We start from the raw sequence: 56,636 nt of genomic DNA, 5'->3' as shown, positions 1-56,636 counted from the left end.
TCCGCCCGGCCAGCTCGCGCACCGGCTGCCGGACGGTCGTCAGGGCCGGGCTGACGAGCGCGGCCATCGGGATGTCGTCGAAGCCGGTGACGACCAGGTCGGCGGGCACCCGCACGCCCCGGGCCGCCGCGCCGACGAGCATGCCGAGCGCGGTCTCGTCGTTGGCGCAGACCACGCCCCGGGGCGGGGCCGCCCGGCTGAGCAGCTGGTCGGCGGCGAACACCCCGTCGTGCTGTTCGAGGCCGACCCGCAGCGGCGCGCGGGGCAGCGGCAGGCCGATCTGCCGGTGCGCGGCGCGGAAACCCTCCCAGCGGCCGGTCACGTCCGGCGAGTTGCGCGGGTCGCCCACGAAGACCAGCCCGCGCAGCCCGTGGTCAGCCAGCAGGTGCCGCGTCAGCGCCGTCGCCGCCGCGACGTTCTCCGCGCGTACGGACGGCACGCCGGGCGGCCCCTCGCCGGCGAGCACCACGACGGGCACGAGTGCCGCCAGCTCCCGCAGCGTGTCGGGGGAGACGGTGCCGCCGAAGACGGCCAGCCCGTCGACCCGGCGGGCCATCTCCACGACCTGGGCGTCGGAGTCGTCCCGCAGGTGGGTGCAGAGGATGTGGACGCTGGTGCGGGTGTGCACCGCCTCGGCCTCGAAGCCCTGGATCAGCTCCGAGAAGTACGGGCCGGACAGCCCGGGGAACACCAGGCCGACCGCGCCGTGCCGGCCGGCGGCGAGGGCCCGGCCGAGGTGGTCGGGGCGGTAGCCGTGCTCCTCGATGGCCCGCTGCACCCGCCGCCGGGTCTCCTCGGACACCTGACCGACCCCGTTGGACACCCGGGAGACGGTGGCGACCGACACCCCGGCCAGCCGGGCGATCTCCCGGACCGTCAGCCGATCGCTGCCCATGGACTCCCTCGCTCCGTCGTGCGCCGCTCGGTAACCGGTTTCAGAAACCGGTTACCGAGCACCATAGGCAAACACCGATGACTCCACAACCCGGGCCGGCCCGGCTCCATAGCAGACGCCCTGCCGCGACGGGCGTCGTCCACAGCCCGACGGTCGTCCACAGCACCGGTCGCTGGCCGGTTGCGCCGTGCCGCGCCGATCGGCACGGTCACCGGCATGAACGAGGTGCTGCGGGACCTGGTGCGGCGCGGCGGCGGGCTGGTCACCAGGGCGGGGGCGACACAGGTGGTGCCCCCGTGGACCCTTCAGCACGCGTGCGCCGCCGGCCACCTGGTGCGGGTGCTGCCCGAGGTGTTCGTCGCGGCGGGACTGCTGGTCGGGGAGGTGGGACACATCGCCCTGCCCGCGCTCGGCCGCCTGCACCCCGCCCTCGGCCATCGGGCGGTCTGCGCCTGGGCCGGCGGGCGGGCCGCGCTCAGCCACCTCAGCGCGTTGCACGTGTGGGGCCTGCACCGGCAGCGGGCCGGCGACGTCCTGCACCTGAGCGCACCGGTGAACCCCGCCATCCGCACCCGCCCCGGGGTGCGCGTACACCGCCGTCAGGGTTTCGTCGTCGGGTCGCCGCAGGTGGTGAGGCGCGGCGACCTGCCGGTGACCCGCCTCGACCAGACCCTGGTGGACTCGTGGCCCCTGCTGCCGCACGCCGGGCGCCGGGCACCGGTGATCCGCGCCGTCAACGAGCGGCTCACCACCGCCGAACGGCTGTGGCACGCCCTGGCCGGCGCGCCCAGGCTTCCCGACCGGCCGGCCCTGCGCACCCTGCTGACCCGGCTCGACGAGGGCTGCCGCAGCCCGCTGGAGATCTGGGGGCACGAGCACGTCTTCACGGGGCCGGGGATGCCCGCCTTCCGCCGGCAGGTGCGGGTCAGGGTCGGGCAGCGCACCATGTATCTCGACCTGCTCGCCGAGCGGGAACGCGTCAACATCGAACTCGACGGCGCGACCACGCACGGCGACCCGCGACAGCGGGAGATCGACCTGCGCCGGGACGCCCTGCTGGCCACCCTGGGCATCCTGGTGGTCCGCTTCGCCCACCGTCGCCTCGTGCACGAGCCCGACGAGGTACGCCGCGAAACCCGGGCCATCCTCGCCGCCCGCGCTGCTCCGCCGCACCCTGACCGATCGGTGCCGCCGCCGCGAACCCGGCCGGCCGATCGTTGGCTGTCTCCGCTATACGACACGCCGACGCGATTGCACCGCAGCCGGCCACCGAACGGGATGCCCGCCGCCCTGCGACGCGCAGCGGTCCGGGGAGGAAGCGTTCGCTCCTCCCCGGACCGGTGAACCCGCCGGACGGGCTACAGCCCGAACCGCGCCTGGTGGATCTGGTGCTGCGCGCCGCGGACGAAGAGCCGCAGCTCGCCGCCGTAGACGACCACCGCCGGCACCGACCGCGCCCCGGCGGGACCGGGCACCGTGGTCCAGCCGGTCCAGTCGCCGGTGGTGAGGTTGTAGCGGTTGGTGCGCACGGTGTTGCCTGCGCCCTGTGCGAACAGGTGCAGGTCGCCGCCGTAGATGGTGGTGGCGGGTGCGGACTTGGTCCTGGCGGTGCCGGGGATGGTGGCCCAGCCCGTCCAGTCGCCGGTGGTGAGGTTGTAGCGGTTGGTCCGCACCGTGCCGCCGGTGCCCTGGGTGAACAGGTGCAGGTCGCCGCCGTAGATGGTGGTGGCGGGTGCGGATGTGGCTCCGGCGGTGCCGGGGACGGTGGTCCAGCCGGCCCAGGTGTTGGTGGAGGCGTTGTAGCGGTTGGTGCGTACGGTGCCGCCGGTGCCTTGGGTGAACAGGTGCAGGCTGCCGCCGTAGATGGTGGTGGCGGGTGCGGATGTGGCTCCGGCGGTGCCGGGGACGGTGGTCCAGCCGGCCCAGGTGTTGGTGGAGGCGTTGTAGCGGTTGGTGCGTACGGTGCCGCCGGTGCCTTGGGTGAACAGGTGCAGGTCGCCGCCGTAGATGGTGGTGGCGGGTGCGGACGTGGCCCCGGCGGTGCCGGGCACCGTCGCCCAACCCGACCAGGTGTCGGAGGTGAGGTTGTAGCGGTCGACCCGGACGGCGTCGCCCGCCCCCCGGGCGAACAGGTGCAGGTCGCCGCCGTAGACGGTGGCGGCGGGCCCCGACCTCGCCCCGGCGTCGCCGGGGACCGGGGTCCAGCCGGAGGCCGGCGGGAGCTGCGGCCGACCCCAGTTCTGCGCCGGAGCCGCCGAGGCCGGCGCCGCGACCAGCGCGGTGGCCCCCACGACGGACACCAGCAGGCGGCTCAGCGTTCTCGCTGGATGAGTCAGATGCACATGGGCTCCTTCGTGGACGATGGTTGCTGGACGATACCCGCCCCGGAGGGACCGTCGGGGTGCCACCGGACGGTGCCCCGCGCGGGTGTGACGCCCCACGCCGCCCTCAGGTTTCACCCGGCGCGCAGACCGTCGGGCTTTTCCGAGGCGTGCCGGCGACCAGCCGTCACGAGCCGTGCCAGGAGCGCCACAGGGAGGCGTACACGCCGTCGGCGGCGACCAGCTCGTCGTGGCCGCCGATCTCGGTGATCCGGCCGTCCTCCAGCACCGCCACCCGGTCGGCGTCGTGCGCGGTGTTGAGCCGGTGCGCGATGGCGATGACGGTCCGCCCGGCGAGCACCGCCGCGAGCGCCCGTTCGGTGCGCCGGGCGGTCGTCGGGTCCAGTGCCGCGGTCGCCTCGTCGAGGATCAGCGTGTCCGGGTCGGCCAGCACCAGCCGGGCCAACGCCAACTGCTGGGCCTCCGCCGCGCCGAGGCCCCGGGCCCCGTCGCCGAGCTGTGTGTCGAGGCCGTCGGGCAGGTCGGCGTGCCAGTCCGCGCCGACCGTGTCCAGGGCCGCGAGCATGCGTTCGTCGGTGGCGTCCGGGGCGGCGAACGCGAGGTTGTCGCGCAGCGAGCCGATGAAGACGTGGTGTTCCTGCGTGACGAGCGCGATCCGGCGACGCCGCTCGGCCGGGTCCAGGTCGGTGACCGCGACGCCGCCGAGACTCACCACCCCCTCCTGCGGGGCGTCGATCCCGGCGAGCAGCCGGGCCAGGGTGGACTTGCCCGCACCCGAGGGGCCGACGACGGCGAGGCGTTCCCCCGGCTCGACCGCCAGGTCGATGCCGTGCAGCACCTCGTGACCCTCGGCGTACGAGAACCGCGCGCCCCGCACCAACAGCCGCCGCCCGTGCGGCGCGTCGGCCCGCCCGCGCGGCTCCGGCGGCACCAGCCCCACCCCGAGGACCCGGGCGAGCGAGGCGATGCCGCGCTGCGCCTGCTCGACCCACTGCAACAGCCGGTCCAGCGGGTCGATCGCCTGCTGGAGGTAGAGCGCCGCGGCGACCACCTCGCCGAGGCTGACCATGCCGCGCGACAGGAAGACCCCGCCGACACAGAGGACGGCGGCGATCGGCAGCGCGTAGCTGCCCTCCACCCCGGGGAAGAACACCGACCGCAGCGCGAGCGTGGCCCGCCGCGCCGCCCACACCCCGGCGACCTGCCCGGTGCCGTACGCGACGCGGTCGGCGCCCAGCCGCAGCGCCTCGATCGTGCGCGCGCCCTCCGCCGTGGTGGTCAGCGCCTCGGTCAGCTCGGCCGTCGCCGCCCCCTCGGCGAGGTAGGCGGGCCCGGCCCGGCGCAGGTACCAGCGGGTCACCGCCCAGATGGACGGCAGGCCGGCCAGCGCGACGAGCCCGAGCAGCGGATCGAGCAGGAACACCGCCGCGAAGAGCAGCAGCAGGTGCGTCCCGGCGATGACGACCGTCGGCACGACCTCGCGCACGGTGGTGCCGACCGTCGTCACGTCGACCGAGCTGCGGGTGGCCAGGTCACCGGTGCCGGCGCGCTCGACCACGGACACGGGCAGGCCGAGCATCCGGGTGACGAACTCCTCCCGCAGCCGGGCGACGGCCCGCTCGCCGAACCGGTGCCCGGCGTACTGCGCGTAGCGGGAGAGCAGCCCCTGGGCCAGCACGCAGGCGGCGATGGCCAGCGCCAGCCGGTCCACGGCGGCGACGCCCGCCCCGGCGGAGACCTCGTCGACGATCCGGCCGAGCAGCCACGGCGCGCCGAGCCCGGCGACCGTCGCGGCGACGTGCAGCGCCAGGACGACGGCCACGGCCCGTCGGTCCCGGGCGATCAGGTCGAGGGCGGCCCGGCGTACGGTTGCCCGGCCCGCCACCGGAAGCTTCGTCACCGCCGCGCCCGCCCGGCCTCGACGGCCTCGTCGTCGGCTGCCCGGCCCCCGACGGCTGTGCCCTCGACCGCTGTGCCCTCTGCGGCCCAGCCCTCGACGGACTCGCCGTGCTCGCCGTCGGCGGTGCCCCCGGTGCGGGACACCAGCGCGCGGTAGCCCGGGTCGCGGGCGAGCAGGTCGGCGTGGGTGCCGGTGGCGACGACCCGGCCGGCGCTCAGGTGCGCGACCGTGTCGGCGTGCCCGAGCACCAGCGGGGACGTGGCCAGCACGATCGTGGTGCGCCCGGCCCGCGCCCCGCGCAGGCGCTGCGCGATGCGCGCCTCGGTGTGGGCGTCCACGGCGGACGTCGGGTCGACGAGGATCAGCACCTCCGGCTCGGCCAGCAGGGCCCGGGCGAGGCGCACCCGCTGCCGCTGGCCGCCGGAGAGCGTGCGGGCCCGGGCCCCGATCGGGGTGTCGAGGCCGTCGGGCAGCGCGTCGGCCACGTCCTGCGCCGACGCGGCGTGCAGCGCGGCCCGGATGTCGGCGTCGTCGCCGGCTGTCTCGTCGCGGGCAGGTCCGGTGCCGGCCGCGTTGTCGCCGGCCGCAGCGGGGCGTGCGTTGCCGCCCGCCGCCCGGCCGCGCAGGAGCTCCCGCAGGGTGCCCGCGAAGAGGTGGCTGTCGTGGTCGGCGACCAGGATCCGGGCGCGCACGTCGTCGAGGTCGACGCCGGCCAGCGGCACGCCGCCCCAGGTCACGTCGCTGGCGACGTACCGGCCGAGCCGGTCGGCCAGGGCGACGGCCTCGGCCGGGTCGTCGGCGGCGACGCCCACCAGCCGGCCCGGCGGCACCACCAGCCCGGTGGCCGGGTCGCGCAGCTCGGCCGGCTGCCGCGGCGCGGTCGCGGTCACCGGCCCGCCCGCCGGATCGGGGGTCAGCCGCAGCAGGCCGACGATGCGGCGGGCCGCGACGCGCCCCTGGATGAGCATGTAGCCGCCCTCCAGCAGGAACCAGACCGGCACGACGAGGACGGCCGTGTAGCCGTAGACGGCGACGAGCTGCCCGATGGTGATGTCGCCGTTCGCCGCCGTCCGCGCGGCGAGCCAGACCACGGCCGCCAGGAAGAGCCCCGGCATGGTGAGCGTCAGCGCGTCGATCCAGCTGGCCACCGCGCCCACCCGGTAGCCCTCGCCCCGCAGGGCCCGGGAGCGGGCCGCGTACCGGCGGGCGAACAGGTGGCGGCCGCCGACCCCGGCGAGCACCCGCAGGCCGGCGACGATGTCGTCGGCCCGGGTGGTCAGCTCGCCCTGCTGCTGCCGGTAGGCCGACTCCGCGCGTTCGAGGCGGCGCAGCAGCGGCCCGACGGACACCGCGATCGCCGGCACGCCCAGCAGCACCAGCACGGCGAGCGGCGGATCCACCGACCAGAGCAGCACGGCGACGACCCCGTACGCGATGACGGCACCCACCCCGGGGCCGCTGAGCGTCAGCACGTGCGAGGTGCGCACGATGTCGTACCCGCCGACGGTGGCGACGTCGCCCGCGGCCAGTCGGCGGGGGAGCACCGCGCCGACGGAGGAGAGCCCGCGCAGCAGCACCTCGGCGGAGCGGGCGCTGGCGTCCTCCCGGATGAACGTCATCGTGCGGTGCCGCATGATGCCCAGCCACGCCAGCGCGAACCCGGCCGCCACGATCGCGGCGACCCACCACAGCAGCGCCCGCCCGTCGCCGGCGCGCAGGCCGTCGTCGATGGCGCGGGCGACCAGGTAGGGGCGGACCGACAGCCCGACCATCCACGCCGTGCCGAACACGCTGCCGCGCAGCACCGGCCACGGCTGGCAGCGGATCAGCCACCAGATGTAGCGCAGCGGCCCTGACGTGTCGGGGACACCGGGCTCGGGATGGGGGATCCGCGGAGGCACCGACCCAGGCTATCGACCGCTCTGCCCGATTACCGCCCCGTTTCAGGGCCCCGCCGGATGACCTCGATCATGCTGGCGAGCGCCTCGTCGCCGTGCCCGCCCTCGGCGTGTTCCCGCAGCAGGTCGCGGATCGGCACCATCACGTCGGGCCGGATCCCCAGGCTTTCGCTGGCCTGCACCATCTTGGCCAGGCCGAGCGCGTTCAGCCCGACGGTGGACACGTCGGTCGCGTAGCGGCCCGCGTCGACGTGCCGGGCCGCCTGCCCGATGCCGGGCACCACCACGTGGGTGAGCCAGGACTCGGCGAACGGCGCGAGTGCCCCGGCGGGGACGCCCGCGCTGGTGAGCATCGCGAAGCCGTGCAGCGCCCCGGCGAACGACGACCACAGGATGCCGAGCAGCGCCAGGTCGTACAGGCTCGCCAGGCCCGGGTCCTCGCCGATGAAGACGCTGTTGCCGCCGAGGACCCGCAGCGTCGGCCCGTACGCGTCGAACACCTTCCGGGAGCCGCCGTAGAACAGCAGGGTCTGGGGCAGGCCGACGCCCGGCGGCACGGCCATGACGTACCCGTCGAGGTACTCCGCGCCCAGCGACCGCGCCCACCGCTCGGCGGCGCGGGCGTCGTCGGGCACGCCGGAGGTGAGGTTGACGACCACCCGGCCGCGCAGCGCGGCGCCCACCGGCTCCAGGATCTCGTACAGGGCCTGGTAGTCGGTCACGCAGACCACCAGGACGTCGCTCGCGGCGACCGCGTCCGCGACCGTCTCCGCGCGGCACGCGCCCCGCCCGACGAGCGCGTCCGCCCTGGCCGCCGAGCGGTTCCACACCGTCGTGCGGTGGCCGGCCCTGAGGTACGCGTCGGCCAGCGCCGAACCCATCATTCCGAGGCCTATCACCGAGACGGGCACACAATTTTCGTCGGTCATGTCCGCTCCCCTTCGCATTTTCGGGGAAAGCGTATGACCGCGATTTCGCGCGTCTCAAGTACTTACCGCAAAGTGCGTGGCCGCGCTGGCCATCCATTGTGGTTAGACTCGTCGGCGTGTGTGGATTCACGGGGAGAATGTCGTCGACCGGCCGCGGACCGGCCGGATGAGCGTCCGGGTGCGGCCCACCCACTGCGGGCTGGACGCCGCGATCGAGGTCATCAGCGGCAAGTGGAAGGTGGTCATCCTGTGGGCCCTCAGCGATCGGCGCCGACGTTTCGGTGAGCTGAGAAGGCTCATTCCCGGGGTGAGCGAGAAGGTGCTCTTCCAGCACCTGCGCGAGCTGGAGACCGACGGCATCGTGCGACGGGAGACATTCGACGACCTGCCGCTGCGGGTGGAATATTCGCTCACGGCGCGTGGGCGTGCGCTCAACGAGGCGCTCAAGCCCCTCGGCGCCTGGGGGCGGGAGCACCTGCCGGCCGGCGACGTGCCGGCGCGGGCGGTCCCGTAAGTCCGCCCGGGTGCCGCCGGCGGGGGCCCGGGGGCTCCCGCCGGCGGCGACGGCCGGTCAGCCGACCCCGGTGTGGCGGGTCGGCGGGCGCGTCACAGCACGGCGCACGGGGTGCCGTTGAGGACGAACGTGGTGGGCCAGACGTTCGGGCCGCTGTACGCGCCCACGAAGCCGGCGCTCGTGCTGCCCCCGCCGCCGGCGATCTTCGCGTTGTCGGCGGTGTTGGTGACCGTCACCGTCCGGCCGCTCTGTGCCCAGGTGGCGCTCCAGCCGCTGTCCACCCGCTGCCAGGTGGTCGGCCAGGTGAACGTGAGCGTCCAGCCGTCGATCAGGTTCGCGCCGTTGTTGACGATGTCGAGGCTGCCGACGTATCCGTTGCCCCAGTTGGTGGTGTCGCGCAGGCGTACGCCGCACGTGCTCTCCGCCGGGCCGGCGGTGGTGAAGGTCACCGGCGGCGACGACCAGGAGAGCCGGCCCGCGCCGTCGCGGGCCAGCACGTTGAGGGTGTACCGGGTGCCCGGCACGAGGTTGCCGACCGCGAGCGAGGTGGCGGTGGTCTCGCCGAGCTGCTCGCTGACCGTGCCGTTCTGCCGGTACACCTCGTACTTGAGGGCCCCGCCGGCCGCCGGGGGCAGCGCGGGCCAGGAGACCGTCGCGCCCCGGTCGGTGACGTCGGCGACGGTGGGCTGCGCGGGCGCGCCCGGCGCCCCGGTGACCACCGCGTCCGGGCGCAGCACCAGCGTGGTCAGCGAGTACGGCGGCAGGGTGCGGCTGGTCGCGCTGCCGGACTGGCTGGTGGCGATGGCGGTCGCGCCGTTGGTGAGGGTGTGCACGGTCGGCGCGGCGGCGGACGGGGCGAACCCGGCGTAGTCGATGGTGACCGGGCGGGCGTTGTCCGGGTCCTTGTTGACCAGCATGACCGCGAGGTCACCGTTGGGCCGGCGCACGGCGTGCGCGGTGACCAGCGCCTCGTCGGTGCCGGCCCGGACGAACTGGCCGCCGGCCCCGGCGAGCAGGTTCATCATGGACAGCCCGTGGTACGGGGCGAACGGCGTGTTCAGCGGCGGCTCGCACACGGTGCCGTCGGAGGTGCAGGTGCCGCTGGAGAGCAGCCCGAAGTCGCCGTAGTCGGTGTGGCCGGCCACCTGCGACACCTTGTCGATGCCGTTGTGCACGTTCCACCACTGGACGGTGAACACCCCGTTCTCCAGCAGGTCGCTGTACGCGTCGGCGAGGAACAGCGCGCCGGGCTGGGTGTTGCGGCCGGTGTCGACGTTCAGCTCGGTGAAGCTGATGCCGATGCGGGCGGCGTTCGGCCCCGCGTACCGGGCGATCTGCTGGCGCAGCAGGTGGGCCGCCTCGTCGATGTGGGCGGTGCGCTGCAGGGACTCGGCGGCGCTGCCGCCCGGATACCAGTGCACGTCCACGAAGTCGACCTTCGGCCCGGCGATCGACAGCACCGCCTGGTTCCACGGGCCGGGGTCGCTGCCGGCGGTGATCCCGTCGGGCCAGTTGCCCGGCATGGTCAGCACCGCGCCGACCTTGATGGTCGGGTCGACGGCCTTCATCGCGTCGGCGTACTCGACGACGAGGTTCGCGTAGTAGGTCGCGCTCTTGTCCGGGTGGTCGTCGGCCTCCCAGGCCGAGCCGTAGAGGCCGTTGCCGTAGTTCTCGTTGCCGATCGTCCAGTACTTCGCGCCGTACTTCTTGGTGACGTTGGCGTAGCGCACCCAGTCGGCGGCCTCGGCGGGGGTGCCGGTGCCGTAGTTCGCGATGATCATCGGCTGGGCGCCGACCCGCCTCGCCCCGGCCATGAAGGTGTCGAAGTCGGTGTTCGGGGCCACGTAACCGCCGGGGGCGGTGTGGTCCTTCCAGTGGTAGATGTCGGCGTACGAGCCACCCGGGTAGCGCAGCATCTGGACGCCGGCCGCGCGCAGCAGGTCCGACGTCTCGTTCGTGCCCAGGTTCGAGTCCCAGATCGCCTGGTTGACGCCCAGCGCGGTGTTCGGCACGCCAGCCAGCCCCGCCTTGGCGTTGACGGTGACGACGACCGGGTCGGCGGCCGCGCCGACGGCCGGGGGAGTGATCGCGGCGAGGGCCCCGGTGGCGAGCAGCGCGCTCGCCGCGAGGGCCGTCCACCGGCGTCGGCCGGGCCGGCGCGGCGGCGGGGTGTGGCGTGGATACCCGTACATGCTCGGGTTGTTCATGCTGTTCCTTCTTGACCACGGGCAGAGCGCCGCCGGGTCGGCGGGCGGCTCTGGACGGACTGATCTGACGTTGGTCGCAGATGTCGCCGTCCCCCGGGAGGCCGCGCGGGCCACCGGTTGCCCATTGGACGACGGTCAGCCCCGCGCGCGGCTGGTCATCGACGCACAAGAATCTCACGCCCGTGCCCGGATGCTCAAGGCGGTCGTCTGCCCCGGCGGGCCGCGGGCCGGTGGGGTCGCCGTCAGTCGCGGTGGGCCGGCGGGCCGGCGGGGTCCACCTCGGCGAGCGCGGTGCGGATCGTGTCGAGCAACGGGCCGTCCGGGTGGTCGATCCAGTGCTGGATGGCGACCCGCAGCGCCGCGAGGAAGCTCGCGGCCAGGACCCGGGACCGCAGCGTGGCGTCCGGGCCGGTGAGCCGGGACGCCAGCTCCGCGGCCACCTCCCGCTCGACCGTCGTGTACGCCGCCAGGTGGTGGGCGAGCAGGCTCGGGTGCGCCCGCAGCTGCCGGCGGTGCGCCAGCCAGGCCGGGTCGGGGTCGCCGTACACCTCGGCGGTGAGGCGCTCGGCCGCCCGGCTCAGCACCGTCCACGGCCGCTCGCCGGGGGGCTGGTCGCGGATCAGCTCCCGCATCCGCCGCAGCCGCACGGTGTCGCCGTGGAAGAACGCCTCCTCCTTGCTGGAGAAGTAGTTGGAGAACGTGCGGCGGGAGACGTTGGCGGCGTCGGCGATCGCCTCGACGGTCACCCGGTCGGGCCCCCAGGTGGCGGCGAGGCGCAGGGCGGCCTCGTGCAGGGCGAGGCGGGTGGCCGCCTTCTTGCGCTCGCGCAGCCCGGTGGCCTGGTCCATGGGCGTCACGATACGCGGCCGGTGATCTACTTCTCAACGCGCAAACTTGCCCAGTGGGCACGTCCGGTGGATAGTTGCTTGCAGCAACCATCACTGTGGGGAGGGCGGGCGTGGAGACCACCCGGGAGCTGGGCGCGCGGCTGTACGACCTGCTCAAGAGCGTGCGGCTGATCAAGCAACGGCGCGCCGACGACCGGCCGTCCGTGCCGCTCGGGCTGGTCGGCATGCTCACCCAGATCGAGCAGCTCGCCGCCGGGGCCCACGCCCGGGAGCTGGCCGAACACACCGGGCTCGACCCGTCCACCGTCAGCCGCGCCGTCGCCTCGCTCGCCGCGCACGGCCTGGTCGAGCGGCGGGCCGATCCCACCGACCGGCGGGCCAGCTGCCTGGCCGTCACCCCCGCCGGCCGGGCGGCCCTCGCGGACACCTACGGCTGGTACGGCGAACTGCTCGACCGGGCGCTCGCCGACTGGACCCCCGACGAGGTGGCGGCGCTGTGCTCGGCGCTGGGCCGGTTCACCCGCGACCTCGGGTCCGCCCTCGGCGGCAGAGCCGACCCCGCGTCCGCCCCCGGCGGCGAGGCCGACCTCGGGTCCGCCCCCGCAGACAACGACAACCTGGAGGCCGCGCGATGAGCGCACCCACCACGACGGCCGAAGCCGCGCCGATGACCCACCGGCAGACCCTTGAAGCGCTCAGCGGCCTGCTGCTGGTGCTCTTCGTCGCCATGCTCAGCAGCACCGTCGTGTCCACGGCGCTGCCGAAGATCATCGGGGCGCTGGACGGCTCGCAGACCCAGTACACCTGGGTGGTCACCGCCACCCTGCTCACCGCGACGGCCACCACCCCGATCTGGGGCAAGCTGGCCGACCTGTTCAACAAGAAGACGCTGGTGCAGGTCGCCATCGTCGTCTTCCTCGCCGGCTCCGTGGTCGCCGGCTTCTCCCAGACCGCCGGCCAGCTCATCGCCGCCCGCGCGTTCCAGGGCATCGGCGTCGGCGGCCTCCAGGCCCTCGTCCAGGTCGCCATCGCGGCGATGATCCCGCCGCGCGAGCGCGGTCGCTACAACGGCTACCTCGGCGGCGTCATGGCCGTGGCGACCGTCGGCGGCCCCCTGCTCGGCGGCCTCATCGTCGACACGTCCTGGCTCGGCTGGCGCTGGTGCTTCTTCGTCGGGGTGCCCGTCGCCCTGGTCGCGCTCGTCCTGCTCCAGCTCACCCTGCGCCTGCCCACCGTCCGCCGCGACAACGTCAGGATCGACTATCTGGGCGCGGCGCTGATCGCCGCCGGCGTCAGCGTGCTGCTGATCTGGATCTCGTTCGTCGACGACTCGTTCGCCTGGCTGTCCTGGCAGACCGCCGCGATGGTCGGCGGCGCGGTGCTCCTGCTGGCCCTGGCCACCTGGGTCGAGTCCCGGGCCGCCGAGCCGGTCGTCCCGCTCGGCATCGTCCGCGAGCGCACCACCGCCCTGGCCATCCTCGGCAGCCTCGCCGTCGGCATGGCCATGTTCGGCGGTGCCGTCTTCCTCGGCCAGTACTTCCAGATCGGGCGCGGCTACAGCCCCACCGAGGCCGGCCTGCTCACCATCCCGATGATGGCCGGCGTCCTCGGCTCGTCGATCATCGCGGGCCGGATGATCACCAAGACAGGGCGGATCAAGCCCTACATCGTCGTCGGCGCGATCCTCCTCGTCGCCGGCTTCGCCCTGCTCGGCACCATCGACCACGAGACGTCGCTCGTCCTGGTCGGCGTGGCCATGTTCGTCGTCGGCACCGGCGTCGGCATGACCATGCAGAACCTCGTGCTCGCGGTCCAGAACACCGTGTCGCTGCGCGACATCGGCGCGGCCAGCTCCACCGTCGCGTTCTTCCGCTCCCTCGGCGGCACCATCGGGGTCTCGGTGCTCGGCGCGGTCCTCGCCCGCCGGGTCAGCGACCGGATCACCCACGACCTCGCCGCCGCGGGCATCCCCGTCTCGGGCAGCTCCGCCGGCGGCAGCCTCAACCTCGACGTCCTGCCCGCGCCCGTGCGCGACATCGTCCGGGCCGCGTACGGCGACGCCACCGGGCACATCTTCCTGATCTCCGCGGCCATCGCCGTCGTCGGCGTCGTCGCGGCCCTCCTGCTGCGGCCGGTCACCCTGCGCACCAGCCTCGACCTGCCCGACCCGGCCAGGTCGGTCGCCGTGGCCGCCGACGCCGTCGACGGCGCGCCCGCCCTCGACCAGGTGGCCGTCGACGCCGGTCGCGGGAGCCGCCCGCCCGCCCGCAGGGCCTGACCCGGCCCGGTGCCCGGGGCCACCGTCACCGCCCGGCGACGGTGGCCCCGCCTGCCATGCGGACCGGTCACCGCCTGCCGTCCGGGCCGGTTGCGGCATGTCGTCCGGGCCGGTTGCCGCCCGTTGTCGGGGCCGGTTGCCGCCTGCTGTCCGGGCCGGCGTCGGCGCGGCGGGCGGGTCGGCGTCAGCGTGGCGACGCGTACGCCAGCGCCAGCGGCAGCGGCGCCGGCTGCCCCTCCCACGTGCCCGTCAGCCGCGCGCCGGGCAGGTCGGGATCGTCGCCGACCCGCCGCAGGACGGCCAGCTCGACGGAGCCGGCGAGGATCCGGGTCGGATCCCCGTCGTCGACCTGGTCGACCGCGTCGATCCCCGGCGCGCCGGCCAGGCCCGCCCCGTCGACCGCGATCCCCATGCTCGGCGCCCGCTCCTCGCGCCGACCGTCCACCTCGAAGTACTCCTGCGCCTGACCGGTGCCGGCGAGGATCGCCCCGGCCAGGGCCGCCGCGTAGACGGGGTCGCCGCAGGCGTCGTACACCCAGCGCCGCCCCAGCACCGAGTGCTCGCAGGTGCCGACGAGCCACGCGTCGGCACCGCCCAGCGGCGCGCCCCGGTAGGTCAGCGGCACCTGGTGCACCGGCCCGTTGCCGGCCCGCACCAGCAGCGTCTCGATCCCCACCTCCCCGGCGGGGTCGTCGAAGCGGTACGCCGCGACGCGCTCGACGCCGGCGGCGGCGTCCCCCAGGAACCACGGACGACGGGGCAGCCAGGCCGACAACAGTTCGAGCTTCGTGGGGCGGATCTCCGCCCGGTGCAGCAGCGCCATCACCGGATCATAGGGACCCCCCGCCGACGACGGTGATCAAGAGGTTTGCGTCAAGTTTGATCTTCGGCCTGACACAAACCTCTTGATCACCGGCGCGGGGCGGGCGCGGGGTGGGGGGTGGGTGGGTCAGGTGGGGGTGGGGGTGTTGAGGTAGTGCAGGACGGCGGCGACGCGGCGGTCCGTGCGGTCCGTGGGCGCGAGGTCGAGCTTGGCGAAGATGCTGCGGATGTGCTTGTGCACGGCCCCGTCGGTGACGAAGAGCCGCTCCGCGATGGCCGCGTTGCCCAGCCCCTCGGCCATCAGCGCCAGCACTGCGCGTTCGCGGGGGCTGAGCCGGTCCAGCCGGGTGTCGGGCCGGCTGCGGACCAGCAGTTGCGCGACCACGTCCGGGTCGATGGCCGTGCCGCCGCCGGCCACCCGGCGCAGGGCGACCAGGAACTCCTCCACCCGGCCCACCCGCTCCTTGAGCAGGTAGCCGAGCCCGGCGCCGCCCCGGGCGAGCAGGTCGGTGGCGAACGCCTGCTCGACGTACGCGGAGAGCACCAGGACGGCGAGGCCGGGCTGCCGGCGGCGGGCCTCGACGGCGGCGACGATCCCCTCGTCGGTGTGGGTGGGCGGCATCCGCACGTCGACGATCGCCACGTCGGGGCAGTGCGCGTCGACGGCGGCCAGGAACGTGGTCGGGTTGTCGGCGGTGGCGACGACGTCCAGCGACTCGGCGCGCAGCAGCAGCGCCAGGCCCTCGCGCAGCAGCACGTCGTCCTCGGCGATCACGATCCGCACGGCAGGTCCACCTCCACAGTGGTCGGACCGCCCGGCGGGCTGGTCAGGGTCAGTTTCCCGTCGTGGGCCTCGGCCCGCCGCCGGATGCCGGACAGCCCCGACCCGGCGCGCTCGTCCGCGCCGCCGTACCCATCGTCGACGATCGTCACGCGCAGCCGGTGGTCACCGTGGCCCGTCGCGCCCCGCTGTGCCGGGCGACGTTGGTCAGCGCCTCGGCGGCCACGAAGTATGCGGTTGCCTCCACGGGCGGGCGTGGCGTAGCCGACGAGGGCCAGCCAGCCGAGGCCGAACAGGCCGACCCCGAGCGCCCCGGTGGTGTCGGTCACGACGGGGAAGCCCAGCGCCGAGGTCGCCTCGCCGGCCGGGAGCAGCCGCCACCACAGTGGGAACGTGCCGTCGCGCAGCAGTGCGGATGGCCCGGCAGGCGCGCTTCGACGGCGCGCACCCGTTGCGGGTGTCCGCCCTGCTCAGCGAGGGAGCGCTGCGCCAGCAGGTCGGCGGCCCGCAGGTGATGCGCCGCCAGCTCGACCACCTCGTCCGGCTGGCCACCGAGCGGCCCGCGCAGATCGAGGTGCGGGTGCTGCCGTTCAGCGCCGGGGCGCATCCCGCGTTCGGCGGGCCGTTCGAGATCCTGTCGTTTCCCTCGCCCCGGCTGCCCGACCTGGTCTGGCAGGAGATCCTGACCTCCATCGACATCATCGACCAGTCCGTGCGGGTGACCGACTACATCGTCACCTTCGCCGAGACCCGGGAACTCGCGTTAGGCTCGGACGAGTCGGTCGACCTGATCCGCCGCATCGCCAAGGAGATGACGTGAGCGCCCCTCGTCGTGACTGGTGCAAGTCGTCCCGCAGCTCCAGTAACGCCAACTGCGTGGAGGTGCGGCTCGGCGGCGACGCGGTCGGCGTACGCGACTCCAAGGACGTCGCGGGCCCGGCCCTGGCCTTCGGCCCGGCGGCGTGGGGCGGCTTCGTGGCCGCCCTGAAGGCGGGCTCCGCCCCCGGCCGCTGACCCGCGGCCGCTGACCCCGGCGCGCGCCCGCCCTGCCGCCGAGCGGCCGATCAGCGGGGGATATCGTCGGCGACCGACCGGCGGCTGCCGGCCTGGCACAACCGAACAGGCGGTCGTCGGTGTCCCGAGCGCGCGCGGTCCTCCCCCCGGCACTGCTGGCCCTCGTCCTGGTGGCGCTGGTGGCGTCCGGCATCCGCCCGTACGACCGGCTCACCTGGCTGCTGGAGACGGTCTGGGTGATCGTGGGCGTGCCGGTGGTGCTGCTCACCTGGCGGCGCTTTCCGCTGAGCACGCTGTTGTGCTGCCTGCTCGCGGTCCACGCGCTGATCCTCATCGCCGGCGGGCACTGGACGTACGCGCGCACCCCGCTGGGTGACTGGGTGCGCGACCTGTTCGACCTGTCCCGCAACCCGTACGACCGGCTCGGGCACTTCGCGCAGGGCTTCGTGCCGGCCATCCTGGTCCGGGAGATCCTGGTCCGCCGCTCCCCGCTGCGGGGCAGCCGCTGGCTCGCCCCGCTCGTGGTCTGCGCCTGCCTGGCCTTCAGCGCCTTCTTCGAGATGATCGAGTGGTGGGCGGCGGTGGCCGGCGGCTCGGCCGCCGACGACTTCCTCGCCACCCAGGGGGACGTCTGGGACACCCAGTGGGACATGTTCCTGGCGCTGCTCGGCGCAATCACGTCGCTGGCCCTGCTCAGCCGGCTGCACGACCGGCAGCTTCCGCCGTCGGCAGCGCGCGACTGAACCGCGCCGCAGGTGTGCGGACGAATGGTTTACCGGCGTTGCCCAGGCTACCGCTGTCATTGACATCCGTCATGTCGACAAATGTCGCGGCTCGGCTGGTCGGCGTGCTCCCTGCGGCGCGACCTGCTGACGGCGGCGCGCGGCTCTGCCGGGCGTCCGGGCACGTGGGAGCGGGTTTCGGCCCACCGTCCGGCAGTGGCTGCGCGTGATCGACGTCGATCTGCCGACCGCTGTGTCGCGTCGCGGCGGACGGGGCGATGTTAGGGGTCGAGACTAAGGGGTGTCCCGCGTCCTGATCCTCGCTACACTGACGCCGGCAAATGTCCCACAATGCTTGCTGGGCTTTGCGGATGTGGCGGCGACTCGAATCGGATACGACGGGCGGTTGGCTACCCACGATGCTGACATACACGGGGAATGGCGAAGTCGCGGCCCACGCCGTCTGCCGGTGACCCCGGCCCCGACACCTGACCCGGCCGTGCCGGCCCCCTGAGCGGGTGCCCCCCGGGCGGCCGGGCGAGGCCACGCCCCGTCCGGCCGTGCGTCCACGGCCGGCCCGTTCGCGCACGTCCTGGCCAACCACGCGAGTCCGCGGTCGCCCGGGTCCGGGTCATCGTCCGCCTGAAGGAGGCACACATGGAGTCAACGGGTCGTGAGCGGCGGCTGCGGCGGCTGTGGGGTCCGACCAGTGGACGCACCGTGCTCATGCCGATCGACCAACCCGTGACGATGGGTCCGATCGCCGGGCTGGACGCGATCGACTCCCAACTCGTCCGGCTGCTGGCGGGGGCGCCGAACGGCATCATCGGCCACCGGGGGGTGCTGCGGCGGGTGCCGGCGGAGGTGGCCCGGTCCACGGGCGTCGTCATGCACCTCTCCGCCGGCACCGCCCTGTCGGGCCGGGGCCACGTCAAGACGCTCACCGGCGACGTCGTCGAGGCCGTCCGGGTGGGCGCCGACGCCGTGTCGGCGCAGGTCACCTTCGGCGTGCCCGAGGAGACCGACATGCTGCACGACCTCGCGCAACTCGCCGGCGCGTGCGCCCAGTGGGGCATGCCGCTGCTGGCGATGGTGTACGTCGCCGGCGTCGACCCCACCGCCGCCCCGGAGAAGATCGCCCACGCCGCCCGCGCCGCGGCCGAGCTGGGCAGCGACATCGTCAAGGTCCCCTACACCGGCTCCGCCGACTCGTTCGCCACGGTCGTCGACGGCTGCTTCGCCCCGGTCGTGATGGCCGGCGGCGAGCCGTCCGACTCCTGGGAGGACGTCCTGCTCGACGTCAAGGACGCCCTGTCGGCGGGCGCGGCGGGCGTCTGCATCGGGCGCAAGGTGCAGCAGCACGCCGCGCCCGAGGCGGCCCTCGCGGACCTGCACGCGCTGGTGCACGCCAACAACCCCGGCTGACCCCGACGAAGGAGGCACGACCGTGTCCGACAGTGACGCGTTGATCCCGCTCTGGTGCGACCTGTCGCACCTGCGCGAGGGCCTGCCCGACATGGTGGCGGCGGTCGTCCAGGCGCCCGTGCGGGGCGTCATGGTCCCGCCGGACGCGGTGCCCGACACCGCCCTGCCCGACCGGGTCGAGGTGGCGGTGCTCGTCACCGAGCCGGCCCAGCTCGACAAGCTCGACCCGGCCCGGTCGCTGACCGTCATCGCCGCCGACCACGCCACCCTCGCCGCCGTGCCGCACGGGGGCCGCTGGCGGCGGGGGCGCTGGATCGACGTCACCGACGCCGAGACGATGCAGGAGGCCGTGGCGGCCCTCGGCCACGTCGACGTGCTGCTGGTCAGCTTCGCCGACGAGACGAACATCCCGCTGGAGCTGATCGTCGCCGAGGCCCAGTCGCAGCGCACCACGGTCGTCAAGCGCGTGCACAACTCCGTGGACGCTCTGGTCACCCGCGGGGTGCTCCAGCACGGCCCGGACGCGATGCTGCTGCGCGTCTCCACCCCCGGGGAGGTGGTGCGGCTGGCCCGGGAGCTGCTGGAGCGGCGCACGGAGCAGCTCGACCTGGTCGAGGCCGAGGTGACGGCGGTGCGGTCCATCGGCATGGGCATGCGCGGCTGCGTGGACACGACCGACCTGTTCGAGCCCGACGAGGGGATCCTGGTCGGCTCGACCTCCTCGGGCGGGCTGCTGGTCTGCGCCGAGGTGCACTACCTGCCGTACATGAACCTGCGGCCCTTCCGGGTCAACGCCGGCGCGGTGCACTCCTACGTGTGGACGCCGGCCGGGCGCACCGCGTACATCACCGACCTCAGCGCCGGCGAGCAGGTCCTCGCCGTGAACACCGCCGGGCGCGCCCGTCCCGTCCTGGTCGGCCGGATCAAGACCGAGATGCGTCCGCTGCGCCTGATCGAGTGCCGCATCGGCGACTCGACGATCAACACCATCGTGCAGGACGACTGGCACGTGCGGCTGTTCGACGCGGCCGGCGCGGTGACCAACTGCACCGCCATCGCCGTCGGCGACCGGATGCTGGCGATCTCCGCCGTGCCCGGCCGCCACGTGGGCATCCCGGTCAGCGAATCGATCAAGGAGAACTGAGATGACCGACGCCGACAGCACCCTCGGCCAGCTCGTCGCGCTGCTGCTGCGCCGCCAGGGCAACCCGGTCGACTCGATCGGCCCCGACGACCGGCTGCTCGACCTGGCGGTCGACTCGATCGACATGGCGTACCTGATGTCGCACTTCGAGCGCCAGCACGACGCCGACTTCGCCGACGAGGACTTCGAGCTGAGCCGGTACGTCACGGTGGGCGACCTGGCCAAGGCGATCGACGCGCGGATCAATGGCTGAGGGCGCGACGCGGACCCGCCGCCCCCCGGTTATGGACCCGGGGCTGTCGCTGGGCTGGGACGACGGCCCCATGGACGGGCTGAGCTGCCTGCTGCGCTGCGTCGAGTCGGCGCTGCGGGCCGAGGGCCTCGACAACCGGGAGATCGCCCAGGCCCTCGCCGTGCCGCTGGACCTGCGCGGCGACCGGCGCAAGTCCTCCTGGTTCCGGCACGGCCGGCTGGACTGGCGCAACGCGGTCGACGGCCACGAGCACTGGGACGAGTTCACCGCGCTGGTCGCCGCGGGCACCCCGTGCGTGCTGATGCCGGACCGCTACTACTGGCCCGGCGACGAGTTCGAGGGGGTCGCGCACTTCCTCGACCACATGGTGCTCGCCGTGGCGTACGACGGCGAGGTGCTGGAGGTGCTGGACACCGACGCGCCGCCGGCCGACGGGTACCGCCGCCGGATCCCGGTCACCCCCGACGTGGTCCGGGGCTGCTGCCGGTTCGCCACGGTGCACTTCACCCCGCCCGACGACGCCGCCGCGCTGCGCACCACGCTGCTGGAGCCGACCGCCGTGGCGCTGGCCGAGGACCTGCCGGCGCTGCGCGCCGTCGCCCGGCGCTGGCGGCGCGACGGCCTTACCGGGCCCGCCGCCCGGGCCCTGCACGTGGTCGTGCTCGGCGCGGTCCAGCCGTCGCTGTTCCTCACCGCGCTGGCCGTCGAGCAGGCGTATCCGGCGCTGGCCACCGAGCTGCTCGCCGCGTCCCGCGCGGCGCAGAAGCTCGGCCGGACCCTCATCGGCGCGCACCGCTGGGCGGGCGCGCAGGCCGACGACACCTCCGTGTACGCCCCGGTGCTCGCCGTCTTCGAGGCGTGCGAGGCGGCGCTGGCCCGGCTCGGCGACGAGCTGCACCGCCAGCTCGACCTGCCGACGCCGGACCCCGATGCCACCGGCGACGACGAGGGCGTCTGGCGGCGGATCGTGCGCAACCAGGCGTGGTGCTACGCCGACCGGGTCGCGCCCGCCGACCAGCACCGCGACGAGGAGAGGAACCGATGACCGGAGAAGGCCCACTCGACCTGAGCGAGTCCCAGGCGCTGCGGCGGCGCGCCGTGGCGGTCGACGCCACCCTCGCCTACGAGGGCTACGTCCTGGCCCGCGACCGCCTCGTCGACGGGGCGTACCCGCTGTACGGCGAGCGCGCCAGCGGCGCGCACATCTGGGACGTCGACGGCAACCGCTACCTCGACCTGATCCTCGCCTACGGCACGATCATCCTCGGGCACGCCGACCCGGTGGTCACCGAGGCGGTCCTGCGGGAGATCCGCGACGGCTTCGCCATCACGCTGCGCAAGCGGGTCCAGGTGGAGCTGGCGGAGCTGCTGACGGCGGTGATCCCGCACGCCGAGAAGGTCTTCCTGCTCAAGACCGGCTCCGACGCCACCAGCGCCGCCGTCCGGCTCAGCCGCGTGCACACCGGGCGGACGCGGGTGATCCGCTGGGGCTACAACGGCTGGCACGACTGGTGCGCCACCCGCCCCGGCGGGGTGCCCACCGAGGCCCAGGCCGTGGTGGACAGCTTCGACTACAACGACCTGGACAGCCTGCGGGCCGCGTTCGAGCGCCACCCCGGGGAGGTCGCCTGCCTGCTGATGATGCCCTTCGAGGTGGACCCGCCGGCCCCCGGCTTCCTGGCCGGCGCGGCGGAGCTGGCCCACGAGCACGGCGCGCTGTTCGTCCTGGACGAGATGCGCTCCGGCTTCCGGATGGCCCCCGGCGGCGCGCAGGAGCGCTACGACGTCCGGGCCGACCTGGTGACGTTCAGCAAGGCCATGGCCAACGGCTACCCGATCTCCGCCCTGGTGGGCCGCGAGGAGGTGATGCGGGCCGTCGGCGAGGTGCACATCAGCTCGACGTTCCACGTCAACGGCGCCGAGATGGCGGCGGCGGTGGCCACCATCAGCCAGCTGCGCGACGGTGCGATCCTCACGCACGTCGAGCGCCTCGGCGAGCGGCTCCAGGCGGGGCTGGCCAAGCAGTTCGCCGAGCACGGCCTGCCCGGCCGGGTGCTGGGGGTGCCGCAGATGCCGTTCCTGCGGTTCACCGACCCCGACGAGGCGGCGCGCGGCCGGGCGCACGACGCGTTCTACACCGAGACGACCCGGCGGGGCCTGCTGCTGCACCCCAACCACCACTGGTACGTCTGCGGCGCCATGACCGACGAGGACGTCGACGCCGCGCTGGAGGCGACCGCGTCCGGCTTCCGCGCCGCCGAGGCGGCCGCCCATGGCTGAACCGGGCCTGCCGCAGGTCGTCCACCGCGTCCGCGAGCTGCTGGCCCGCTACCGCGACCCGGCGCAGGTCGACGGCCTGGGCGACGACGAGCCGCTGACCGTCCTCGGCGTCGACTCGGTCACCCTGATCACCGTCGCCGCCGAGCTGCACCAGCGGTGGGACCTCACCATCCCCGACGACGCCGTGCTCGACCCGGCGGCGTCGGTCGCGTCCCTCGCCGCCGCGGCCGTCGCCGCCGACCGCCCGGAGGGCCGCACCGGCGGCCGGCTCGACGTGGTCGGGATGGGCGTGGTGGCCCCCACCGGCCACGGCGTGCCGGCCCTGTGGGACGGCCTGCTGGCCGAGCGGGCGCACCGGCTGCCCATGCCGTACGACGCCGCGCGCGGCCACCGGGCCGGCGCGGTGGCCGGCGCGTCCGCCGCCGACGTGGTGGCCCCGGACCGCCTGCTCGACCTGGTCTGCCTGGCCGCCGGGGAGGCGCTCGACGGCCTGGACCCGGGCCGCCGGGCCGGCGTCACGCTCGTCGTCGGCACCACCGACACCGGCGGCAACGCCCTCGGCCACGCCCTCGCCGGGGCGGGCGACGACCGGGCGGCGCTGGCCGGGTGGGTCGCCGAGCGCGCCGCCGAGCAGCTCGGCCTCGGCGCGGCCGTCACCGTGGGCAGCGCGTCGGCCTCCGGGGCGGTGGCCCTCGGGTACGCCCGCGACCTGCTGCTCGCCGGCGACGCCGAGGAGGCGCTCGTCGTCGGCGCGGACACGGTGTCGAAGTCCGCGTTTCACGGCCTGGCCGCCCTGCGCACGCTCGGCGTGGACGGCTGCCAGCCGTTCCACGAGGCGCGGCGGGGCATCGCGTTGTCCGAGGCCGCCGCCGCCTGCCTGCTGCGCCGGCCGTCCCCCGGCGACGACGCCGTCCTCGGCCGGCTGGCCGGCTACGGGGCGAGCAGCTTCACCACCCACATGGCGGCCCCCGAGTCCGCCGGGATCGAGCTGGCGCTGCGCCGCGCGCTGGCCGCCGCGGCCCTCGCGCCGGGCGACGTCTCGTTCGTCAACGCCCACGGCCCCGGCACCAAGCTCGGCGACGTGGCCGAGATGCGGGCGCTCGCGGACGTCTTCGGCGACCGGGTCCGGACGCTGCCGATCAACAGCGTGAAGGGTCTGCTCTGGCACTGCCAGGGCGCGGCCGGGGTCATCGAGTCGCTGGCGTGCCTGCTGTCGCTGCGGCACGGGACGCTGACCCCGACGACGGCGGCCGAGCCCGTCGACCCGCAGTGGAGGGAGCACGACATCGTGACCAAGCCCCGAGAGCTTGTCGACGCCCGGTCGGCCGTCTCCGTCTCCTGCGGCCTGGGCGGCGTCAACACGGCCGTCGTCTGGGAGCGGGCGTGAGCACGGGAGCCGGGGTGGGCACGGGAGCGGGCGTGCACACGGCGGCGGTCGGCGCGGCGACCGTGACGACGGTGCGGCTGGCGGCCGGCGGCAGCGACCGGTTCGCCCTCGACGAGGCGGCGCGCAACCGGGCCCGGGGGCGCGACGGCTGGCCCGCCGAGCCCGACCTGACCCGCGTCGTGGTCGACCGGTTCACCGACGTCGTCGGCCGGGTCGTGGCGGCCGGTGGGCTGGACACCGCCGCCCGCCGGGAGACCGAGGTCGCGGTGGGCACCCTCTACGGCATGGCCCGCGTCGGCGAGGTCATGCACGAGCAGCTCGACGAGGCCGGGCCGAAGTGGCTCGCGCCGGAGATGTTCGTCTACTACTCGCCGCACTCGCTGGTGTCGGCGGCGGCGGTGGCGCACGGGCTCGGCGGCGCGGCGACGACGCTGCTCGGGCGCGACGGCGGGATGCAGGCCCTCCTGCACGCGGTGCGCCGGCTGGCCACCGGCCAGGCCGACACGGTGCTGGTCGGCGCGTACGAGGCGCTGACCCCGTTCGCGGACGCGGCGCTGGACCGGCTCGGGGTGCCGCACCACGCCCAGTTCGGCGACGTGGCGGCCGTGCTGCTCGGCCGGGAGGCGACCGGGGACGCCGGTGACCGCCACCGGCTGTCGGTTGCCCGGGGCGTGGCGTCCGGCCGGGCGCTGCCCGACGTGCTGGACGCGGCCGGCGTCGACCCGGCCGCCGTCGCCGACGTGCGGCTGTGCGGCGCGACCGTCGCCGTCCAGCAGGCCGCGCGCGCCGAGTTCGGCGCGGCGTTCCCCCGGGCCCGGACCTGGGTCGGTGGGGCGTCCTCGCCGGCCGTCGGGCCGGTGTGCGCCCTCGCCGAGGCGGTCGCCCCGCCCGCCGCCCCCGGCACGGAGACCGCCGCCGAGGGGGAGGCCGCCGGCCGGGTCGTGGTCGTCGTGGCCGGTCGGCCCGGGGCGTGGGACGTGGTGCTCGCCCGATGAGCGGCCCGGCCACCCTCGCGGACGCGCTCGCCGAGGTGGCGGGCAGGAACCCGCACCGCCCGGCGGTCGTCGCCGGCGACCGGACGTTGACGTACGCCGAGCTGCTGCGGCGGGCGGACGGGCTCGCGGCGGGGCTGACCGGCCGGGCCGCCACCGTCGCGCGGTGCGCGGCCGACGTCGCCGTGACGGTCGTGGCCGCCACGATCGCGGACGTGCCGCTGCTCGTCGGCGACGCCCGGGCCGCCGACGACGAGCGGGACCGGGCCCGGTCGCTGTTCCGCGCCGACCGGCTCGTCACCGGCGACGGCGACCGGCTCACGGTCGAGGGGCTCACGGTCGCCGGGTTCGCAGGGCTCGACGGGTCCGTCGCCGGGGACGCCGACCGGCTCGCCGCCGTGGGCCACCACGGGCCGCCCGAGGTCCCCGCCGGGGACGGGCCCGCCGGGCTGGGGCTGTCGACGTCGGGCAGCGAGGGCTGGCCGAAGTGCGTGGAGCGGCCCTGGCCGGCCGTGACGGCCAACGCGCGGGCGTTCGCCGCCGCGCTGGAGCTGGCCCCCGGCGAGGTGGTCGCCTGCACGACCCCGCCGCACCACAGCTACGCCCTGTGCGGCGGCATCGTCACGACGCTGGTCGCCGGCGGCACGTACGTGGCGCTGGACCAGCGGCCGGGCCCGCGCACGGTGGCCGACGCCGTCGACGGGCACCGGGTGGCGGTGCTGCTGTCCGTGCCGCTGCTGTACCGGTGGTTCTCGACCGCCGGCCTCGCCACCCGGCACCGGCCCCGGCTCTGCGTCTCGGCGGGCGCGCCACTGCCGCCGGAGGACCGCCGGCGGTGGACGGAGGCGGTGGGCTGGCGCATCGGCGAGCACTACGGCACCTCCGAGCACGGCATGCTGACCCTCGACACCGAGTCGGTCGCCGGCTCCGTCGGCCGGCCGGTCGCCGGGGTGACGCTGACCGTCGACCCCGCGCCCGGCCCCGGGGACGTCCTCGTGTCCTGCGCCGGCCCGCCGACCCGCGTCCACGCCGCCGGGCCGCCCCCCGGGCCGGCCGGGCACGGGCCCCAGCCGACCGGCGACGTGGGCCGGCTCGACGCCGACGGGCGGCTGCACCTGCTCGGCCGCCGGGGCGGCACGCTCAACGTCGCCGGCAACAAGGTGCCGGCCGCCGAGGTCGAGGACGCGCTGCGGGCGTTCCCCGCCGTGCGGGACTGCGCGGTGGTCGGCGCGCCGGGGCCCGGCGGCGGGCAGGAGGTCGTGGCGTTCGTCGAGGCCGCCCGCGAGCTGGACCACCGGGCGCTGTACGCGTTCCTGCACGGGCGGCTGGCCGCGTACAAGGTGCCGGCCCGGGTGGTCGTCGTCGACCGGCTGCCCCGCAACGTCAACGGCAAGCTGCTGCGCTCCGAGCTGCTGCGCGGGCTGGCCGCCGGCACCTGGCGCTGACCCGCGCGGGCGGGCCGGCGTCGGGCACCGGCGGCGTGCCGTGGTGGGACATGCGCCGCCCGGCACAGTGGACTGCTCGGCACAGCCGGGGGCCGCTCAGCGCAGCAGCGCCGCGAACGACTCCGCGAGGTCGGACTCGGCGCGCAGCCGGGCGAGGCTGTCGCGGGCGTAGCCGGCCCGCTGCGTCAGCGTGGCGTCGTCGAGCGCCTCTGCGATCGTGGCCGCCAGGTCGGCCGCCGGCACGACCGGATCGTCGGTGGCCCCCGAGTGCCGGTTGACGTACCGGATCCGGCCGTCGGGCTCGACCTCGGTGGTCCGCGCCACCAGGCCCGCGCCGTGGTCGGCGAGGAACTGCCGGCCGTTGGCCTCCTGCTCGCTCATGAACGGCAGGACCACCTGCGGCTTGCCGTGCAGCAGGCCGGCGAGCACCGTGGAGTAGCCGCCGTGGTTGACCACCAGGTCCGCCCAGCCGATCGGCCCGGTGATGCCCGTGAACCCGCCCAGCTCCACGTTCGGGTAGCGGTGCAGCCACTCGCGGGCCGCGAACCCGGCCGACAGGAACACCGACAGGTCGGGCCGGTCGCACGCGGCCAGCACCTCCCGCAGCGCCGTGTCGGCCACCATCCCGCCGCTGCCGATGGAGACGTACACCCGGCGGGTGCCGGCGGCGGCGCGCGGCACGTACGGCGCGCCGGGCGGATCCCAGTACAGCGGGCCGACGTACGCCGGCCCCGACCGGCCGGGCGGGGCGGGCGGCGGCGGCTCCACCTCCGGCGCGCTCGGCACCACCGTCAGGTCGCCCCACAGCAGCTCGGGGATGCTGCCGACCGGGTCGAGCCCGTGTTCGGTGGCGACGGCGTCGAGGGCGTCCAGGGCGCTCGGGTGCGGCAGCAGCGTCGTCGGGCCGGCGGCGCTCCACGGCATCCACGCCAGCGGGTCGGGGCTGAGGAAGTCGGTGTCGGCGATCGACACCAGCGGCAGGCCCCGCAGCCGGGCGGCGAGCACCGCCGTGGGCTGCATGTCGGTGACCACGATGTCGGGCCGGTACTCGTCGATGGCGGCCAGGTCCCGCCGCAGGTGCTCGGCCAGCACCGACCGGCGGTAGTAGCGCGCGGTCACCGCGTAGACGCGTTCCACGTTGGCGAACGGCAGGAACGCCGGCACCCGCTTCGGCGCGCCGTCCGGCGCCGGTTCCCCGATCATCCGGTAGCCGCCCTCGGCGACCATCCGGGGCACCCCGGACGGGCCGAAGGCGCACTCGAAGCGCCCGCGCAGCCGCGCGGCGGCGGCGAGCGCCCGGCCGGTGTACCCGGCGCCGCCGCCGGCCGACCAGGGGCAGAAGAGGACCTTGCGGGTCATGGGAGCAGCGCCTCCAGTCCACGGGGATGGTCGAGGGAGTGCACGGCGTCGGCCGGCAGGTCCCGGCGCAGCACCTTGCTCAGCGTGCGGCCGGGCCCCGCGTCGACCAGCAGGTCGGCGCCCGCGTCCCGGGCGGTGGCCAGGCACTGCCACCAGCGCACCGGGGCCAGCATGTGCCGGTGCAGGTCGGCCCGGATCTCCGCGACGTCGCGGCTGGCCCGCCCGGTGGTGTTCAGCACCACCGGGACGCGGGGCTCCCGCAGGTCGGCGTCGGCCACCAGCGGGGCGAACCCCGCGTCGGCCGGGGCCATCAGGGGCGAGTGCGCGGCGAGGGCGATGGCGAGGGGCACCACCCGTTCCGCGCCCGCCGCCACGGCCCGCTGCGAGACGGCGGCGACGGCCGGGCCCGCGCCGGAGACGACCACCTGGTCGGGGCCGTTCACCGCCGCCACCGAGACGGCGTCGTCCCCGGCCGCGCGGACCAGGTCGGCGACGGCCGGCTCGGACAGCCCGATGAGGGTCGCCATCGCGCCGTCGGCGGCCAGGCTGGCCCGGTGCATCAGCTCGCCGCGCCGGGCCACCAGGTCCAGCGCGTCGGTCGCGGACAACGCCCCGGCCGCCGCGAGGGCGGTGAAGTGGCCGAGGCTGTGCCCGGCCACGCACACCGGCGGGTGTTCCGCGCCGCGCCGCGCCGCCTCTTCGACCAGGGCGTACCAGCCGGCGAGGCCGGCGAGGAAGACCGCCGGCTGGTTCCAGTCCGTCCGCGCCTGGTCGGTGCGCTCGGTGCGGAAGCAGATCTCGCGCAGCGGCAGGCCGGTGCGGGACTCCGCCAGGTCGAACAGGTCCCGCACGGCGGGGGAGGCGTCGTGGAAGCGCTGGGCCATGCCGGGGAACTGTGCGCCCTGGCCGGGGAAGAGCAGCGCGTACCGGGGGACCGTCACGCGCTCATCCCCCCGTCGACGGCGAGGACCTGCCCGGTGACGTAGGAGGCCCCGGGGGAGGCGAGGAACGCGATGGCGGCGGCCACCTCGGCGGGCGTGCCGGCCCGGCCCATCGGCGTCTGCGCCAGGATCGCCGCGCGGGCCGGGTCGCCGCCCTGCGCGCTCATCGCCGACGGCACGTAGCCCGGTGCGACCGCGTTGGCGGTGACCCCGAACCGGGCGGTCTCCCGGGCCACCGACTTGACCAGCCCCACCAGCCCCGCCTTCGCGCTGGCGTACGCCGCCTGGAACGGCCAGCCGCGCAGCCCCGCCACGGACGTGGTGACCACGATCCGGCCGTGTCCCCGGCCGGTCATGTCGGGCAGCACGCCCCGGATGAGCAGCATCGCGGCGGTCAGGTTGACCGCGAGGGTGGCCGACCAGTCGTCGGCGCGCACCCGCGCCACCGGGGCCGGGCGCAGCACTGCCGCGTTGCTGACCAGCACGTCCACCGGCCCGGCCCGGCGCGCCGCCGACAGCACGGCCGCGACCCCCGCGTCGGTGCCGACGTCGGCCCGTACGGTGGCGACGCCGGCCGTGTGCGGCGTCAACTCGGCCACGAGGCGCTCGGCGGCGGCGACGTCGCGGTGGTAGTGCAGCACCAGCGACACGTCCGGGCCGGCCAGCGCCTGCGCCACCGCCTGCCCGATCGCCCCGGTCGCGCCGGTGACGAGGACGGTGCGCCGGCTCATGCCGGCGTTCCGCCGTGGCAGCGCTGGAGCACGCCGACCCACTGCCGCATCAGGTGGGCCATCTGGTGGACGAAGCCGCGCAGCTCGTGCGTCCACACCCGACCGGTCATCGCCTCGACGGCGTCCTGGAGCTGGTACGACAGCGACACGTACGCCTCGGCGTAGGTGTCGCCGTCGAGCTTGGCGTCGTGCAGCCAGGCGAGCACGTCCTCCAGGACCGCGATCGCGGTGAGTTCCTGTTGCAGGTCCCGCAGCAGCAGGTGCTCGTTGCGGGTGTGTCGGGCCAGCGGGTCGCCGAACCGCACGGCGTGCCCGAGCCGCTTGGCGCACGCCTGCACGAAGTAGCCGCTGAAGATGTCGGCGTACCGGTCGATCTCCTGGCCGTGGTGGCGGTAGCCCATGCGCGGGAAGTAGTAGGCGGGGATGGCGTCGCGGTGCACGGCGGTGTTCTGCGAGTTGACCGGCGCCCAGGTGTCGGTGTCGCAGACCAGGGCCGGCGCGGGCATGGCGGTCACCTCGGGCCGCACGGCGATGCGGGTGATCGCGTCGACGTCGGGGTCGCCCAGCCACAGCCCGGCGTTGATCCGCACGTCGACCGTTTCGGTGCGCTCGGCGGTCGGGGTGGGGTTGCGGTGCGCGTACGGGAAACCGCGCGGGTAGACCGGCATCGGCGCGACGGTGAGCTGCCCGCACGGGTTCCACCAGCCGGAGGCGGCGGTGACGACCCGCGCCGGCCGGGGGCCGGCGGCCACGATCGCGTGGGCGGTGAGGAAGTCGCCGTCGATGGGGAAGTTGTCGTCGTCGACGGAGACGAGGAAGTCGGCGTCGGACTGCCAGGACAGCAGGTAGCCGACGTTGCGCCGGTTGTCGGAGTCGTACGGCACGAGGGTGGGGGCGCCCAGGTCGGCCAGGAGGGCGTCCTGCTCGGCGACGGTGGGGCAGACGACGTGCAGGCCGTCGCGGCGGGCCCGCTCGACGTTGTCGAACAGGGCGGCGGGCGTCTTGCGGTCGGGGATGACGACGATCCGCACCCGCCGGTACGCGTCGGCCGCGCCGAGCAGCGTCCGGTACGCCGACAGGAACGCCTCGCCGTCGCCGATGGTCGTCATCACGACGTCGACGCGGGGCAGTGTCTCGCTCATCGGACTCCTTCTGTGGATGCAACGGGGGTGAGCAGCCGCAGCACCGCGTCGAGGGCGGCGCTGCCGCCGAGGTCCGCCACGACCGCGTCCGCGCCCGCCGCGCGCAGCTCGTCGGCCGGCGTGGCCCCGGTGGCGACGGCGAGGCAGCGCAGGCCCGACGCGTGCGCCGCCGTGACGTCCTTGGCGGTGTCGCCGACCACCACGCCGGGCCCGGCACCGCCCAGCGCGGCCACCCCGGCGGCCACCACGTCGTCGCGGTCGCGGGCGGCGTCGCCGAAGCCGCCGTCGCGCAGCAGGTCCGCCAGGCCGGTGCGGCGCATCTTCCACCGGGCCACCGACCGGGCGTTGCCGGTGCTCATGCCCAGCGGGCAGCCGTGGCCGCGCAGCGCCTCCAGCAGGGCCCGGCAGCCGGAGAGCAGGTCGCCGGCGCCCCCGTCGGCTGCGGACCCGCCGATGCGCGCGGCGAGCGCGTCCATGACCTGCCGGGTGAGCTGGCGGAGCCGGCCGGCGGGGACGCCGTGGTGGCGCAGCGCCGCGTGCACCGTGCCGGCGTCGGTGAAGCCCGCCAGGTCGATGTCGGCGTAGAAGAGCTGGCCGCCCTCGTAGCGGAACTCCTCGGCGGCGCCGCAGACGTCGGCGATGGCGGCGGCCATCGTGGACATGTGGAGGCGCTGCACCGGCGCGCCGGGCCGGATGAGCGTGCCGTCGAGGTCGAACAGGACGAAACCGGGGGACGTCATGCCGGCGTCGCGTGCGCCGCGGCGCCCCGCGCGGCCGCGACCTCACCGGCGATCCACCGGTACGTGACGGCGAGGCCCTCCTCGAGGGGGATGTCGGGGGTCCAGCCCAGCACCTGGCGCACCAGCGTGTTGTCGGAGTTGCGCCCGCGCACCCCCTGCGGGCCGGCGACGTGCCGCAGGCGCAGGTCGTCGCGGCCGGCCGCCGTCATCACCAGGGCGGCCAGCTCGTCGATGGTCACCAGGCGGTCGGAGCCGATGTTCACCGGCTCGGCGTGGTCGCTGCGCATCAGCCGGTAGGTGCCCTCGACGCAGTCGTCGACGTAGCAGAACGATCGGGTCTGCCGGCCGTCGCCCCAGATCTCCACCTCGCCGCCGGGGGGCGCCTCGGCGACCTTGCGGCACAACGCGGCGGGGGCCTTCTCCCGCCCCCCGTCCCAGGTGCCGTAGGGGCCGTACACGTTGTGGTAGCGGGCGATGCGGACGTCCAGGCCGTACTGCTCGGCGTAGTACACGCAGAGCCGCTCCGCCATCAGCTTCTCCCACCCGTAGGAGTCCTGCGGGCCGGCGGGGAACGCGTCGTCCTCGCGCAGCGGCCGCACGTCCGGCGTGGTCTGCGCGTACTCGGGGTAGATGCAGGCGGACGAGGCGAGGAAGTAGCGCTGCGCGCCGGCCAGCCGGGCCGCCTCGACGGTGTGCAGGTTGATCAGCGCGTTGTTGCGCAGGATCGTCGCCGGGTCCTTCGAGATGAAGCCCATGCCGCCCATGTCCGCCGCGAGGGCGTACACCTCGGTGACGCCGTCGCACGCCCGCCGGCAGACCTCCGGGTCGCGCAGGTCGCCCACGACGAAGTCGTCGGCGGTCGTGGCGCGGAACTCCGGCAGCCGCAGGTCGGCGCCGCGGACCCACCAGCCCTGGGCCTGGAGGTACGTCACCAGGTGGCCGCCGATGAAGCCGCCGGCTCCGGTGACGAGTGCGCGTCTGGTCATGGGACAACCCTTCAGTCAGGTGGCGGTACGTCGCCGGGGCCGGTGCGCCCCGCCCGACGGGTCGGTGCGTCGGTGCGCTCCCCGGGCCGCGTCACGGCAGGCCGCGCGTTACGGCGTCGCCTCGACCGGCGGTTCGAAGGACCGGGTACGCACGGACCGCTCCGCCGCCATGGCCAGCGCCAGCGCCGCGTACGAGTCGCGCCAGGTGCCCGCCCGGGGGTCGGGCTCGCCGCCCCGCGCGGCGGCGAGGAACGCGTCGATCTGGGCGCGGTACGCGGCGGCGAAGCGGTCGCGGTAGTCGTGGTGGCGGGGGCGCCGGTCGGGGCCGTGCTCGGTGACCTGCCGCATCGGGGTCCGGTCGTCGAGCCCCACGGTCAGGCAGTCCCGCGAGCCGAGCACCTCGATGCGGACGTCGTAGCCGAGCGGGCTGTGCCGCCCCGCCGTGAGCACGGCGACCCCGCCGCCCTCGACGCCCAGCGTCGCCGCCACCGCGTCGTAGTCGTGCAGCTCGACCAGCTCGGGCACGGCCAGCACGTCCCCGATCGCGGCGACGCCGCTGACCTCCCGGCCGGTGAGCCACCGCACCATGTCGAAGTCGTGCAGCATCAGGTCGCGGAAGATGCTGCCGGAGGCGGCGAGGCGCTCCGGCGGCGGCCAGGCGGCGTCGTGGGAGAACATCCGCACCGTGTAGACGGTGCCGAGGTCGCCGTCGGCGATCCGGTCGTGCAGCGCGCTGAACCCGGCGTCGAAGTGGCGTTGGAAGCCGATCCACAGCGGGGTGCCGCCGTGGTCGGCGGCGAGGCCCAGCTCCCGGGTCCGGTGCAGGTCCAGCGTCAGGGGCTTCTCGCAGAAGGTGGGCAGCTTGCGTTCCAGCGCCAGCGCGACCAGCGCGTCGTGGCTCTCCGTCGAGGAGGTCACCACCACCGCCTCCGCGCCGTCGAGGAGCCGCTCGACGTCGTCGCACGCCTCGCCGTCGACCTGTGCCGCCAGCGCCGCGGCCTGCCCGGCGCGCGTGTCGTGGCAGGTCAGCGCCACGTCGCCGGACGCCGCCAGGTGCTCGGCGTACATGCGGCCGATCTGGCCGCACCCGACGAGGCCCACCCGCAGCCGCCGCGCCCGGCTCACGGCCGCGCCCCGGCGGTGTCGCGGGCGCCCCGGACCAGCCGGCCGGGGCGCGCGCCGGTGTGCTCGCCGTCGACGAACGTCACCTCGCCGGAGACCAGCGTGGCCCGGTACCCGTCGGCCCGCTGGATCAGCCGGCCGCCGCCGGCCGGCAGGTCGTGCACGAACTGCGGGGGCCGCAGCGCGAGGTTGTCGAAGTCGATGACGTTGACGTCGGCCTTGAACCCGGGCCGCAGCAGCCCCCGGTCGCGCAGCCCGTACAGGGCGGCCGTCTGCCAGGTCTGCTTGTGTACGACGAACTCCAGCCCGAGCCGTTCGCCGCGCGAGCGGTCCCGGGCCCAGTGGGTCAGCTGCGACGTCGGGGTGCTCGCGTCGCAGATCAGCCGGCAGTGCGCGCCGGCGTCGCTGAGCCCGACCACGCAGTGCGGTTCGCGGAGCATCTGGTGGATCGGGTCGAGGCTGAACTCGCTGTAGCCGAGCAGCGGACGCAGGAAGGTCTGCGTGCCGTCCCCGGCGACGAGCAGGTCGTACATGACCTCCTCGCAGTCGCGGCCGGCGCGGGCCGCGATGGCGGCGACGCTGTCCTCGCGCCCGGGTTCGTAGTCGGGCTGCCGGCCGAACGGGAAGTACTTCTCGTAGTCCTCGGGGAAGAGGTGCGCCCGGGGGTTGACGCTGGCCGGGGACTCGGCCAGGATCCGTCGCCGGATCTCGGGGTCGCGCATCCGGGCCACCCGCTCGGCCAGCGGCAGGTGCGCCAGCTGCTCCTGGTAGGTGGGGCGGCGCTTGAAGGGGTGGGTGCTCTCCAGGCCCACGATGACGCTGAACGGCCGCCCGGCGATCTGCGGGTACAGCTGCGCGCCCTCGGTCTCGTTGGCCCGGCGCGCCATGTCGACGATCTCCCGCCACAGGTGCGGCTCGTGGTCGTTCTGGAACAGGCCGAACGTGATCGGCCGGCCCACCTGCGCCGAGAGCCGCCGCATCCACTTGACCTCGCGGAACTGGTCCTCCATCGGCTCGCCGCCGGCCCCGGCGGGCACCAGCTGGAACACGCCGGTGCCCAGCTCGCCGAGCACCCCGCCGAGGGCGAACAGCTCGTCCTCGGCCGCGAACGTGCCGGGCACCGGCTCGCCGCTGATCGCCAGGTGGGTGGTCGTGCGGGAGGTGGAGAACCCGAGCGCCCCGGCGTGCATCGCCTCCCGGACGATGGCCGTCATCGCGGCGATGTCCTCCGGCGTGGCCGGCTCGTTGGCGGCGCCCCGCTCGCCCATCACGTACGCCCGGACGGCGCCGTGCGGCACCTGGGCGCCGACGTCCATCACCCGGGACAGGCCGGCGACCGCCTCCAGGTATTCCGGGAAGCTCTCCCACGCCCACCGGATGCCCTCGGACAGCGACGCGCCGGGAATGTCCTCGACGCCCTCCATCAGCCCGATCAGCCACTCCCGGTTGGGCTCGGTCACCGGGGCGAAACCGACGCCGCAGTTGCCCATCACCACCGTGGTCACGCCGTGCCAGCAGGACGGCGTCAACAACGGGTCCCAGGTCACCTGGCCGTCGAAGTGCGTATGGATGTCGACGAATCCGGGAGTGACGATGCACCCGTCCGCGTCGATCTCGCGCCGGCCCCGGCCGGAAACCCTGCCGACCGCCACGATCCGGCCGTCGGAAATGGCGACGTCACCGGTCCGGGCGGCGTCCCCGGTGCCGTCCACGACCGTGCCGGACCGAACGACGACGTCATACATCGAACAGGTGTCCTTTCTCGGCGGCGACGAAGACGAGGTTGTCGTATTCATACGATGACCTCGGTCGATGCGGTCGCGGTATTCCGTCGGACAGCTCGTAGGCCCGGTAGTCGTGGCCGACCATGAACTCGACGAGTTCGGCGCTGCGCGGCGCGCCCGGCACGTCGAGGTCGCCGACCTCCAGCGAGACGACCGGGCGCACCGTGCCCAGCAGGCGGCCCATGCCCTCCAGGACGTTCTTCTCGGCGCTCTCGGCGTCGATCTTCACCACGTCGGGCGTCAGCGCCCGCGCCGCGACGTACTCGTCGAGGGTGACCGCGGCGACCTCGTGCACGGTGGTGGCCACCCGCTGCCGCACCGCCGCCGGCAGCCGGGAGCGGTAGGCCGAGTTGTAGGGGCTGTAGCCGACGCCGTGGTCGGTGAGCGAGAGTGTCCCCGGCGACGACCAGACCGCCGCCGGCACCGCCGTGACGTTGCCGAGGCCGGCCACGTTCTGCGCCAGCAGCGCGTACGTCGCGGGGGTGGGCTCGAACGACACGACCCGGCCGGACTCGCCGACGCAGCGCGCCGCCAGCACCGTGAAGTAGCCGAGGTGGGCGCCGACGTCGAGGAACGTCGCCCCGGTGCGCAGGTGGCGCAGCAGGAAGGCGCTCAGCTCGTACTCGATGAAGCCGTGCCGGCGGATCGCGATGGAGATCTCGTCGGGCAGCCGCACCCGCAGCCGGTCGCCCCAGAACGTGCGGCCGTGGGCGAGCTTGGCGTGGCCGCGGTGCCGCCAGCGGCGCAGCCGCGCCGTGGACGGGAAGACGGTGAGGTACGGCCGGCGCAGGAAGGACCGCACCGGCCGCCCGGCCGTCGCCGCGTGGCGGCGCAGTTTCTCGGCGAGCGCCCGGCGTTGCGCATCCGTCACGGCAAAGGCCGAATCATGAGAGCCCCCGCAATGGTTCGTAGTTCGGTCGTGGCCGTCGATGGCACTCGATGCCATGGCGGCGCCACCGTGTCGTCAGACCGCAGCGTACGTCAATGTCTTCGACCGGTCCAGAATTGATTTCCCAGTGCCGATGCGACGCCCTTATACGACACGTCGAGAACGGCTGGAAACCCCTATTGCCGGCCCCTGAGGGCGGCCCGGCGCGGGCCCGGGATGTGCTACGTTGGCACGCGGCCGGTGACGGTACAGAAAGGGTGGCGGCCCGTGGGTGACGCCGAACAGGACGCGATCCTCGCCAAGATCCGTGACGCGCTCTCGGGGCTGCCCGGCATCGCGGGCCTCGCCCTCGGCGGATCGCGCGCGAGGGGCACCGCCGACCGCAGGTCCGACGTGGACGTCGGGGTCTACTACCACCGCGACGGCCGGCCCGACGTCCGGGAGCTGAGCGCCGCGTTCGCCCGCATCGACGACAGCGGCGACGCCGGGTGCACCGACTACGGCGAGTGGGGGCCGTGGATCAACGGCGGCGGCTGGCTCGTCGTCGACGGGGTGAAGACCGACGTCCTGCTGCGGGAGGTCGACCGCGTGCGCGCCGTCGTGCGGGCGTGCGCCGCCGGGCGGCCCGAGATCCACTACCAGCCCGGCCACCCGCACGGGTTCTGCACCGTCATCTACGCCGGGGAGCTGCACCACAACGTCGCGTTCCACGACCCGCAGGGCGTGCTCGCGCAGCTGCGCTCGCTCACCGACCCCTACCCCGAGCCGCTGGCGAAGGCACTCGTCGGGCAGTTCGGCTGGGAGTCGCAGTTCGCCCTCGACACGGCGGTCACCGCCGCCGGCCGGGGCGACGTCGCGTACGTCACCGGCTGCGCCTACCGGGCCGTCGCCTGCCTCACCCAGGTGCTCTTCGCCACCGCCGGCCGCTACCTCGTCAACGAGAAGGGCGCGGTGGCGGAGGCGGCGACCTTCCCGACCACCCCGGCCGGGTTCCGCGGCGGCGTCGAGGCGGCGCTCGCCGCCCTGTCCGCCGACCCGGGCGACCTGACCCGCGCCCTGCGACTGCTGCGCGACGTGCGCGAGGAGGTCATGGCCGGTGCCGGGGGGTGACGCCGGGCCCCGGGTCTGGATGGTCACCGGGGTGCCGGGGGCCGGCAAGTCGACGACCGCCCGCGCGCTGGCCCGCTCCGTGCCCCGGGGCGTGCACGTCGAGGGCGACGCGCTGCAACGGCTCATCGTCGCCGGCAGCCGGCCGCCGCAGCCGCAGCACGACGAGGAGGCCGAGCGGCAGATCCTGCTCAACGTCCGCAACCAGTGCCTGCTGGCGCGCTCCTTCCTCGCCGCCGACTTCCTCGTCGCCCTCGACTACGTGGTGACGTCCCGGCAGCGGCTGCGGCACTACCTGGAGCTGCTGCACCCCGCGCCGCTGGGCTTCGTGATGCTCCGTCCCGACCTGGCCGTCGCGGCGGTACGCGACGAGCGCCGCCCGCACAAGACGGTCCTGCACGGCTGGCTGCACCTGGCCGACGAGATGGCCGGTGAGCTGGCCGGCGTCGGCCTCTGGCTGGACAACGGCGACCTGACGGTCGACGAGACCGTCGCGGCCATCCGCGCGCGGGCCGGCGAGGCCACCCTGACCCTCGACGCGTTCGACGGCCCCCGGGCGTCGGTCGGCTGAGGCGGGCGGGCGGCGGCCCTCCCGGGGCCGGCTGGTCGGCTCGGGCCGGCTCAGTTCCCGGCGCTGTCGTAGCGGCGCAGCCCCCGGCGGAACACGGCGACGGCGAGCAGCACGCACCAGGCCGCCACCAGGGGCGTCAGCAGGCCCACCCACGCCAGCCGCCCGTGGTCGAGGAACGCCGACACCGGGAAGAAGCCGATGAACGCGAACGGCAGGGCGGTCGCCAGCACGGCCTGCAACCCCACCGAGTAGATGCTCAGCGGATACTTCGTCAGCTCACCGAGCTGGTCCAGGCCGGCGGCGAAGGTGTTGATCGCCCCCCGCAGCCAGAACGACGTGGAGTTCGCCACCACCGTCAGCGACACCTTGATCAGCAGCGCGCTCGGCAGCAGCACCGCCGCGAGCGCCACCCGCCCCGGCGTCCACGCCACGTCCAGGTGCGCCAGCGCGGTGCCGAGCAGCCCGCCGCCGACGGTCAGGTTGCCGAACGCGTTCATGCCGACCCGGCTGCTGCACACCTGCAACAGGCACGGGTACGGCCGCAGCAGCATCCGGTCCAGCTCGCCGCGGTTGATTAGCCCCGCCAGCCCCCACGTGCCCTCGGCGAGCAGCTCGCTGGCACCCTGGGCGAGCACCATCATCCCGAAGATCAACACGACCTCCCACACCCCCCAGCCGTGGATGCGGGGGACCCGGGCGAAGATCGTCGCGATGAGCAGCAGGCCGGCGCCCTGGGTCAGCACGGCGGCGACCACCAGGATCCAGAAGTCGGCCTGGTATTCCAGGGTGGCCCGCAGGTGCGCGCCGAGGCAGCGCCGGTAGACGCGCAGGGTGTGCACCGGCTCAGCCCCCGTGCACGGTGAGCCGGCGGACCGCGACGTGCCACAGCCGCCGGGCCAGCCACCACAGCGCCACGACCCACAGCAGCTGCACCGCCACCGCCAGCGCGCCCGGCAGCCCGGGGGAGCGGCCCAGGAACAGCATCGCGGGGGTGTTCGTGACGGCCTGGAACGGCAGCGCCTCGGCGACGTGGCGCAGCCACGCCGGGAAGAACGCCAACGGCACCGTGGCCCCGGACAGGATCCCGGAGACCGCCACCCGGGCCAGGCTGATGCCCAGGTAGTTCTGCGTCCAGAAGCAGATCAGCCCGCACATGTAGACGATGAGGAACTTCAGCGGCACCACGGCGGCGAGGCTCGCCACGAACAGGGCGAGCCGCCCCGGCGGCGGCAGCGGCACCCCGCCGAAGGCCACCAGGACCACGGCGCACACGGTCGCCGCCGCCGCCGTCTCCAGCAGCGCGAAGCCCAGCGCCTCGGCGAAGCGGCCCTTCTGGTAGTCCACCGGCTTGACCAGGTCGACGGCCACCGCGCCGCTGCGGATCCGGGAGGCCATCGCGAAGTCGGTGAACGTCGAGACCAGGCAGTTGGTGAAGAACGACACCAGCAGGTACGCCTTCATCTGCGGCCAGGTGAAGCCGGCCAGCGAGTTGCCGTCGCCCAGCAGCGCCTGCCACAGCGCGAACATGGCCACCAGGTTGAACACCAGCATGGACAGGCTCATCAGGAACGGCACCCGGTAGGCCAGGGCGTTGCGCCAGGCGATCCGCGCCATGGCCCGGTAGGGCCGCATCAGCCGGCACCGGTCAGGGCGGCCGGGGAGTCGCGGTCGTGCAGCCGGCGGATCAGGTCGGCGACCCCCTCGTCGTCGATGCGCAGGTCCCGCACCTCGACCAGCCCCATCACGGCGGCCGCGACCGCGCCCGCCGGGCGCAGCGTCCGGTCGAAGCGGACCACCAGGTCGCGCTCGCCGGCCCCGGCGCTCACCTCGGCGTCGGGCAGGTGCTGCCGGATCAGCTCCAGCGGCGCGGGCGCGGCCAGTTGGAAGCGCACCGTCGAGTGGCCCGCCAGGGTGTCGCGCAGGACATCGACCGGGCCGTCGTGCCGGATCCGCCCCTCGTCGACGACGACGATGCGCCGGCACACCTCCTCGATGTCGCCCACGTCGTGCGTGGTCAACAGGACGGTCGTGCCGTCGGCGACGAGCTGGCGCAGGAAGGCGCGCACCCGGTCCTTGACCGAGACGTCGAGCCCGATGGTCGGCTCGTCGAGGTAGACGATGCGGGGCTCGTGCAGCAGCGCGGCGGCGAGGTCCGCCCGCATCCGCTGCCCGAGGGACAGCTTGCGGGCCAGCACCGGCAGCAGCGAACCGATCTCCAGCACCTCGCAGAGCCGGTCCATCGACCGGCGGTAGTCGGCCGCCGGGATGCGGTACATGTCGCGCAGCAGCTCGAACGTGTCCTGCACCGGCAGGTCCCACCACAGCTGCGTGCGCTGGCCGAAGACCACCCCCACGTTGCGCGCGTTGGCGACCCGGTCCCGGTGCGGCACGACCCCGGCGACGCGCACCTCGCCGGCGGTGGGCACCAGGATGCCCGTCAACAGCTTCACGGTGGTCGACTTGCCCGCGCCGTTCGGACCGACGTACGCCACGGACTCGCCCTCGTCGACGCGCAGGTCGATGCCGTCGACGGCGCGGTGGACGTCGAAGCGCCGGGTGACCAGGTGCCGGAGCGCGCCGGCCAGGCCCGGCGCCTTGCGCGGGCGGCGGAACTCCTTGACGAGGCCGGAGGCCTCGACCAGTGCGGCCGTGGGGGCCATGGCGCTGTGCTCCGATCTGACGGACGACGAGGGGCGCGGGCGGCCCCGGCGGTCAGTCGCGCCCCCAGGCGTCGCCGGCGGCCAACCCCAGCGCGGCCAGCCGCGCCGGAGCCGCGCCGAGCCGCTCCACCTCGGGGTGCGTCACCCGGGGGAACATCCCGCCGAGGGCGAGCGTGGCCAGGACCCGTTCGCGCAGCACCGGCTCGACCGGCCGACCCCACGAGTCCCACAGCGACCGGAACGGCTCCACCCGCGTGCGGGCCAGGCCCATCAGGCACGCCGTCACCCACAGCGACCACAGCTGGTCGGCCGGCACGCGCGCCGCGAGGTCGGCCAGCCAGGGCTGCGGGTCCGCCACGTCGCGGGCGTACCGCTCGCGCAGCGCCGGCACGTCGACGCCGAACCGGTCGACGGCGGCCTCCAGCGGCACCGGGCTCCAGTTGTTGGTGGGCCGGTCGTTCTCGACCACGACGCGCGGCTCGCCGTGCTTGAAGTAGGGCAGGCAGTCGAAGCCGTCGAGCGTGCGCGCCGGGTCGGGCGACCAGCCCGGCGGCGGCTCGCCCACGTAGCAGGACGCCTCGCGGCGGCCCCGGTCGTTGTTGCCGACCACGCTCGGCACGTCGTGGTGCGCCGCCAGGTTCGGCACCGCGAGGTGGACCGGCAGCCCGACGTCCCGCGCGAAGTGGGCCACGGCGACGTCGTCCGCCTCGTCCGGGTCCTGCCCGGCCAGGTAGTCCACGAGCCCCTTGGCCGCCGTGGCCGGCAGGGCCAGCGCGATGGTCGGCACGTAGTCGCAGACGGCGCGGACCCAGCGCGCGCCCAGCAGGGCGGCCATCCGGACGGCGGCACCGTTGCGCGACCCCCAGTCGCTGTGCAGGGCGACCGCGCCGTCCGGCCGGGCCTGCACGGCCCGGAAGGCGTGCTCCAGGAAACCGGGGAACACCACCGCGTCGTCCTGCAACACCAGGTGGTGGGTGCAGCCGGGCCCGACGGCGGCCCACGCCGCGCTGGCGGTGCGCAGCGTCCGCGGCGGGCCGTCGGGCTCGGGGTCGAGGACGATCTCGACCGGGTAGGGAGCCAGCCGCCGCGCGAGGTCCTCCGCGAGGTGTCGCCGGGACGGGTGCGTCATGACGGCTACGGACACGCCACCATGAGACAACTCCTTCTCCTTCCGGCCGGCGGTGTCACGATCGGGTATCGGCGTGGATCGCGGTCAACGTACCAGCGTTGCCGATCGGGGGCGACCCCTGACACCGTTTCCCCCGTGCGTGTCGGCGGTCCCATTGCTTTGTCGTCGGTCAATGCGAGGCGAGGTCGGGCGATGCAGGCGCGGGCGGCTGCACGTCGAGCGACAGCGCCACCCCGAAATGGTCGGAGGGATACTGGCCGCTGTCGTCGCAGGCGGTGCCCAGCAGGGCCGGGCGGCTCGCGCGGACCAGGTCGGCGGCGCGCACCAGGACGTGGTCGAGCCGCCAGGTCGGCGCCGGCGTCGGCATGGTCAGCGCGGCCGGGGAGCCGCCGGCGGCAGCCCACGCGTCGACCAGCGCGCCCCGGTCGCGCAACCGGCCCAGCAGGGTGCCGTCCGCCGGGCAGTTCAGGTCGCCGCAGACCAGCAGCGGGCGCTCCGGCGGGGCCGCCCCGGCCGCCGCCTCCAGGCCCCGCAGGCACGCCTCCTTCACCTCGTCGGGCCCGACCGGCAGGTGCGCCACCCACACCGTGACGGCGGACGTCGACACCTCCAGCACGCCCGGGTGGCCGCCGAAGCCGCCGAAGCCGGGCACGGGGAAGACCCGCCACGAGTCGATCGGCGCGCGGCTCAGCACCGCCAGGCCGGGCACCGGACCGGGACCGGAGTGCGCGACCTCCCACCGCCCGGGCAGCCCGTCGGCCAGCTCCCGCGCCCGCCCGGCCCCCGACCCGGCCGGCGCGGGCACCTCCTGGAGGGCGACCAGGTCGGCGTCGGCGTCGGCCAGCGCGCGGGTCAACAGCGCGGCCCGGCGCCGCCACACCCGGCGCTCGTCGGCCTCGGCGAGGGCCGGGCTGTCCGCCCGGGCCCCGCGCAGGACTGCCCGGTCGTGCCAGTACCGGTGGGGGGTCCCGGTGCCCCAGATGTTGTACGTGACGACGCGCAGCGGCATCCCGACCCCGACCTCCCCGTGCGACGGCCCGTCGGCTCCGGGTCCGCGACGCCTCGCACGGTAGCAGCGCGCGCCCGGCGCGGGGCGCGCGCCGGACGCCCGCCGGCCACCGGGACAGGGGGCCCGCAAAAAGAAATAGGGGCACCGGTACGGACGATGTACGGGTAACGCGCAACGACAGCCCTGGAATTGAGCGGTTACGATTGCTCGCCCTCTCGAACTAAGGAGCTGTCTTGGGTCTCGATCGGCGAAGTTTCCTCGCGCAAACAGGAATCATGGGCGCAGGTGTCGCGCTCTCGGGCACAATTGACGCGCTCTTCACGGCGGCCCCCGCCCTCGCGGGCCACGGCGGCGGATACGGCCCACTCGTGGCGGACCCGGCCGGGCTGTTGGACCTGCCCCGCGGATTCCGTTACCGGGTCCTTTCCCGGGAGCGCGGCACCGCGCCGGCCGGCGTGGCGCCCAGCAGCTTCGACGGGATGGCCGCGTTCTCGGGCCCGGGCCGGGACGTCCGGCTCGTCCGCAACCACGAGAACCGGGTGGGCGCATTCGCGCCGGTGGTCGCGCCCGCCGAGCTGACCTACGACCCCGTCGCCGTGGGCGGCACCACGACGCTGGTCGTCGGGCCGCGCGGGGTGGCCGAGCGGATCAGCCTGGGCGGCACCTCCACCAACTGCGCGGGCGGGGTGACCCCCTGGGGGACGTGGCTGACCTGCGAGGAGACGGAGATCCGGCGGGGCGAGGGCGGCCACGAGAAGGACCACGGCTTCATCTTCGAGGTCGACCCGTGGCGCACCGACCGCAACGTGGACCCGACGCCGCTCACCGCCATGGGCCGCTTCGCGCACGAGGCCATCTGCGTCGACCCCCGCACCGGCGTGGTGTACGAGACCGAGGACGCCTACGGCGAGAAGTTCGGCTGCTTCTACCGGTTCCTGCCCCGCCGGCCGCTCGGCGGCCACGGCAGCCTGCGGGCCGGCGGGCGGCTCCAGGTGATGCGGGTGCCCGGCGTGGCCGACCTGTCCACCGTTCAGGAGCCCGGGGCCGTCTTCGGCGGCGTCGAGTGGCTCGACGTGCCGGACCCCCTCGCCACGAGCGTGCCCGTGCGGCTGCAGGACTACGGCCCCGGCGGCGTGACGCACGCCCAGAAGCTGGAGGGCGCGTGGTGGGGCACCGACGGCGCGGCCTACTTCGTCTCCTCCTTCGCGGTGCGCGAGCACGGCTCCCAGGCCGACCACCAGGGCCAGGTGTGGCGGTACGTCCCCGCCACCAACACGCTGACGCTGGTCGTCGTGTTCCGCGGCACCGACCCGGGGGCGGAGCTGTACAAGACGCCCGACAACATCTGCATGACCCCGGCCGGCGGCCTGATGCTCTGCCAGGACGGCGACGGCGACAGCTACCTGATGGGCACCACCGTCGACGGCGAGCCGTACCTGTTCGCCCGCAACCGGCAGAACCTCGGCACCGAGTCCGCGCCGTCGTACGGCGAGTTCGCCGGGGCCTGCTTCGCCGACGACCGGCGGACCATGTACGTCAACTGCTACGCCCCTGGCACGACGTTCGAGATCACCGGCCCCTTCCGCAGGTAGCGGGCCGGACGACGCGCCGCGCGGCGGCCCGGTGTTCCCGCCGGGCCGCCGCGGCGCGTGATTCCCGCCACAGGGTGGCGTCGCCGCGGGCGGCTCCGCCGCCGCCCCGCGCGAGCGCGCGCCGCGACCCCGCCGGGCGAACATGAGCACCCCTACTCATCCGTTCGCCGGGGGCGTTGGGCAAGCTCAACGCATGATCGACCCCACACCACCACTGAGCCCGGCCCGGGGGCGGGTGGGCATCACCGCCGTCGGGGCCAGCCTGCCCGGGCAGGCCGTGCCCACCGCCGAGGTGCAGCGGCGGCTCGCCGAGGCCAGCGGGCTGACCCTGCCGGACGGCCTGCTCGCGCGGATGACCGGCATCTCCTCCCGCCGGCTGGCCGCCGACGGCGAGTACGCCTCCACCCTCGCCGTGCGCGCCGCCCGGCAGGCGCTCGCCGCCGCCGGCCGGGAACCCGAGGAGGTGGACCTGCTGCTGTTCGCCTCCGCCACCCGGGACGTCGCCGAACCTGCCACGGCCCACATCGTGCAGGCCGAACTCGGCAGCCACGCCCACGCCCTCGACGTCACCAACGCCTGCAACAGCTTCCTCAACGGCATCGACCTGGCCCGCTCGGCGATCCTCGCCGGCCGGGCCCGCCGCGCGCTGGTCGTGACGGGGGAGACCCCCACCCGGGCCATGCGCTGGCAGGTCGCCGACCTCGACCAGGCCCGGGGCGCGTTCGCCGGCTACACCTTCGGCGACGCGGGGGCCGCCGTCCTGGTCGAGCCGGTCGCGCGCGGCGGGATCGTCGACGTCGACACCGAGACGTGGTCGGAGCACTGGACGGTCGGCGGCATCCCCGGCGGCGGCTCCCGCCACCCCCGCGGCGACGAACACACCTACTTCACCGGCGACGGGCGCGCCCTGCGCGACGTGTTCGAGAAGATCGGCGGCGACATCCTGCACCGGGTCCGGGGCCGCACGGGCCTCGACTGGGCCGACTACGCCCGGGTCCTGGTCCATCAGGTCACCCTGCCCTACCTCGACCGGTTCGTCGAGGTCACCGGCGTACCCCGGGACAAGCTGGAGATCACCGTCGGCGAGCTGGGCAACCTCGCCAGCGCCACCCTCGGCGTGCAGCTCGCCCGCGTCGACGCCACGCTGCGCCCCGGCGACCGGGTGCTCTTCGTCGGCCTCGGCGGCGGCGTCAGCCTGATGACGATGGTCTGGGAGAAGTCGTGACCGCCCTGTGGGTGGTGGTGCCCGCGTACAACGAGGTCGCCCGCATCGGCGCCACCCTCGCCGCCCTCGCCGCGCAGACCGACCGGGACTTCACCCTGCTCGTGGTCGACAACGGCTCCACCGACGGCACCCGGGACGAGGTGCGCCGCTTCGCCGTGCGCGCGCCGGTGCCGACCCGGCTGCTGCGGGAGGATCAGCGGGGCGTCGGCGCGGCCGTCGACACCGGCTTCCGGCACGCCATCGCGCAGGGCGCCACCCTGCTGGCCCGCACCGACGCCGACTGCCTGCCCCACCCCGGCTGGGTGGCCGCCGCCCGCCGCGCCCTCACCGGCGGGGCTGCCATGGCGTGCGGCCGGATCGAGGCCCGCCGCGACGAGCACGGCCCGCTGGGCCGGGCCGGGTTCCGCTGCCTGGTCGCCGTCGCCAGCACCTTCGGCCGGCTGCGCCCCGCCCACCGGGGCCCCGGCTACCGGGCCCCGTACCGGATGCACGCGGGCAACAACATGGCGATCACCGCCGAGGCGTACCTCGCCGCCGGGGGCATGCCCCGCCGCCCGTCCCCGACCGACCGGGAGTTCCTCAACCGGGTACGCCGGCACACCGACGCCATCGTCCACGAGCGCACCATGGTGGTGGAGAACTCCACCCGGCGGCTGCGGGCGTACGGGCTGCGCCGCACCGCCGCCTGGTACCTGGACCGGGGCAGCGGCCGGCTCTCCCCGGACCCGCGCTGACCGCACCCCCGCCCGGAAACGAGTCCCCCGATGCTCAACGAACTGGCCGCCGTGCTGCGCCGCCACCCCGACCGGCCCGCCGTGCTCGCCGCCGGCCCCACCGGCCGCACCCGCACCCGGGCCACCCGGGGCGAGCTGGCCGACCTCGCCGACGGGTACGCCGCCGCCCTGCACCACCACGGCCTCGCCGCCGGGGACACCCTCGGGGTGGCGGTGCGCCCCGGCCCCCTGGCCCTGTCGGTGCTGCTTGCCGCGCACCGGCTCGGGCTGCGGGTGGCGGTGCTCGACCCCAGCGCCGGCCCGGACGTGCTGACCGCGCGCCTGGCCCTGGCCCGCCCGGCCCTGGTCGTCGCCGACGCGGCGGCGCAGGCCGTCGCTGGGTGGGCGCGCCCGCTGGCCGACCGGGCCCGGCTGGCCCTGCCCCGGCTCGCCGAGCTGGGGCCGGTGCGCACCGTCGGCCGCCGGCTGCCCGGCTGCGCCCCGGCGCTGCGCCCCCGCTCCGGCCCGGCCCCCGACCGGGGCGGACCCGACGACGACGCGGTGATCATCTTCACCTCGGGCACGACCAGCCGCCCCCGGGCGGTCGTGCACCGCCGCGCCGGCCTGGACGCCGGGATGCGCGCCGTCGCCGACCTGGTCCGGCCGCGCGCGGGTGCGCCGGTGCTCGGCGGCACGTTCTTCGTCCTCGTCCCGGCCCTGGCCAGTGGCGCGCCGGTGGCCCTGCCGGCGCGCTCGCCCCGGGTCCTGGCCCGGCAGGTGGCCCGGCTGCGCCCGCAGGCCAGCTACCTCACCCCGCCGCAGCTGCGCGCCCTGCTGGCCCAGCGGCCCCGGCTGTCCGGCCGGTTCTACAGCGGCTCCGCGCCGGTCAGCGCCACCCTGCTCGACCGGGCCCGGCGGGCCGGCGCCGAGCAGGCATGGGGGGTGTACGCCCTCACCGAGCTCTTCCCGGCCGCCGCCGTCGAGGCGACCGAGAAGGCCGCCTTCACCGGCGACGGCGACCTCGTCGGCGCGCCGCTGCCCGGGGTGGACGCCCGGGTCGGGCCCGACGGGCGGCTGCTGCTCACCGGGCCCGGGCAGGCGCACCGCTATCTCGGCGAGGAGCCGCACGAGCTGGTCGACACCGGCGACGTCGCCCGGCTCGACGGCGACCGCATCGTCCTCGCCGGCCGCAGCAAGGACATGATCCTGCGCGGCGCGGAGAACATCTACCCCGGCCTGTACGAGCCGGCCCTGCACGTGCCCGGGGTCAACCTGGCGGTGCTGGTCGGCGTGCCCGCAGGCGACGGCGACGAACGCCTCGTGGCCGTCGTCGAACCCGAGCCCGGCACCGACCCCGGCCGGCTGCGCGGGGCCCTCGACCCGGCCCTGGCGCGGATGGGCGCCGCCCGCCCCGACGCGCTGCTCATCGCACCGGTGCCGACGAGCGGACGGTCCCGCAAGCCCGACCGGGCCGCCACGGCAGCCCTGGCCGCCGCCGCGACGGGCCGGCCCGTCCCGAGCCCTCGGCGGGGCGGCCGTGGCTGAACGCCCCGCCGCCGCGGCCCCTGTCGACGCGGCCCCCACCGGGGCCGGTTGGCCCGCCGGGGGCGGCCGGTCCGGCCGGGGCCGCCGCCGCGACCGCCGCGTCTACCTGCGGCGCTACCCGCTGCTGTTCACGCTGCTTGTCGCCACCCGGCACCGGCCGGCGCTGCGGCTGGGCCGCACCGTGCTCGTGCACGACCCGCAGGCGTACCTCGACGCGCTGACCCGGCTGCCCCTGGACCGCGCCGCCGCCGGCACCGTCGGCGGGACCGCCCACCGGCTCGGCGCCGACGGGCTCCTGTTCGACCAGGAGGGCCCCGAGCACCGCCGGCTGCGTCGCGCCCTGCACGACGGGCTGGGGCCCGCCGGGGTGGCCAAGCTGCGCCCGGTCTGGACGGCGGTGCTGCGGCGGCGACTCGCCCCGCTCGCCGCCGGGGAACCGGTGGACCTGGTGCCGGTCGCCGCCGAACTGGCCGGCGTCACCGCGGCGGCGCTGCTGGGCGTCGACGCCGACCCCACCGCCCTGGCCGCCGCCGCCCGCCGCGCCGCCGCCACGGCCGCCGCCGCGCAGCTACCGGGCCCGCACCCGCCCGGCCGGTCCCGCGCCGCCCGCCGCGCCGTGGCCGACCTGACCGCCCTGCTCGGCGTACCGCCGGACGCCGCCGGCCTGGCCGGCATGCTCGCCGTCGCCGCCGTCAACACCACCGTCTCCGGCCTGCCCCGGGCGGTCGCCTGGTGCGCCGACGACCGGCTGTGGGACGCCGCCGCCGACCCGGCCCGCCGGGACACCCTGGTCGACGAGCTGCTGCGGGTCACCGCGCCGAGCCCGCTGCTGCCCCGGGCCGCCGCAGCGGCGGGCACCGCAGCCGGTTGCCCCGTCCGGGCCGGGGACCGGCTGCTGCTGGTCGCCCGGCACGCCGCCGGGGCGCACCGCGCCGGACCCGACCCGGCTGCCCCGGCCCCGCCCCGGATCGCGCGGCTCGTTTTCGGCGCCGGCCCGCACTCCTGCCCGGGGGCCCGGCTGGCCCGCGCGCAGCTCGCCGACACCCTCGCCGCGCTCGTCCCGCACCGGCCGGTCGTGGCGCGGGCCCGCGCCGACGGCCGCGCCGCGCTGCCCGGCTGGGCTCGCCTGGTGATCAGGGCCGGCACGTGAGTTCGGCGGGTACCCAGGGCCCGCGGGCGGACCTCCACGGTGCCGAGGTGGCGGTGACCGGGGCGAGCGGCTTCTGCGGCGCCGCCGTGGCCCGGGCCGCGCTGGCGGCCGGCGCCCAGGTGCGCTGCCTCGGCCGCCGCCCCGGCCCCGTCGGAAGGCACGTCCCGTGGGACGCCGCGCGCACCGCCCCCGACCTCGCCGGCGCCGACGTCGTCGTCCACCTCGCCGCGGCGGTCGGTGACCCGCCGCCCGGCCGGGCCGCCGAACGCGCCTACCGGGCCGTCAACGTCGACGGGGCGGCCCGGGTGCTCGACGCCGCCGCCGGTCGCCCACTGGTCTGGGTGAGCAGCGCCAGCGTCTACCGGCCGCAGGGCGCGGCCCTGGTCACCGAGGACCACCCGACCGACGGGCAGCTCTCCGCGTACGGGCGCACCAAGGCCGCCGGCGAGCGCCTCGCCCTCGCCGCCGGTGCCGTCGTGCTGCGCCCCCGGGCGGTCTACGGCCCCGACGACCCGCACCTGCTGCCCCGGCTGCTGCAGGCCCGCCGGGGCGGATGGCTGCCGGTGCCCGGCCCCGACGTGCGGCTCAGCCTCACCGCCGTGGAGAACCTGGCCGACGCCTGCCTGGCCGCCCCCGCCTGGCCGGCCGGGGCCTACAACATCGCCGACGCCCGGCCGTACTCGCGCGACGTCGTGCTGCGCGCGGTCCTCGCCGCGGCCGGCGATGCGGCGCGGCTGGCGCACGTGCCGGCCGGTCTCGCCCGCGCCGCCGCGTCGGCGTCGACCGCCTGGTCGGGGCTCACCCGCCGCCCGCCGCTGCTGACCCGGTACGCCGTCGACCAGCTCGCCCGCGACATGGTGCTCGACCTCGGCCGGGCCATCGCCCAGGGCTACCGGCCGCGCCGCGACCTCGCCGACTACCTGGCCGCGCCGGACGGACCAGGGCGCGCGGCGCGCGGGACGCGCGGCGGCCACGACCGTGGGTAGACTCCGCGTCGCGGCCGGATGACCATGCGTCGGGGCCCCTCGTGCGAGGGCGTCCCCGTGCGATCCGTGCCTGGGGAGAGGGATGGGGTGCCCGCCAGGTGATGACTCTTGCGGCGGTCGCGGCCGACGCCTCCTGCACCGCCCTGCTGGTGCTCGCCCCCGACGGTCGCTGCCTCTGGTCCAACGTGGCCGCCGGCCGGCTCGGGGTCCGGCCGGACGAGCTGCCGCTGGCGCGGGTGGAGCCGGGCGGCCCGGCCGTCGAGGTCCCCTGGCCGGCCGCCGAGCACGCCACCCGGTGGTTGCAGGTGTGCTGCCACGGCGTCGACTCCGACGGGCAACCCCTGCGTGTGTACGAGGTACGCGACGTCAGCGCCGAGCGCCGCGAACGCGAGCGGGGCCGTAACCACCGGTGGCGACTGGCCCGCATCGAGCAGCTGGCCAAGGTCGGCACCTGGGAGTGGACCGTGGCGACCGGCGAGGTCGTCTGGTCCGACGTGCTGTTGCAGATGTTCGGCCTGCCGCCGGGCACCACCCTGGACTACCCGTCCTACCGCGAGCTGGTGCACCCCGACGACATCGGCCTCATCGAGCGGACCCTGGAGACGGCGCTGGCCAACGCGGCGCCCTTCTCCTACATCCACCGCATGTACCTTCCCGACCGCGCGACGGTCCGCGTCTTCGAGTGCTACGGCGAGGTCTTCACCGACGACTCCGGCGCTCCGGAGCGCGTCCTGGGCACCGCCCACGACATCACGGCCATGCGGCGGGCCCAGGACGAGCTGACCCGGCTGGCCGAGCGCGACCCCCTGACCGACCTGCCGAACCGGCGCACCCTGCTCGCGCGCCTCGACGACCTGCTCGCCTCCGGCGGCGGGCGCTCGGGCGCCCTGCTGCTGATCGACATCGACAACTTCAAGGACATCAACGACGTGCACGGGCACGCCGTGGGCGACGACGTGCTGCGCGTGCTGGCCCGCCTGTTCGTCCGGCACCTGCCGGCGGGCACCGTCCTGGGCCGCCTCGGCGGCGACGAGTTCGCGGTCGTGCTGCCCGAGGCCACTGCCGGCGGGGCCCTCGCCGTCGCCGAGGGCCTGTGCAACGCCGCGGTGCGCAGCCCCGTGCCGCTGGTCGACGCCGGCCTGCGGGTCACCCTGAGCATCGGGGCCGCGTCGCTGACCCCCGGCGACACCCGCGACGTGGCGCTCGCCCACGCCGACCTCGCGCTCTACGAGGCGAAGAACGCCGGGCGCAACCGGGCCCGGCTCTACCTGCCCGAGCAGTACCGGCACGCCGTGCAGCGGGTCAACGTGGTCGCCCGGGTCCGCAGCGCCCTCGACGAGCGCCGGATGCGCCTCGACGCCCAGCCCATCATCGACCTGCTGACCGGCGAGGTGGTCAGCCACGAGCTGCTGATCCGGCTGCGCGACGGCCGGGAGCCGGAGCTGGCGCCGGCCGACTTCCTGCCCACCGTGGAGCGCGACGACCTCATCGGGGAGCTGGACCGGTGGGTGGTGGCCACCGCTACGGCGGCGCTGGCCGACCCGGCGGCCGCGGCGGCCGGGACCCGCTTCGACGTGAACATCTCCGCCCGGTCGCTGGAGTCGCCCGGCTTCGGCGACTGGGTGGTGGGGCGGCTGCGCGCGGCCGGCGTCGAGGCCCGCCGGCTGGGCCTGGAGGTCACCGAGACGGCGGCGATCACCAACGTCGCCGCCGTGCGCAACCTCGCCGGCACGCTGCGCGACGCCGGCTGCCGGCTGAGCCTGGACGACTTCGGGGCCGGCTTCGGCTCGTTCGCCTACCTCAAGCACCTGCCGTTCAGCACCGTCAAGATCGCCGGGGACTTCGTCCGGCAGGCCGACCGGGGCGGCGCCGACCCGGTGCTCATCGACGCGGTCGTGCGCGCCGCGCACGGGCTGGGCATGCGCACCGTCGCCGAGTCGGTCGACCGCGACGCGCTGGTGCCCGCCCTGCGCCGGCTGGGCGTCGACGCCGGCCAGGGCTTCCACCTGGGCCGTCCCATCCCGCTGGACGTCCTGCTCAACCGGGTGCCCGACGACGGTCCCGTCGCCCTGGACGCTCCGCTCCGCCGCCCCGACCACTGACCGCCGCCCCGGCCCGCCCCGACCCGCCGCCCCCTCCGGAGACCCAGGTGACCGCATCCCCCGCACCGGCGCTGCCCGGCGGCGTCACGCTCGCCACCCCCGACCTCGACGCCGCCCGCGCCTTCTACGCCGACCTGCTCGGCTGGACGTACGCCGCGCCGGCCGGCCCGCACCCCGCACGGGCCGGGGCGACCGCCGCGTACGCCGGGGGGACACCCGCCGCCGAGCTGGAGCAGGCTGCCGCCCCGGCCCGCTGGTGGACGGTCCTCGCCGCCGGCGACGTCGAGGCCGTCCGGGCCGCCGCCGGCCGGGCCGGGGCGCGTTTCGACGGCGACGACGTGCACGACCCGCTCGGCGGGTCCTTCCGGCTGCGCGCGGGCACCGACCTCGTCGCCCCCGGCCCCGGCCGGCCCAGCTGGTACGAGTACATGACGACCGCCCCCGCCGACGCCGACCGGTTCCACGCCGACGCCCTGGGGCTGCGGGCGAGCACGCCGCCGGGCGCCCACGACGACTCGTACGCCCTGCTGCTGGCCGCCGGGCGGCCCGTGGCGGGCCGGCTGGCGCTGCCCCCGCCGCTGGCGGGTCTGCTGCCGAGTGGCTGGATGGTCTACTTCGCCGTCGCCGACCCCGACGACGTGGCCGGGCGGGTGCAGGGGCTGGGCGGGCGGCTGCTGGTGCCGCCCCGGGACGTCGCGACCGGCCGGGTCGCCGCGCTCGCCGACCCGGCGGGCGCGGTGTTCACCGTCATCCGCCCGGCCCCCGCCCCGGCGTAGCCCTGGCCCCCGCCCTGCATAGTCCCGGCCCCGCCCCGGGCGCAGCCCCGGCGCGCCGTGCCCGCCGCCGCCCCGCAGCCCGGCCGACGTCTCAGCGTCGGTCGACCGCCGCGAGGATCGCCTGCGCCAGCTCCGCCGGCTTCGTGAACTGCGGCCAGTGGCCGGTGGGCAGGTCGACGTACTCGACGTCGCGCACGGCGGCCAGCTCGGCCACGTACGGGTGCCCCTGGTCGATCCACTCCCGCAGCTGGGCGGCCGGGTATTCGCAGGCGATGATCGTGGCGGGCACGTCGTAGCGGCGTGCGTCGGTGAGCACCTGCGGGTCGCGGGCGACCGCCGCGGGCTGGGGCACCGCCCTGGCCCGGAACGCCGCCCGCAGCTCGTCGTCGAGGTCGCGCAGGTCGTCCTCGCCGAACGCGGACCAGTCGGGCAGCGGGATCACGCCGTCGACCACCGGTAACTGGTCGTTGATGGGGTGCCCGTCGCCGAGCGGCCCGGCGTCGACGTACACGACCCGGGCGACCCGGTCGGGTCGCGCGTCGGCGGCGGCGTGCGCGATCGGCCCGCCGCCGGAGTGCCCGACGAGCACGACCGGCCCGTCGGCCTGGTCGACGGCGGCCACCACCGCGGCGACGTGGTCGCGCAACCGGACGCCGGCGCGGTCGGCGTCGGCCGGGTCGAGGCCGGGCAGGGTGAGCGCCCGCACGCGGTGGCCCGCCCGTTCGAGGGCCGGCGCGACCCCGCGCCACGACGAGCCGTCGAGCCAGAAGCCCGGGATCAGGATGAGGTCCATGCCCGGCACGCTAGCCGCCACCCCCGACAGCCCGGCTGCCGCGCGGCGCGTACGCCGCAGGTGGCCGGCCCCGGGCGTACGCTGGCGTCCGTGGATCACGAAGACCGCATCGCACTGTTCCTCGACTACGAGAACCTCGCGCTGGGGGCGCGCGAGCACCTCGGCGGCATGGTCTTCGACCTGCGTCCCCTCGCCGACGCCCTCGCCGAGCGGGGGCGGGTGGTGGTGCGCCGGGCCTACGCCGACTGGTCCTACTTCGACGAGGACCGGCGGATGCTCACCCGCTCCCACGTCGAGCTGATCGAGATGCCCCAGCGCATGGGCGCCTCGCGCAAGAACGCCGCCGACATCAAGATGGCCGTCGACGCCGTGGAGCTGGCCTTCGAGCGCGTGTACGTCTCGACGTTCGTGATCTGCACCGGCGACAGCGACTTCACGCCGCTGGTGCACAAGCTGCGGGAGCTCAACAAGCGGGTCATCGGCGTGGGCGTGGAGAAGTCCACCTCGGCGCTGCTGCCGCCGGCGTGCGACGAGTTCCTCTACTACGACCGCCTCGAGGGCGTCGACGTCCCGCCGGCGCGGGCGCGGCGCGGCCGGCCCGCCCGGCTGCCCAGCCCGGAGCCCGAGCAGGCCGGGCAGGTCGAGCAGGTCGAGCAGGCGGAGCCGGTGGAGGCGGCGGAGCCCGAGGCGCAGCCGGTGGGCGCGGAGCCGGCCCGCGACGTCGACACACTCAGCGTGCTGGTGGCCCAGACCGTGGCCGGCCTGCAGGGCAGCTCCAGCGGGGAGGTCACCGCCTCGACGCTCAAGCGCACCCTGTTGCGCAAGGACCCGACGTTCAGCGAGTCCGACTACGGCTTCCGCACCTTCGGCGAACTGCTGCGGCACCTCGCCGGCCGGACGGTGATCGAGCTGGCCGAGGGGCCGGCGAAGGGCGACCCCGAGGTGTCCCTGCCCGAGCACGGCGACCGGGAGGTGGCCTTCGGGCTGCTCCGGTCCGTCGTCGCCGACCTGGCTCGCGGCGAGGGCGACGTCGCCCTGTCGGGGCTGAAGAACCAGCTGCGCCGGGCACGCCCGGACTTCAGCGAGAAGAAGCTCGGCTACCGCAGCTTCCTCCAGTTCTGCAAGGCCGCCGCGACCAGCGGGATCGTCGACCTGCGGTGGAGCGCCGACGCCGACGACTACCTGCTGACCGTGCCGGCGGCCTCCTGACCGCGCTTTCGCGGCGCCCACCACAACGGACGGTCCGGACCGGACGGTCCGTTGTGGCACCCGGCTACCGTGGGCAGTGGCATCGCCACCCACGCGTGGGGCGGTGCCGGTGGCGGCTCCCTCGATCGCTAGGGTTGGGACGTGTCTCTATGGATGGCCGCGATGTGGGGGATGGTCGGCAGCGCCGTCGCGGAGGCACTGAATCTCTCCGCCATGATGCGCCCGACCAGCGAGTCCGGGGGCCGGTGGCAGTGGCCGTGGCGGGACCGGCGGGACCGGCCGATCGTCGTCTTCGCCGTCCTGCTGCGGGCGGCGGCGGGCACCGGCCTGGCCGCCGCGGCGGGCGCGGGTGGCCTGGCCGACACGGCGTTCGCCAGCTTCACCTTCGGGGTGGCCGCGCCGCTGGTGATCGCCAAGATGTTCGACCAGGTCCGGGTGGAACCGCCGGCCGAACCGCCCGCCGACACACCGGACGGTGACCACGATGACGGCGCGTGACAGCCGGTGGCAGCGGTGGGTCGCCGCGCTGGCCGCCCGGCCGGCGACGACCACGACCGCCGCGCCCGTTCCCGGGCGCACCAGGTTGGCCGCCGCGCTGGCCGCGCGGGCGGTCGCCGGCCCGCGCCGCCCGCCGCCGCCCGGCTTCGGGGACGCGCCCGCCGAGGGCGGCAAGCTGACCGAGCGGGTGAAGGCGATCCTGGCCGCCGTCCTGGGCGTGACCGCCGACCAGTTGCGGGTCGACGCCGACGGCGACGTGGGCATCCGCGCCGGCTCCGCCATGATCTTCGTACGCGTCCAGGACGACCCGCCCCTGGTGGACGTCTTCTCGCCGCTGCTCACCGGCGTCGAGCCGACCGAGACGCTCTACCAGCGCCTCTCCGACCTGACCAACGGGCTGGTCGTCGGCCGGGTCTACTGCACCGGCGGCACGGTCTGGGCCTCCATCCCCGTCTTCGGGCAGGACTTCGTCCCCACCCACCTTTTGCTGGCCGTACGCGGAATGATCGCCCTGGCCGACGACCTCGACGACCGGCTGCGCCTGGAGTTCGGCGGCAGCCGGTTCTTCGGGTCGGAGGCGACCGGGCTGACCCCGGTGCCCGACCCGACCGGCTACCTGCGCGACCTCGCCGACTCGGGGGCCTCCGGGGCGCGGGGGGCGGGCAGCATCCTGGTCGACCTGCTGGCCGACCGGGGGCACACCGACGAGCTGCGGCTGCGCGCCGACCACGGCGACGGGCACGCCGCCGCCCGCTTGGCGGCGCTGCTGGCTGAGCGGGGCCAGGCGGAGGAGGCCGAACGCTACTGGCGCGTGGCCGCCGACCTCGGCGATCCCGGGGCGCACGACGAGTTGGCGGCCCTGCTGGCCGCGGGGGGCCGCCCGGACGAGGCGATCGACCTGTTGCGCCGCTCCGTCGAGCAGGGCAACCGGCGGTCCCTGCCGCTGCTGATCACGCTGCTGACCGAGCGCGGGCAGCTCGACGAGGGCATTGACCTGCTGCGCCGCTGGGCGGCCCGGGTCGACCCGCCGCCGCACGTCGGCGGTTCGTAGCGGCGCGGACGACGATCGGGGGCCGGCAATTCCGCCGACCCCCGATCCTCTTCGCGGCGCGACGTCAGTCGCGCTGCACGACCATGCCCGCGCCCACCGTGCGGTTGGTGGCCTCGTCGATGATCACGAAGCCTCCCGTCGTGCGGTTGCGGTGGTAGTCGTCGACGAGCAGCGGAACGGTGGTGCGGATGCGGATCCGGCCGATCTCGTTGAGTTTGAGTTCGGTGGCGGTTTCGTCGCGGTGTAGGGAGTTGATGTCGAGGCGGTAGTGCAGGCCCCGCACGATGGCCCGGGCGGAGCGGGTGGTGTGTTTGATGGCGTAGCGGCCGCCGACGGTCAGGGGGCGGGTCTCGTCCATCCAGCAGACCATCGCCTCGATGTCCTGCGCGACCGTGGGGGCGTTGTGGGGGCGGCAGATCATGTCTCCGCGGGAGATGTCGATCTCGTCTTCGAGGCGGACGGTGACCGACATCGGGGGGAACGCCTCCTCGACCGGCCCGTCGGCGGTCTCCACTGCCGCGATGCGCGAGGTGAACCCCGACGGCAGCACCATCACCTCGTCACCGGCCTTCAACACCCCCGAGGCGACCTGACCGGCATACCCCCGGTAGTCCGTCACCGTGGTCGACTGCGGCCGGATCACGTACTGCACCGGGAACCGCACGTCCTGCAGGTTCCGGTCCGAGGCGATGTGCACCCGCTCCAGATGGTGCAGCAACGACGGCCCCTCGTACCACGGCATGTTCTCCG

Annotated in this window: 53 protein-coding genes and 1 pseudogene (1 of these 54 running past the window's edge); 28 read left to right on the top strand and 26 right to left on the bottom strand. The window is 75.5% G+C overall.

Annotation, left to right across the window (positions count from 1 at the left end):
* A protein-coding gene (locus tag GA0070558_RS19125; RefSeq protein ID WP_091282086.1) for a LacI family DNA-binding transcriptional regulator crosses the window boundary here: on the bottom strand, positions 1-895 show its 5' portion. Its footprint begins 293 nt before the window's first position; 895 of the gene's 1,188 nt are visible here — the first part of the coding sequence; the start codon lies at positions 893-895; the stop codon falls past the left edge of the window.
* A gap of 216 nt (positions 896-1,111) precedes the next feature.
* Here GA0070558_RS19125 and GA0070558_RS19120 point away from each other — a divergent pair, with 216 nt between their 5' ends.
* Complete coding sequence (locus GA0070558_RS19120) at positions 1,112-2,239, top strand: DUF559 domain-containing protein (RefSeq protein WP_091282330.1); 1,128 nt, start codon at positions 1,112-1,114, stop codon at positions 2,237-2,239.
* A gap of 14 nt (positions 2,240-2,253) precedes the next feature.
* Here GA0070558_RS19120 and GA0070558_RS19115 read toward each other — a convergent pair whose 3' ends face one another.
* The 4 genes from GA0070558_RS19115 to GA0070558_RS19100 all read right to left on the bottom strand — a co-directional run bounded on the left by GA0070558_RS19115 (position 2,254) and on the right by GA0070558_RS19100 (position 7,964).
* Positions 2,254-3,237: a DUF8189 domain-containing protein gene (locus GA0070558_RS19115; protein WP_141722262.1), complete on the bottom strand. Its 984-nt coding sequence runs from the start codon at positions 3,235-3,237 to the stop codon at positions 2,254-2,256.
* A gap of 166 nt (positions 3,238-3,403) precedes the next feature.
* Entirely contained in the window at positions 3,404-5,137 is a 1,734-nt protein-coding gene (locus tag GA0070558_RS19110) for an ABC transporter ATP-binding protein (RefSeq protein WP_091282078.1), read from the bottom strand.
* Entirely contained in the window at positions 5,134-6,942 is a 1,809-nt protein-coding gene (locus GA0070558_RS19105; protein ID WP_218107039.1) for an ABC transporter ATP-binding protein, read from the bottom strand. Before GA0070558_RS19105 ends, GA0070558_RS19110 begins: the two co-directional genes overlap by 4 nt.
* A 125-nt stretch (positions 6,943-7,067) precedes the next feature.
* Positions 7,068-7,964 carry an NAD(P)-dependent oxidoreductase gene (locus GA0070558_RS19100; protein ID WP_091282070.1) on the bottom strand — a complete coding sequence of 299 codons (897 nt, stop codon included), beginning with the start codon at positions 7,962-7,964 and terminating at the stop codon, positions 7,068-7,070.
* Positions 7,965-8,130: 166 nt separating this feature from the next.
* Between GA0070558_RS19100 and GA0070558_RS19095 the strand changes: the two genes are divergently transcribed.
* Positions 8,131-8,478 (top strand): winged helix-turn-helix transcriptional regulator, encoded by a 348-nt coding sequence (locus GA0070558_RS19095; protein WP_091282066.1) that lies wholly within the window; start codon positions 8,131-8,133, stop codon positions 8,476-8,478.
* Between the two features lie 92 nt (positions 8,479-8,570).
* Here the strand turns inward: GA0070558_RS19095 and GA0070558_RS19090 are convergent, their stop codons facing one another.
* Positions 8,571-10,670 (bottom strand): cellulose binding domain-containing protein, encoded by a 2,100-nt coding sequence (locus GA0070558_RS19090; RefSeq protein ID WP_091282327.1) that lies wholly within the window; start codon positions 10,668-10,670, stop codon positions 8,571-8,573.
* A 257-nt stretch (positions 10,671-10,927) separates the two neighbouring features.
* On the bottom strand, positions 10,928-11,533 hold the full coding sequence (locus tag GA0070558_RS19085; protein ID WP_091282062.1) for a TetR/AcrR family transcriptional regulator: 606 nt from the start codon (positions 11,531-11,533) through the stop codon (positions 10,928-10,930).
* A 110-nt stretch (positions 11,534-11,643) separates the two neighbouring features.
* Here GA0070558_RS19085 and GA0070558_RS19080 point away from each other — a divergent pair, with 110 nt between their 5' ends.
* The gene (locus tag GA0070558_RS19080; RefSeq protein WP_256092019.1) at positions 11,644-12,168 is read left to right on the top strand and encodes a MarR family transcriptional regulator; all 525 of its coding nucleotides are present in this window, start codon (positions 11,644-11,646) and stop codon (positions 12,166-12,168) included.
* Positions 12,165-13,811 carry an MDR family MFS transporter gene (locus GA0070558_RS19075; protein WP_091282058.1) on the top strand — a complete coding sequence of 549 codons (1,647 nt, stop codon included), beginning with the start codon at positions 12,165-12,167 and terminating at the stop codon, positions 13,809-13,811. The genes GA0070558_RS19080 and GA0070558_RS19075 overlap by 4 nt, the downstream gene beginning before the upstream one ends.
* 184 nt (positions 13,812-13,995) lie before the next feature.
* Here GA0070558_RS19075 and GA0070558_RS19070 read toward each other — a convergent pair whose 3' ends face one another.
* From GA0070558_RS19070 to GA0070558_RS19060, 3 genes and pseudogenes are all read right to left on the bottom strand, one after another.
* On the bottom strand, positions 13,996-14,634 hold the full coding sequence (locus GA0070558_RS19070; RefSeq protein ID WP_091282052.1) for a CG0192-related protein: 639 nt from the start codon (positions 14,632-14,634) through the stop codon (positions 13,996-13,998).
* Between the two features lie 126 nt (positions 14,635-14,760).
* Positions 14,761-15,417 (bottom strand): response regulator, encoded by a 657-nt coding sequence (locus GA0070558_RS19065; protein WP_091282049.1) that lies wholly within the window; start codon positions 15,415-15,417, stop codon positions 14,761-14,763.
* Positions 15,405-15,673 (bottom strand): annotated as a pseudogene (locus tag GA0070558_RS19060) (sensor histidine kinase); the annotation flags it as partial. The pseudogene GA0070558_RS19060 and the gene GA0070558_RS19065, both read right to left, overlap by 13 nt.
* Between GA0070558_RS19060 and GA0070558_RS35230 the strand changes: the two are divergent.
* From GA0070558_RS35230 to GA0070558_RS19005, 11 genes are all read left to right on the top strand, one after another.
* Positions 15,605-16,234 carry a DUF5753 domain-containing protein gene (locus GA0070558_RS35230; protein ID WP_439709615.1) on the top strand — a complete coding sequence of 210 codons (630 nt, stop codon included), beginning with the start codon at positions 15,605-15,607 and terminating at the stop codon, positions 16,232-16,234. The pseudogene GA0070558_RS19060 and the gene GA0070558_RS35230 overlap by 69 nt on opposite strands.
* Positions 16,231-16,428, top strand: coding sequence for a DUF397 domain-containing protein (locus GA0070558_RS19050; protein ID WP_091282043.1), 198 nt, complete (start codon positions 16,231-16,233; stop codon positions 16,426-16,428). Before GA0070558_RS35230 ends, GA0070558_RS19050 begins: the two co-directional genes overlap by 4 nt.
* A gap of 119 nt (positions 16,429-16,547) precedes the next feature.
* Positions 16,548-17,171, top strand: a complete 624-nt coding sequence (locus GA0070558_RS19045; protein WP_198956551.1) for a DUF2238 domain-containing protein — start codon at positions 16,548-16,550, stop codon at positions 17,169-17,171.
* Positions 17,172-17,807: 636 nt separating this feature from the next.
* Positions 17,808-18,575, top strand: coding sequence for a class I fructose-bisphosphate aldolase (locus GA0070558_RS19040; protein ID WP_077937594.1), 768 nt, complete (start codon positions 17,808-17,810; stop codon positions 18,573-18,575).
* A 22-nt stretch (positions 18,576-18,597) separates the two neighbouring features.
* Positions 18,598-19,719, top strand: a complete 1,122-nt coding sequence (locus GA0070558_RS19035) for a 3-dehydroquinate synthase II domain-containing protein (RefSeq protein ID WP_077937595.1) — start codon at positions 18,598-18,600, stop codon at positions 19,717-19,719.
* 1 nt (position 19,720) lies between these two features.
* Positions 19,721-19,972 carry an acyl carrier protein gene (locus tag GA0070558_RS19030; RefSeq protein ID WP_091282040.1) on the top strand — a complete coding sequence of 84 codons (252 nt, stop codon included), beginning with the start codon at positions 19,721-19,723 and terminating at the stop codon, positions 19,970-19,972.
* Between the two features lie 70 nt (positions 19,973-20,042).
* Complete coding sequence (locus GA0070558_RS19025) at positions 20,043-21,017, top strand: hypothetical protein (RefSeq protein ID WP_141722260.1); 975 nt, start codon at positions 20,043-20,045, stop codon at positions 21,015-21,017.
* Positions 21,014-22,252, top strand: coding sequence for an aspartate aminotransferase family protein (locus tag GA0070558_RS19020; RefSeq protein WP_091282033.1), 1,239 nt, complete (start codon positions 21,014-21,016; stop codon positions 22,250-22,252). Before GA0070558_RS19025 ends, GA0070558_RS19020 begins: the two co-directional genes overlap by 4 nt.
* Positions 22,245-23,639, top strand: a complete 1,395-nt coding sequence (locus GA0070558_RS19015; protein ID WP_091282029.1) for a beta-ketoacyl synthase N-terminal-like domain-containing protein — start codon at positions 22,245-22,247, stop codon at positions 23,637-23,639. Before GA0070558_RS19020 ends, GA0070558_RS19015 begins: the two co-directional genes overlap by 8 nt.
* Positions 23,636-24,634, top strand: a complete 999-nt coding sequence (locus GA0070558_RS19010; RefSeq protein WP_141722259.1) for a beta-ketoacyl-[acyl-carrier-protein] synthase family protein — start codon at positions 23,636-23,638, stop codon at positions 24,632-24,634. Before GA0070558_RS19015 ends, GA0070558_RS19010 begins: the two co-directional genes overlap by 4 nt.
* Entirely contained in the window at positions 24,631-26,076 is a 1,446-nt protein-coding gene (locus GA0070558_RS19005) for a class I adenylate-forming enzyme family protein (RefSeq protein ID WP_091282024.1), read from the top strand. Before GA0070558_RS19010 ends, GA0070558_RS19005 begins: the two co-directional genes overlap by 4 nt.
* Before the next feature lie 96 nt (positions 26,077-26,172).
* Here GA0070558_RS19005 and GA0070558_RS19000 read toward each other — a convergent pair whose 3' ends face one another.
* The 9 genes from GA0070558_RS19000 to GA0070558_RS18960 all read right to left on the bottom strand — a co-directional run bounded on the left by GA0070558_RS19000 (position 26,173) and on the right by GA0070558_RS18960 (position 35,752).
* Positions 26,173-27,435, bottom strand: coding sequence for a glycosyltransferase (locus tag GA0070558_RS19000; RefSeq protein WP_091282020.1), 1,263 nt, complete (start codon positions 27,433-27,435; stop codon positions 26,173-26,175).
* Positions 27,432-28,376, bottom strand: a complete 945-nt coding sequence (locus GA0070558_RS18995) for an ACP S-malonyltransferase (protein WP_091282017.1) — start codon at positions 28,374-28,376, stop codon at positions 27,432-27,434. Before GA0070558_RS18995 ends, GA0070558_RS19000 begins: the two co-directional genes overlap by 4 nt.
* A complete protein-coding gene (locus GA0070558_RS18990; RefSeq protein WP_091282014.1) occupies positions 28,373-29,107 on the bottom strand; it encodes an SDR family oxidoreductase in 735 nt (244 codons plus the stop codon). The genes GA0070558_RS18995 and GA0070558_RS18990 overlap by 4 nt, the downstream gene beginning before the upstream one ends.
* Complete coding sequence (locus tag GA0070558_RS18985; protein ID WP_091282011.1) at positions 29,104-30,249, bottom strand: hypothetical protein; 1,146 nt, start codon at positions 30,247-30,249, stop codon at positions 29,104-29,106. Before GA0070558_RS18985 ends, GA0070558_RS18990 begins: the two co-directional genes overlap by 4 nt.
* Entirely contained in the window at positions 30,246-30,989 is a 744-nt protein-coding gene (locus GA0070558_RS18980) for an HAD family hydrolase (protein WP_091282007.1), read from the bottom strand. The genes GA0070558_RS18985 and GA0070558_RS18980 overlap by 4 nt, the downstream gene beginning before the upstream one ends.
* Entirely contained in the window at positions 30,986-31,975 is a 990-nt protein-coding gene (locus tag GA0070558_RS18975; RefSeq protein ID WP_077937607.1) for an NAD-dependent epimerase/dehydratase family protein, read from the bottom strand. The genes GA0070558_RS18980 and GA0070558_RS18975 overlap by 4 nt, the downstream gene beginning before the upstream one ends.
* A gap of 108 nt (positions 31,976-32,083) precedes the next feature.
* The gene (locus tag GA0070558_RS18970; RefSeq protein ID WP_218107034.1) at positions 32,084-33,100 is read right to left on the bottom strand and encodes a Gfo/Idh/MocA family protein; all 1,017 of its coding nucleotides are present in this window, start codon (positions 33,098-33,100) and stop codon (positions 32,084-32,086) included.
* On the bottom strand, positions 33,097-34,842 hold the full coding sequence (locus tag GA0070558_RS18965; protein ID WP_091282004.1) for an N-acyl-D-amino-acid deacylase family protein: 1,746 nt from the start codon (positions 34,840-34,842) through the stop codon (positions 33,097-33,099). Before GA0070558_RS18965 ends, GA0070558_RS18970 begins: the two co-directional genes overlap by 4 nt.
* The gene (locus GA0070558_RS18960) at positions 34,835-35,752 is read right to left on the bottom strand and encodes an FkbM family methyltransferase (protein WP_256092017.1); all 918 of its coding nucleotides are present in this window, start codon (positions 35,750-35,752) and stop codon (positions 34,835-34,837) included. Before GA0070558_RS18960 ends, GA0070558_RS18965 begins: the two co-directional genes overlap by 8 nt.
* 285 nt (positions 35,753-36,037) lie before the next feature.
* Between GA0070558_RS18960 and GA0070558_RS18955 the strand changes: the two genes are divergently transcribed.
* On the top strand, positions 36,038-36,880 hold the full coding sequence (locus tag GA0070558_RS18955) for a nucleotidyltransferase domain-containing protein (protein WP_158229424.1): 843 nt from the start codon (positions 36,038-36,040) through the stop codon (positions 36,878-36,880).
* Positions 36,867-37,448, top strand: coding sequence for an AAA family ATPase (locus GA0070558_RS18950; protein WP_198956553.1), 582 nt, complete (start codon positions 36,867-36,869; stop codon positions 37,446-37,448). Before GA0070558_RS18955 ends, GA0070558_RS18950 begins: the two co-directional genes overlap by 14 nt.
* 50 nt (positions 37,449-37,498) lie before the next feature.
* On the opposite strand, the gene GA0070558_RS18945 is transcribed toward GA0070558_RS18950, so the two are convergent.
* The 5 genes from GA0070558_RS18945 to GA0070558_RS18925 form a co-directional block, all read right to left on the bottom strand.
* Positions 37,499-38,287, bottom strand: coding sequence for an ABC transporter permease (locus GA0070558_RS18945; protein ID WP_077937610.1), 789 nt, complete (start codon positions 38,285-38,287; stop codon positions 37,499-37,501).
* 4 nt (positions 38,288-38,291) lie between these two features.
* A complete protein-coding gene (locus GA0070558_RS18940; RefSeq protein WP_091281998.1) occupies positions 38,292-39,080 on the bottom strand; it encodes an ABC transporter permease in 789 nt (262 codons plus the stop codon).
* On the bottom strand, positions 39,080-40,108 hold the full coding sequence (locus GA0070558_RS18935) for an ABC transporter ATP-binding protein (protein ID WP_091281994.1): 1,029 nt from the start codon (positions 40,106-40,108) through the stop codon (positions 39,080-39,082). The genes GA0070558_RS18940 and GA0070558_RS18935 overlap by 1 nt, the downstream gene beginning before the upstream one ends.
* A gap of 52 nt (positions 40,109-40,160) precedes the next feature.
* A complete protein-coding gene (locus tag GA0070558_RS18930) occupies positions 40,161-41,252 on the bottom strand; it encodes a hypothetical protein (protein WP_141722258.1) in 1,092 nt (363 codons plus the stop codon).
* A 154-nt stretch (positions 41,253-41,406) separates the two neighbouring features.
* A complete protein-coding gene (locus tag GA0070558_RS18925; RefSeq protein ID WP_091281989.1) occupies positions 41,407-42,246 on the bottom strand; it encodes an endonuclease/exonuclease/phosphatase family protein in 840 nt (279 codons plus the stop codon).
* Between the two features lie 275 nt (positions 42,247-42,521).
* On the opposite strand from GA0070558_RS18925, the gene GA0070558_RS18920 reads away from it, so the two are divergent.
* From GA0070558_RS18920 to GA0070558_RS18885, 8 genes are all read left to right on the top strand, one after another.
* A complete protein-coding gene (locus GA0070558_RS18920) occupies positions 42,522-43,838 on the top strand; it encodes an alkaline phosphatase PhoX (protein ID WP_256092016.1) in 1,317 nt (438 codons plus the stop codon).
* Between the two features lie 193 nt (positions 43,839-44,031).
* Entirely contained in the window at positions 44,032-45,063 is a 1,032-nt protein-coding gene (locus tag GA0070558_RS18915) for a 3-oxoacyl-ACP synthase III family protein (RefSeq protein ID WP_091281983.1), read from the top strand.
* On the top strand, positions 45,060-45,797 hold the full coding sequence (locus GA0070558_RS18910) for a glycosyltransferase family 2 protein (RefSeq protein ID WP_218107033.1): 738 nt from the start codon (positions 45,060-45,062) through the stop codon (positions 45,795-45,797). Before GA0070558_RS18915 ends, GA0070558_RS18910 begins: the two co-directional genes overlap by 4 nt.
* Before the next feature lie 30 nt (positions 45,798-45,827).
* On the top strand, positions 45,828-47,321 hold the full coding sequence (locus GA0070558_RS18905) for a class I adenylate-forming enzyme family protein (RefSeq protein ID WP_091281980.1): 1,494 nt from the start codon (positions 45,828-45,830) through the stop codon (positions 47,319-47,321).
* The gene (locus GA0070558_RS18900; RefSeq protein WP_141722257.1) at positions 47,314-48,471 is read left to right on the top strand and encodes a cytochrome P450 family protein; all 1,158 of its coding nucleotides are present in this window, start codon (positions 47,314-47,316) and stop codon (positions 48,469-48,471) included. Before GA0070558_RS18905 ends, GA0070558_RS18900 begins: the two co-directional genes overlap by 8 nt.
* 53 nt (positions 48,472-48,524) lie before the next feature.
* Complete coding sequence (locus tag GA0070558_RS18895; protein WP_256092015.1) at positions 48,525-49,457, top strand: NAD-dependent epimerase/dehydratase family protein; 933 nt, start codon at positions 48,525-48,527, stop codon at positions 49,455-49,457.
* A gap of 101 nt (positions 49,458-49,558) precedes the next feature.
* A complete protein-coding gene (locus GA0070558_RS18890; RefSeq protein ID WP_091281977.1) occupies positions 49,559-51,559 on the top strand; it encodes a putative bifunctional diguanylate cyclase/phosphodiesterase in 2,001 nt (666 codons plus the stop codon).
* 47 nt (positions 51,560-51,606) lie between these two features.
* Complete coding sequence (locus GA0070558_RS18885; RefSeq protein WP_091281974.1) at positions 51,607-52,335, top strand: VOC family protein; 729 nt, start codon at positions 51,607-51,609, stop codon at positions 52,333-52,335.
* A 91-nt stretch (positions 52,336-52,426) separates the two neighbouring features.
* Here the strand turns inward: GA0070558_RS18885 and GA0070558_RS18880 are convergent, their stop codons facing one another.
* Positions 52,427-53,128, bottom strand: coding sequence for an alpha/beta fold hydrolase (locus GA0070558_RS18880; protein ID WP_091281971.1), 702 nt, complete (start codon positions 53,126-53,128; stop codon positions 52,427-52,429).
* A 90-nt stretch (positions 53,129-53,218) separates the two neighbouring features.
* Here GA0070558_RS18880 and GA0070558_RS18875 point away from each other — a divergent pair, with 90 nt between their 5' ends.
* From GA0070558_RS18875 to GA0070558_RS35225, 3 genes are all read left to right on the top strand, one after another.
* Entirely contained in the window at positions 53,219-54,337 is a 1,119-nt protein-coding gene (locus GA0070558_RS18875; protein WP_091282302.1) for a PIN domain-containing protein, read from the top strand.
* Between the two features lie 141 nt (positions 54,338-54,478).
* The gene (locus tag GA0070558_RS18870) at positions 54,479-54,835 is read left to right on the top strand and encodes a hypothetical protein (protein ID WP_141722256.1); all 357 of its coding nucleotides are present in this window, start codon (positions 54,479-54,481) and stop codon (positions 54,833-54,835) included.
* Positions 54,822-55,886: a T3SS (YopN, CesT) and YbjN peptide-binding chaperone 1 gene (locus GA0070558_RS35225; RefSeq protein ID WP_141722255.1), complete on the top strand. Its 1,065-nt coding sequence runs from the start codon at positions 54,822-54,824 to the stop codon at positions 55,884-55,886. The genes GA0070558_RS18870 and GA0070558_RS35225 overlap by 14 nt, the downstream gene beginning before the upstream one ends.
* A 64-nt stretch (positions 55,887-55,950) precedes the next feature.
* On the opposite strand, the gene GA0070558_RS18860 is transcribed toward GA0070558_RS35225, so the two are convergent.
* A partial coding sequence (locus GA0070558_RS18860) for an elongation factor 1-alpha C-terminal domain-related protein (RefSeq protein WP_439709614.1) occupies positions 55,951-56,636 on the bottom strand: 686 nt, incomplete at its 5' end.

The sequence above is a fragment of the Micromonospora haikouensis genome, from assembly GCF_900091595.1.
GTDB lineage: Bacteria > Actinomycetota > Actinomycetes > Mycobacteriales > Micromonosporaceae > Micromonospora > Micromonospora haikouensis.
Note: the sequence above shows the minus strand (reverse complement) of the source record. Positions and strands in the feature narration are given on the sequence as shown.

Excerpts from the sequence above, each read along its gene's own strand:
- GA0070558_RS19100 (WP_091282070.1), bottom strand. The coding sequence starts at position 7,964 with ATGACCGACGAAAATTGTGTGCCCGTCTCGGTGATAGGCCTCGGAATG.
- GA0070558_RS19015 (WP_091282029.1), top strand. The coding sequence starts at position 22,245 with ATGGCTGAACCGGGCCTGCCGCAGGTCGTCCACCGCGTCCGCGAGCTG.
- GA0070558_RS18880 (WP_091281971.1), bottom strand. The coding sequence starts at position 53,128 with ATGGACCTCATCCTGATCCCGGGCTTCTGGCTCGACGGCTCGTCGTGG.
- GA0070558_RS18990 (WP_091282014.1), bottom strand. The coding sequence starts at position 29,107 with ATGAGCCGGCGCACCGTCCTCGTCACCGGCGCGACCGGGGCGATCGGG.
- GA0070558_RS35225 (WP_141722255.1), top strand. The coding sequence starts at position 54,822 with ATGACGGCGCGTGACAGCCGGTGGCAGCGGTGGGTCGCCGCGCTGGCC.
- GA0070558_RS18985 (WP_091282011.1), bottom strand. The coding sequence starts at position 30,249 with ATGAGCGAGACACTGCCCCGCGTCGACGTCGTGATGACGACCATCGGC.
- GA0070558_RS19030 (WP_091282040.1), top strand. The coding sequence starts at position 19,721 with ATGACCGACGCCGACAGCACCCTCGGCCAGCTCGTCGCGCTGCTGCTG.
- GA0070558_RS19070 (WP_091282052.1), bottom strand. The coding sequence starts at position 14,634 with ATGGCGCTGCTGCACCGGGCGGAGATCCGCCCCACGAAGCTCGAACTG.
- GA0070558_RS19020 (WP_091282033.1), top strand. The coding sequence starts at position 21,014 with ATGACCGGAGAAGGCCCACTCGACCTGAGCGAGTCCCAGGCGCTGCGG.
- GA0070558_RS19090 (WP_091282327.1), bottom strand. The coding sequence starts at position 10,670 with ATGTACGGGTATCCACGCCACACCCCGCCGCCGCGCCGGCCCGGCCGA.
- GA0070558_RS18975 (WP_077937607.1), bottom strand. The coding sequence starts at position 31,975 with ATGACCAGACGCGCACTCGTCACCGGAGCCGGCGGCTTCATCGGCGGC.
- GA0070558_RS19075 (WP_091282058.1), top strand. The coding sequence starts at position 12,165 with ATGAGCGCACCCACCACGACGGCCGAAGCCGCGCCGATGACCCACCGG.
- GA0070558_RS19120 (WP_091282330.1), top strand. The coding sequence starts at position 1,112 with ATGAACGAGGTGCTGCGGGACCTGGTGCGGCGCGGCGGCGGGCTGGTC.
- GA0070558_RS18915 (WP_091281983.1), top strand. The coding sequence starts at position 44,032 with ATGATCGACCCCACACCACCACTGAGCCCGGCCCGGGGGCGGGTGGGC.
- GA0070558_RS19005 (WP_091282024.1), top strand. The coding sequence starts at position 24,631 with ATGAGCGGCCCGGCCACCCTCGCGGACGCGCTCGCCGAGGTGGCGGGC.
- GA0070558_RS18965 (WP_091282004.1), bottom strand. The coding sequence starts at position 34,842 with ATGTATGACGTCGTCGTTCGGTCCGGCACGGTCGTGGACGGCACCGGG.
- GA0070558_RS19085 (WP_091282062.1), bottom strand. The coding sequence starts at position 11,533 with ATGGACCAGGCCACCGGGCTGCGCGAGCGCAAGAAGGCGGCCACCCGC.
- GA0070558_RS18980 (WP_091282007.1), bottom strand. The coding sequence starts at position 30,989 with ATGACGTCCCCCGGTTTCGTCCTGTTCGACCTCGACGGCACGCTCATC.
- GA0070558_RS18890 (WP_091281977.1), top strand. The coding sequence starts at position 49,559 with ATGACTCTTGCGGCGGTCGCGGCCGACGCCTCCTGCACCGCCCTGCTG.
- GA0070558_RS19095 (WP_091282066.1), top strand. The coding sequence starts at position 8,131 with ATGAGCGTCCGGGTGCGGCCCACCCACTGCGGGCTGGACGCCGCGATC.
- GA0070558_RS18920 (WP_256092016.1), top strand. The coding sequence starts at position 42,522 with ATGGGCGCAGGTGTCGCGCTCTCGGGCACAATTGACGCGCTCTTCACG.
- GA0070558_RS18925 (WP_091281989.1), bottom strand. The coding sequence starts at position 42,246 with ATGCCGCTGCGCGTCGTCACGTACAACATCTGGGGCACCGGGACCCCC.
- GA0070558_RS18940 (WP_091281998.1), bottom strand. The coding sequence starts at position 39,080 with ATGCGGCCCTACCGGGCCATGGCGCGGATCGCCTGGCGCAACGCCCTG.
- GA0070558_RS18935 (WP_091281994.1), bottom strand. The coding sequence starts at position 40,108 with ATGGCCCCCACGGCCGCACTGGTCGAGGCCTCCGGCCTCGTCAAGGAG.
- GA0070558_RS19040 (WP_077937594.1), top strand. The coding sequence starts at position 17,808 with ATGGAGTCAACGGGTCGTGAGCGGCGGCTGCGGCGGCTGTGGGGTCCG.
- GA0070558_RS18905 (WP_091281980.1), top strand. The coding sequence starts at position 45,828 with ATGCTCAACGAACTGGCCGCCGTGCTGCGCCGCCACCCCGACCGGCCC.
- GA0070558_RS19025 (WP_141722260.1), top strand. The coding sequence starts at position 20,043 with ATGGACGGGCTGAGCTGCCTGCTGCGCTGCGTCGAGTCGGCGCTGCGG.
- GA0070558_RS19000 (WP_091282020.1), bottom strand. The coding sequence starts at position 27,435 with ATGACCCGCAAGGTCCTCTTCTGCCCCTGGTCGGCCGGCGGCGGCGCC.